The organism is Mesorhizobium sp. C372A (assembly GCF_030323245.1).
Classification (GTDB): Bacteria; Pseudomonadota; Alphaproteobacteria; order Rhizobiales; family Rhizobiaceae; genus Mesorhizobium.
Map to the genome: position 1 here is coordinate 4,031,378 of NZ_CP100475.1, position 56,350 is coordinate 4,087,727.

The 56,350-nt window shown below is 62.6% G+C and carries 53 protein-coding genes and 3 tRNA genes (2 of these 56 cut by a window edge); 40 read left to right on the forward strand and 16 right to left on the reverse strand.

What is annotated here, in order from left to right; genetic code table 11:
• The 6 genes from NLY42_RS19110 to derI form a co-directional block, all read left to right on the forward strand.
• Positions 1-181: the 3' end of a D-ribose ABC transporter substrate-binding protein gene (locus NLY42_RS19110; protein ID WP_081725422.1), read on the forward strand. It extends 761 nt beyond the left edge of the window; 181 of the gene's 942 nt are visible here — the last part of the coding sequence; the start codon falls outside the window, past its left edge; the stop codon is at positions 179-181.
• Positions 182-292: 111 nt separating this feature from the next.
• Complete coding sequence (locus NLY42_RS19115; RefSeq protein WP_023753377.1) at positions 293-1,852, forward strand: FGGY-family carbohydrate kinase; 1,560 nt, start codon at positions 293-295, stop codon at positions 1,850-1,852.
• The gene (locus NLY42_RS19120) at positions 1,849-3,366 is read left to right on the forward strand and encodes a glycerol-3-phosphate dehydrogenase (protein WP_023753376.1); all 1,518 of its coding nucleotides are present in this window, start codon (positions 1,849-1,851) and stop codon (positions 3,364-3,366) included. Before NLY42_RS19115 ends, NLY42_RS19120 begins: the two co-directional genes overlap by 4 nt.
• The gene (locus NLY42_RS19125) at positions 3,366-4,304 is read left to right on the forward strand and encodes a sugar phosphate isomerase/epimerase family protein (protein WP_023753375.1); all 939 of its coding nucleotides are present in this window, start codon (positions 3,366-3,368) and stop codon (positions 4,302-4,304) included. The genes NLY42_RS19120 and NLY42_RS19125 overlap by 1 nt, the downstream gene beginning before the upstream one ends.
• 75 nt (positions 4,305-4,379) lie before the next feature.
• A complete protein-coding gene (locus NLY42_RS19130) occupies positions 4,380-5,147 on the forward strand; it encodes a triose-phosphate isomerase (RefSeq protein ID WP_023701685.1) in 768 nt (255 codons plus the stop codon).
• A gap of 26 nt (positions 5,148-5,173) precedes the next feature.
• Positions 5,174-5,611, forward strand: coding sequence for a D-erythrulose-4-phosphate isomerase (gene derI, locus NLY42_RS19135; protein WP_023672592.1), 438 nt, complete (start codon positions 5,174-5,176; stop codon positions 5,609-5,611).
• A 15-nt stretch (positions 5,612-5,626) separates the two neighbouring features.
• Here derI and dhaL read toward each other — a convergent pair whose 3' ends face one another.
• The 3 genes from dhaL to NLY42_RS19150 all read right to left on the reverse strand — a co-directional run bounded on the left by dhaL (position 5,627) and on the right by NLY42_RS19150 (position 7,582).
• A complete protein-coding gene (dhaL, locus tag NLY42_RS19140) occupies positions 5,627-6,268 on the reverse strand; it encodes a dihydroxyacetone kinase subunit DhaL (RefSeq protein WP_023706016.1) in 642 nt (213 codons plus the stop codon).
• A 24-nt stretch (positions 6,269-6,292) separates the two neighbouring features.
• Positions 6,293-7,300, reverse strand: coding sequence for a dihydroxyacetone kinase subunit DhaK (locus NLY42_RS19145; protein WP_023753374.1), 1,008 nt, complete (start codon positions 7,298-7,300; stop codon positions 6,293-6,295).
• Positions 7,301-7,507: 207 nt separating this feature from the next.
• A tRNA-Asn gene (locus NLY42_RS19150) sits at positions 7,508-7,582 on the reverse strand.
• A 231-nt stretch (positions 7,583-7,813) separates the two neighbouring features.
• Between NLY42_RS19150 and NLY42_RS19155 the strand changes: the two genes are divergently transcribed.
• From NLY42_RS19155 to NLY42_RS19170, 4 genes are all read left to right on the forward strand, one after another.
• Entirely contained in the window at positions 7,814-8,074 is a 261-nt protein-coding gene (locus NLY42_RS19155) for a PGPGW domain-containing protein (RefSeq protein ID WP_027050334.1), read from the forward strand.
• 335 nt (positions 8,075-8,409) lie between these two features.
• A tRNA-Cys gene (locus NLY42_RS19160) sits at positions 8,410-8,483 on the forward strand.
• Positions 8,484-8,592: 109 nt separating this feature from the next.
• Positions 8,593-9,267: a protein-L-isoaspartate O-methyltransferase family protein gene (locus NLY42_RS19165; protein WP_023667707.1), complete on the forward strand. Its 675-nt coding sequence runs from the start codon at positions 8,593-8,595 to the stop codon at positions 9,265-9,267.
• Between the two features lie 185 nt (positions 9,268-9,452).
• Positions 9,453-10,838 (forward strand): TolC family outer membrane protein, encoded by a 1,386-nt coding sequence (locus NLY42_RS19170; RefSeq protein WP_023753373.1) that lies wholly within the window; start codon positions 9,453-9,455, stop codon positions 10,836-10,838.
• On the opposite strand, the gene NLY42_RS19175 is transcribed toward NLY42_RS19170, so the two are convergent.
• Positions 10,784-11,227 (reverse strand): hypothetical protein, encoded by a 444-nt coding sequence (locus tag NLY42_RS19175; RefSeq protein ID WP_198022176.1) that lies wholly within the window; start codon positions 11,225-11,227, stop codon positions 10,784-10,786. The genes NLY42_RS19170 and NLY42_RS19175 overlap by 55 nt on opposite strands.
• On the opposite strand from NLY42_RS19175, the gene NLY42_RS19180 reads away from it, so the two are divergent.
• The 5 genes from NLY42_RS19180 (at position 11,169) to NLY42_RS19200 (ending at position 19,554) form a co-directional block, all read left to right on the forward strand.
• On the forward strand, positions 11,169-12,050 hold the full coding sequence (locus tag NLY42_RS19180) for a PopZ family protein (RefSeq protein WP_023753372.1): 882 nt from the start codon (positions 11,169-11,171) through the stop codon (positions 12,048-12,050). The two genes, NLY42_RS19175 and NLY42_RS19180, sit on opposite strands and share 59 nt — an antisense overlap.
• Positions 12,051-12,318: 268 nt before the next feature.
• The gene (locus NLY42_RS19185) at positions 12,319-15,102 is read left to right on the forward strand and encodes a valine--tRNA ligase (RefSeq protein WP_023753371.1); all 2,784 of its coding nucleotides are present in this window, start codon (positions 12,319-12,321) and stop codon (positions 15,100-15,102) included.
• A gap of 358 nt (positions 15,103-15,460) precedes the next feature.
• Positions 15,461-16,729 (forward strand): OmpP1/FadL family transporter, encoded by a 1,269-nt coding sequence (locus NLY42_RS19190; RefSeq protein ID WP_023739018.1) that lies wholly within the window; start codon positions 15,461-15,463, stop codon positions 16,727-16,729.
• Between the two features lie 289 nt (positions 16,730-17,018).
• A complete protein-coding gene (gene ilvD / locus NLY42_RS19195; RefSeq protein WP_023753370.1) occupies positions 17,019-18,743 on the forward strand; it encodes a dihydroxy-acid dehydratase in 1,725 nt (574 codons plus the stop codon).
• The gene (locus tag NLY42_RS19200; protein ID WP_023667701.1) at positions 18,730-19,554 is read left to right on the forward strand and encodes a tetratricopeptide repeat protein; all 825 of its coding nucleotides are present in this window, start codon (positions 18,730-18,732) and stop codon (positions 19,552-19,554) included. The genes ilvD and NLY42_RS19200 overlap by 14 nt, the downstream gene beginning before the upstream one ends.
• A 200-nt stretch (positions 19,555-19,754) precedes the next feature.
• Here the strand turns inward: NLY42_RS19200 and NLY42_RS19205 are convergent, their stop codons facing one another.
• The 4 genes from NLY42_RS19205 to erpA form a co-directional block, all read right to left on the reverse strand.
• Positions 19,755-20,009: a hypothetical protein gene (locus tag NLY42_RS19205; protein ID WP_245259994.1), complete on the reverse strand. Its 255-nt coding sequence runs from the start codon at positions 20,007-20,009 to the stop codon at positions 19,755-19,757.
• A 116-nt stretch (positions 20,010-20,125) separates the two neighbouring features.
• Positions 20,126-20,920, reverse strand: a complete 795-nt coding sequence (gene xth, locus NLY42_RS19210; protein WP_023688213.1) for an exodeoxyribonuclease III — start codon at positions 20,918-20,920, stop codon at positions 20,126-20,128.
• An 8-nt stretch (positions 20,921-20,928) separates the two neighbouring features.
• Positions 20,929-21,321 (reverse strand): VOC family protein, encoded by a 393-nt coding sequence (locus NLY42_RS19215; RefSeq protein ID WP_023667697.1) that lies wholly within the window; start codon positions 21,319-21,321, stop codon positions 20,929-20,931.
• 4 nt (positions 21,322-21,325) lie between these two features.
• Positions 21,326-21,673 (reverse strand): iron-sulfur cluster insertion protein ErpA, encoded by a 348-nt coding sequence (gene erpA, locus NLY42_RS19220; RefSeq protein WP_031196640.1) that lies wholly within the window; start codon positions 21,671-21,673, stop codon positions 21,326-21,328.
• A 76-nt stretch (positions 21,674-21,749) separates the two neighbouring features.
• Between erpA and NLY42_RS19225 the strand changes: the two genes are divergently transcribed.
• The 12 genes from NLY42_RS19225 (at position 21,750) to NLY42_RS19280 (ending at position 36,161) form a co-directional block, all read left to right on the forward strand.
• The gene (locus NLY42_RS19225; protein ID WP_023753368.1) at positions 21,750-22,964 is read left to right on the forward strand and encodes a deoxyguanosinetriphosphate triphosphohydrolase; all 1,215 of its coding nucleotides are present in this window, start codon (positions 21,750-21,752) and stop codon (positions 22,962-22,964) included.
• 62 nt (positions 22,965-23,026) lie between these two features.
• Positions 23,027-24,790 (forward strand): arginine--tRNA ligase, encoded by a 1,764-nt coding sequence (argS, locus tag NLY42_RS19230; RefSeq protein ID WP_023681655.1) that lies wholly within the window; start codon positions 23,027-23,029, stop codon positions 24,788-24,790.
• A 103-nt stretch (positions 24,791-24,893) separates the two neighbouring features.
• Entirely contained in the window at positions 24,894-28,310 is a 3,417-nt protein-coding gene (locus tag NLY42_RS19235; RefSeq protein ID WP_023753367.1) for an SPOR domain-containing protein, read from the forward strand.
• Between the two features lie 133 nt (positions 28,311-28,443).
• Positions 28,444-29,463 carry a beta-N-acetylhexosaminidase gene (nagZ, locus tag NLY42_RS19240; protein WP_023681654.1) on the forward strand — a complete coding sequence of 340 codons (1,020 nt, stop codon included), beginning with the start codon at positions 28,444-28,446 and terminating at the stop codon, positions 29,461-29,463.
• 174 nt (positions 29,464-29,637) lie between these two features.
• On the forward strand, positions 29,638-30,438 hold the full coding sequence (locus NLY42_RS19245; protein ID WP_023667690.1) for a segregation and condensation protein A: 801 nt from the start codon (positions 29,638-29,640) through the stop codon (positions 30,436-30,438).
• Entirely contained in the window at positions 30,435-31,202 is a 768-nt protein-coding gene (gene scpB / locus NLY42_RS19250) for an SMC-Scp complex subunit ScpB (protein ID WP_023667689.1), read from the forward strand. The genes NLY42_RS19245 and scpB overlap by 4 nt, the downstream gene beginning before the upstream one ends.
• A gap of 180 nt (positions 31,203-31,382) precedes the next feature.
• Entirely contained in the window at positions 31,383-31,604 is a 222-nt protein-coding gene (locus NLY42_RS19255) for a twin-arginine translocase TatA/TatE family subunit (protein ID WP_023681650.1), read from the forward strand.
• A gap of 86 nt (positions 31,605-31,690) precedes the next feature.
• Complete coding sequence (gene tatB, locus NLY42_RS19260; protein ID WP_023688218.1) at positions 31,691-32,431, forward strand: Sec-independent protein translocase protein TatB; 741 nt, start codon at positions 31,691-31,693, stop codon at positions 32,429-32,431.
• Positions 32,428-33,303, forward strand: a complete 876-nt coding sequence (tatC, locus tag NLY42_RS19265; protein WP_023753366.1) for a twin-arginine translocase subunit TatC — start codon at positions 32,428-32,430, stop codon at positions 33,301-33,303. The genes tatB and tatC overlap by 4 nt, the downstream gene beginning before the upstream one ends.
• A gap of 109 nt (positions 33,304-33,412) precedes the next feature.
• Positions 33,413-34,717: a serine--tRNA ligase gene (serS, locus tag NLY42_RS19270; protein ID WP_023753365.1), complete on the forward strand. Its 1,305-nt coding sequence runs from the start codon at positions 33,413-33,415 to the stop codon at positions 34,715-34,717.
• A complete protein-coding gene (gene surE / locus NLY42_RS19275) occupies positions 34,717-35,478 on the forward strand; it encodes a 5'/3'-nucleotidase SurE (RefSeq protein ID WP_023753364.1) in 762 nt (253 codons plus the stop codon). The genes serS and surE overlap by 1 nt, the downstream gene beginning before the upstream one ends.
• Before the next feature lie 26 nt (positions 35,479-35,504).
• Entirely contained in the window at positions 35,505-36,161 is a 657-nt protein-coding gene (locus NLY42_RS19280) for a protein-L-isoaspartate(D-aspartate) O-methyltransferase (RefSeq protein WP_023753363.1), read from the forward strand.
• Positions 36,162-36,257: 96 nt separating this feature from the next.
• On the opposite strand, the gene NLY42_RS19285 is transcribed toward NLY42_RS19280, so the two are convergent.
• Positions 36,258-36,848, reverse strand: a complete 591-nt coding sequence (locus NLY42_RS19285) for a flavodoxin family protein (protein ID WP_023753362.1) — start codon at positions 36,846-36,848, stop codon at positions 36,258-36,260.
• A gap of 300 nt (positions 36,849-37,148) precedes the next feature.
• Here NLY42_RS19285 and NLY42_RS19290 point away from each other — a divergent pair, with 300 nt between their 5' ends.
• Positions 37,149-38,648, forward strand: a complete 1,500-nt coding sequence (locus tag NLY42_RS19290) for a peptidoglycan DD-metalloendopeptidase family protein (protein WP_023753361.1) — start codon at positions 37,149-37,151, stop codon at positions 38,646-38,648.
• 100 nt (positions 38,649-38,748) lie between these two features.
• On the opposite strand, the gene NLY42_RS19295 is transcribed toward NLY42_RS19290, so the two are convergent.
• Positions 38,749-39,624 carry an ATP-binding protein gene (locus NLY42_RS19295; RefSeq protein WP_023688224.1) on the reverse strand — a complete coding sequence of 292 codons (876 nt, stop codon included), beginning with the start codon at positions 39,622-39,624 and terminating at the stop codon, positions 38,749-38,751.
• Positions 39,625-39,895: 271 nt separating this feature from the next.
• Here NLY42_RS19295 and yajC point away from each other — a divergent pair, with 271 nt between their 5' ends.
• The 5 genes from yajC to NLY42_RS19320 all read left to right on the forward strand — a co-directional run bounded on the left by yajC (position 39,896) and on the right by NLY42_RS19320 (position 45,308).
• Positions 39,896-40,243, forward strand: a complete 348-nt coding sequence (yajC, locus tag NLY42_RS19300; protein WP_023667680.1) for a preprotein translocase subunit YajC — start codon at positions 39,896-39,898, stop codon at positions 40,241-40,243.
• 54 nt (positions 40,244-40,297) lie between these two features.
• The gene (locus NLY42_RS19305) at positions 40,298-41,293 is read left to right on the forward strand and encodes a SecDF P1 head subdomain-containing protein (protein ID WP_023688225.1); all 996 of its coding nucleotides are present in this window, start codon (positions 40,298-40,300) and stop codon (positions 41,291-41,293) included.
• Between the two features lie 217 nt (positions 41,294-41,510).
• Positions 41,511-44,063 carry a protein translocase subunit SecDF gene (gene secDF, locus NLY42_RS19310; protein WP_023667677.1) on the forward strand — a complete coding sequence of 851 codons (2,553 nt, stop codon included), beginning with the start codon at positions 41,511-41,513 and terminating at the stop codon, positions 44,061-44,063.
• Positions 44,064-44,074: 11 nt separating this feature from the next.
• Positions 44,075-44,464: an Mth938-like domain-containing protein gene (locus NLY42_RS19315; RefSeq protein ID WP_023688226.1), complete on the forward strand. Its 390-nt coding sequence runs from the start codon at positions 44,075-44,077 to the stop codon at positions 44,462-44,464.
• Positions 44,465-44,489: 25 nt separating this feature from the next.
• Positions 44,490-45,308, forward strand: a complete 819-nt coding sequence (locus tag NLY42_RS19320; protein WP_023753360.1) for a phytoene/squalene synthase family protein — start codon at positions 44,490-44,492, stop codon at positions 45,306-45,308.
• A 36-nt stretch (positions 45,309-45,344) separates the two neighbouring features.
• On the opposite strand, the gene trmFO is transcribed toward NLY42_RS19320, so the two are convergent.
• The 3 genes from trmFO to NLY42_RS19335 all read right to left on the reverse strand — a co-directional run bounded on the left by trmFO (position 45,345) and on the right by NLY42_RS19335 (position 47,609).
• The gene (gene trmFO / locus NLY42_RS19325; RefSeq protein WP_023753359.1) at positions 45,345-46,757 is read right to left on the reverse strand and encodes a methylenetetrahydrofolate--tRNA-(uracil(54)-C(5))-methyltransferase (FADH(2)-oxidizing) TrmFO; all 1,413 of its coding nucleotides are present in this window, start codon (positions 46,755-46,757) and stop codon (positions 45,345-45,347) included.
• A gap of 516 nt (positions 46,758-47,273) precedes the next feature.
• The gene (locus NLY42_RS19330; RefSeq protein ID WP_023667673.1) at positions 47,274-47,417 is read right to left on the reverse strand and encodes a DUF1127 domain-containing protein; all 144 of its coding nucleotides are present in this window, start codon (positions 47,415-47,417) and stop codon (positions 47,274-47,276) included.
• Positions 47,418-47,468: 51 nt separating this feature from the next.
• On the reverse strand, positions 47,469-47,609 hold the full coding sequence (locus NLY42_RS19335) for a DUF1127 domain-containing protein (protein ID WP_006335194.1): 141 nt from the start codon (positions 47,607-47,609) through the stop codon (positions 47,469-47,471).
• Positions 47,610-47,844: 235 nt separating this feature from the next.
• On the opposite strand from NLY42_RS19335, the gene NLY42_RS19340 reads away from it, so the two are divergent.
• The 3 genes from NLY42_RS19340 (at position 47,845) to NLY42_RS19350 (ending at position 51,059) form a co-directional block, all read left to right on the forward strand.
• Complete coding sequence (locus NLY42_RS19340) at positions 47,845-48,957, forward strand: DUF2157 domain-containing protein (protein WP_023753358.1); 1,113 nt, start codon at positions 47,845-47,847, stop codon at positions 48,955-48,957.
• Complete coding sequence (locus NLY42_RS19345) at positions 48,954-49,535, forward strand: GDYXXLXY domain-containing protein (RefSeq protein ID WP_023697610.1); 582 nt, start codon at positions 48,954-48,956, stop codon at positions 49,533-49,535. The genes NLY42_RS19340 and NLY42_RS19345 overlap by 4 nt, the downstream gene beginning before the upstream one ends.
• A gap of 75 nt (positions 49,536-49,610) precedes the next feature.
• Positions 49,611-51,059, forward strand: coding sequence for an aromatic amino acid lyase (locus NLY42_RS19350; protein ID WP_023753357.1), 1,449 nt, complete (start codon positions 49,611-49,613; stop codon positions 51,057-51,059).
• Positions 51,060-51,160: 101 nt separating this feature from the next.
• Here the strand turns inward: NLY42_RS19350 and NLY42_RS19355 are convergent.
• Positions 51,161-51,245 (reverse strand) — tRNA-Leu (locus NLY42_RS19355).
• A gap of 352 nt (positions 51,246-51,597) precedes the next feature.
• On the opposite strand from NLY42_RS19355, the gene tig reads away from it, so the two are divergent.
• From tig to NLY42_RS19375, 4 genes are all read left to right on the forward strand, one after another.
• Positions 51,598-53,073 carry a trigger factor gene (tig, locus tag NLY42_RS19360; protein ID WP_023681635.1) on the forward strand — a complete coding sequence of 492 codons (1,476 nt, stop codon included), beginning with the start codon at positions 51,598-51,600 and terminating at the stop codon, positions 53,071-53,073.
• Between the two features lie 259 nt (positions 53,074-53,332).
• Complete coding sequence (locus NLY42_RS19365) at positions 53,333-53,713, forward strand: c-type cytochrome (RefSeq protein ID WP_023667668.1); 381 nt, start codon at positions 53,333-53,335, stop codon at positions 53,711-53,713.
• 153 nt (positions 53,714-53,866) lie between these two features.
• Positions 53,867-54,799 (forward strand): heme o synthase, encoded by a 933-nt coding sequence (locus NLY42_RS19370; RefSeq protein ID WP_023753356.1) that lies wholly within the window; start codon positions 53,867-53,869, stop codon positions 54,797-54,799.
• 179 nt (positions 54,800-54,978) lie between these two features.
• Entirely contained in the window at positions 54,979-55,800 is an 822-nt protein-coding gene (locus tag NLY42_RS19375) for a DUF2189 domain-containing protein (RefSeq protein WP_023691119.1), read from the forward strand.
• A gap of 63 nt (positions 55,801-55,863) precedes the next feature.
• Here NLY42_RS19375 and NLY42_RS19380 read toward each other — a convergent pair whose 3' ends face one another.
• Both NLY42_RS19380 and NLY42_RS19385 read right to left on the reverse strand, forming a co-directional pair.
• Positions 55,864-56,262 carry a cytochrome C oxidase subunit IV family protein gene (locus tag NLY42_RS19380; RefSeq protein ID WP_023681633.1) on the reverse strand — a complete coding sequence of 133 codons (399 nt, stop codon included), beginning with the start codon at positions 56,260-56,262 and terminating at the stop codon, positions 55,864-55,866.
• A 9-nt stretch (positions 56,263-56,271) separates the two neighbouring features.
• Positions 56,272-56,350, reverse strand: the final stretch of a protein-coding gene (locus NLY42_RS19385) for a heme-copper oxidase subunit III family protein (RefSeq protein WP_023667664.1). 644 nt of this gene lie beyond the right edge of the window; only the last 79 of its 723 coding nucleotides appear in the window; its start codon lies off the right edge, out of view — the gene reads right to left on this strand; it ends in the stop codon at positions 56,272-56,274.

The window sequence follows — 56,350 nt, forward strand, 5'->3', positions numbered from 1 at the left end:
ACTGCAGTACACCGTGCTTCAGCCGGTGGCCATCTTCTCGGCCAAGGCTGTGCAGCAGGCCGACTCGTTCATCAAGTCGGGCGCTACTGGCGCCACCAGCGAGAAGCAGCTGTTCGATTGCCTGCTCATCACCAAGGACAATGTGGACAAGTACACCGCACCCTTCGTGCTGTCGGAATAAAAACCTGCTCAGGGGGTGTCCTTTGCGGACACTCCCTGGCTCTTCCATGGCTTCGAGACAACAAAGACTGCTCCTTGTGACTTGCCTTCATAACCATCCGGAACTTGCGGCATGAAAGACCTGCTGATCGGGATCGACGCGGGAACGTCCGTGATCAAATCGGTCGCTTTCGATCTATCGGGGCGGCAGCTCGACATGGCATCGGTGACCAACAGCTTCGTCACGCTGGAAGGCGGCGGCGCCGAACAGGACCTTAATCAGACCTGGCGCGACATGGTGCTGACCGTTCTCGATCTGGCGACGAAAATTCCAGACCTCGCGCGGCGAACCGCGGCCGTCGCGGTCACCGGGCAGGGCGACGGCACCTGGCTGATCGATGGCGACGGCATGCCGGTCGGGCGCGCGTGGCTCTGGCTCGATGCGCGCGCCGGACATCTGGTGGACGAGATGCGCGGCGATCCCCGGGATCGCACGCGGTTCGAGATCACCGGCACCGGGCTCAACGCCTGCCAGCAGGGCGCTCAGCTCAGCTGGCTGAAGAAAAACAGCCCGGAAATCCTGGAGCGCGCCGCCACTGCCTTTCACTGCAAGGACTGGCTCTATTTCAAGATGACCGGCGAGCGCGCCACCGATCCTTCGGAGGGAACATTCACCTTCGGCGATTTCCGCGCGCGCAGCTATTCCGACGAGGTGCTCGACATTCTCGATCTGACGTCGCACCGCCGCCTGCTGCCCCCCATGCTCGAAGGCACGACCGACCATCATCCGCTTTCTGCGTCGGCAGCAGGCGAGACCGGCCTGCTTGCGGGCACGCCGGTGGTGCTGGGCTATGTCGACATGGTCAGCACCGCGCTCGGCGCCGGCCTCTATGATCCAAGCGGCAATGTTGGCTGCACGGTCATCGGCTCGACCGGCATCCACACGCGCCTGGCGCGCACAGCCGACGATGTCATCCTCAACGACAACGCGTCCGGCTACACGATCGCCATGCCGGTTCCCGGCGCCTATGCGCAACTGCAATCCAACATGGCGGCGACGCTCAACATCGACTGGCTGCTCGGCCTGGCGCGCGACGTGCTGACCGCCAGCGGCGCCAAGCCTTCGCGCGACGAATTGCTGAAAGCGCTCGATGTCTGGGTCGAAGGATCGGAACCGGGGTCGCTGGTCTATCAGCCCTACATCTCGCTTGCCGGCGAACGCGGACCGTTCGTCGATCCAGACGCGCGCGCGGGCTTCATCGGGCTTTCCGTCAAGCACGGTTTTGGCGATCTGGCGCGCGCAGTTCTCGAAGGATTGGCCTTCGCGGCCCGCGATTGCTACCAGGCAATGGGCAGCGTGCCCGGCGAAATCCGCCTGTCTGGCGGCGCCGCGCGCAGCCCGTCGCTGCGCCGTATCATCGCTGCGGCGACCCGCGCGCAAGTCAGGACCAGCAGCCGCCAGGAAGCCGGCGCCGCGGGTGCGGCGATGATGGCCGCGGTCGGGCTCGGCGTCTATCGCTCCATGGATGATTGCTGCGCCGAATGGGTGACGCCGCTTCTGGGCGAATGCGACGCCTATGACGAGGCGCTTTCCCAAACCTACGATGCGCTGTTTCCATCCTTCGTCGCGGCGCGCCAGGCGCTGCGGCCGGTGTGGAAGGGCATGGCGCACCGCACAGGAGCAAAGTCTTGAGTGATACGTCAGATATTGTCGATCTCTTCGTGATCGGCGGCGGCGTCAACGGCGCCGGCATAGCGCGTGATGCTGCCGGTCGCGGGCTGTCGGTCATCCTGTGCGAGAAGGACGATCTTGCACAAGGCACCAGCTCGCGCTCCGGCAAGCTGGTGCATGGCGGTCTGCGCTATCTCGAATATTACGAGTTCCGGCTGGTGCGCGAAGCGCTGATCGAACGCGAGGTGCTGCTTGAGGCGGCGCCGCACATCATCTGGCCGATGCGCTTCGTGCTGCCGCACAGCCCCGAAGACAGGCCGGCATGGCTGGTTCGGCTCGGGCTGTTTCTCTACGACCATCTTGGCGGCCGCAAGCGGTTGCCGGGAACGAGGACGCTGAACCTGAGGACCGCGCCGGAAGGGGAGCCGATCAAGGACGAATTCAAGCGCGGCTTCGAATATTCCGACTGCTGGGTCGATGACGCCAGGCTGGTGTTGCTCAATGCGCTCGACGCCAGTCAGCGCGGCGCAAAAGTCTTCACCCGCACCGCCTGTATTGCTGCCCGGCGCGAAGGCGGCATGTGGTCCATCGACATGCAGGATGGCCGCACCGGTGCGGTGACGAAGGTCCGCGCACGCGGGCTGGTCAATGCGGCTGGGCCGTGGGTGAATGACATCGTCAGCCGCGTCGCCGGGCAGAATTCCACCCGCAACGTTCGCCTGGTGAAGGGCAGCCATATCGTCGTGCCGAAATTCTGGGAGGGGCGGCAGGCCTATCTGATCCAGAACAACGACAAGCGGGTGATCTTCGTCAACCCGTATGAGAACGATCTGGCGCTGATCGGCACGACGGACATTCCCTACGAGGGCCGGCCCGAAGAAGTGGCGGCCGAGGCCAGCGAAATCGATTATCTGATCAAGGTGGTCAATCGCTATTTCAAGCGACAGCTGACCGCGAAAGACGTGGTTTACAGTTTCTCGGGCGTGCGTCCGCTCTATGACGACAATGCCGACAACCCGAGCGCGGTGACGCGCGACTACATCTTCGAACTCGACGCCCCGAACGGTGGCGCGCCGCTGCTTTCTGTGTTCGGCGGCAAGGTCACCACCTTCCGCAAACTGTCCGAACATGCGCTGGAAAAGATCCAGCCCTTCTTTCCGACCATGAAGAAGGCCTGGACAGCCAAAATTCCCCTGCCGGGAGGCGACCTGCCCAACGCGGATTTCGAGCAGTTCCTGGGCGATCTGCACGCCGAGTTTTCGTGGCTTAGCCCGTCGCTGGTGAAGCACTATGCCCGCAGCTACGGCACGCGCACGCGCGCCTTGCTGAAAGGCGTAAAAGGCGAAGCCGATCTCGGACGTCGTTTCGGCCCGGATTTCTATGAGCTCGAAGCTGTCTTCCTGTTCGAGACCGAATGGGCGATGACCGCCGCCGACGTTCTCGAACGCCGGACCAAACACGGGCTGCATATCAATGCGGCCGAGCGGAAAACATTCCAAGACTGGTGCACAAAGACAATGGCGGCGGTGAACTGATGGCCTTCACGCTTTCGCTGAACACCAACCCGCTGGTCAATCGCTTCGCCGATCCCGACGATCTGATCGACGCCATTGCCTATGGCATCGGCATCCGCGACGTGCAGCTGACGCATGAATTCGTCAATCCGGGCTGGCCGGCGGCAACGATCGCCAAGTTCGTTCGCCTGTTCAACAGCGCCCTGGCGCGGACCGGCGTGCGGATCACTTCGGGTATGACCGGTCCCTATGGCCGGCTCAATCATTTCGGCCATCCGGACGCGGATGTGCGCCGCTATTATGTCGATTGGTTCAAGACCTTCGCCGACATCTCCGCCGAACTCGGCGCGTCGGGCATGGGCACGCAGTTCGCCATATTCACCTACAAGGATTTTGACGATCCGCAGCGGCGCGCGGCGCTTCTCGACATCGCGCTCGAATGCTGGCGCGAAGTGGCCGAGCACGCCAAGGCGGCGGGCCTGACCTACCTTTTCTGGGAACCGATGTCGGTCGGCCGCGAGTTTGGCCACACGATCGAAAGCTGCGTCGAATTGCAAGGCGCCGTCGATGCGGCCAAGCTGCCGATCCCGATGCAGATGATGGTCGACATCGACCATGGCGACGTGACCTCGCCCAATCCTGACGACACTGATCCCTATGCCTGGGCGAAAGCGTTCCCGTTGCAATCGCCGATCATCCACATCAAGCAATCGTCGATGAACAAGGGCGGGCACTGGCCGTTCACCGCCGCCTACAACAAGGATGGCCGCATCATCCCGCAGAAGCTGCTCGACGCCGTGCGGGCGGGTGGCGGAACCGACAATGAAATCTGCCTTGAACTTTCCTTCCGGGAGAGGGAACCGGTCGATCATCAGGTTATTGCAATGATCCGTGAGTCGGTGGATTTCTGGGCGCCTTACATCGACAGCGGCCGCGAAAGTCTCAAGCCTCGCGCTTGAGGCAAACCGCCGGCCCGAAGGCGGCGCAGACCCGGAAACACGCATCATTCGAATTTCGGATCGAAGGAGAGAAGAATGGCCCCATATTGGGTCGGCACGAGCTGGAAGATGAACAAGACGCTGGCGGAGGCGCTGCAGTTCGCCGAGGCATTGGCGGCGTTCGTGCCGGGCTTCGATCCGGCGATACAGCCTTTCGTCATTCCCCCCTTCACCGCGGTGCGGCAGGTCAAGGCGGCGCTCGCCAACACCCGCGTCAAGGTCGGCGCCCAGAACATGCATTGGGCCGATGCCGGTGCCTGGACGGGCGAGATTTCGCCGGTGATGCTGAGGGATTGTGGGCTCGACCTGATCGAACTCGGCCATAGCGAGCGCCGTGAGCATTTTGGCGAGACGGACAAGATCGTGGGACTGAAAACCGCAGCGGCAGTCAAGCACGGCTTCGTACCCTTGATTTGTGTCGGCGAGACGCTGGCCGAGCGCGAGGGCGGCCGCGCCGACGAAATCCTGACCGCGCAGGTTTTGGGCGCGCTGCAGGGTCTCGCAAACAATGAGTTGTCGGCAGAGATACTCTTTGCCTATGAACCGGTGTGGGCGATCGGCGAGAAAGGCATTCCGGCCAGCGCCGACTATGCCGACAAGCAGCAGGCGCTGATCAAGCAGGTCGCAGCAACCCGGTTGCCGACCGCCCCGCTTGTGCTCTACGGCGGCAGCGTCAATCCCGGCAACGCGGCCGAACTGATCGGCCAGCCGCATATCGATGGGCTGTTCATCGGCCGCTCGGCATGGCAAGCGGAAGGCTATATCGACATTCTCAAAAAGGCGTCGGCCGCCATCGCGCGCTGACCACGAAAACGAAGGAGTTTATTGCCATGAAGATCGCACTCGGAGCCGACAGCGCCGGCAAGCCGCTGCTCGATGTCATCGCCAAGCATCTCGCCACCAAGCCAGAACTGCAGGTCGTCGATCTCAGCCAGGCCGGATTCTACGCCGATATTGCCGCTGCGGTCGGCCACGAAATTGTCGACGGCAATTACGACCGCGCCATCCTGTTTTGCGGCACCGGCATCGGCGTCAGCATCTCGGCCAACAAGGTGCCCGGAATCCGTGCCGCGCTAACCCACGACACCTATTCGGCGGAACGCGCTGCGAAATCCAACAATGCCCAGATCATCACCATGGGTGCGCGCGTCATCGGCCCCGAACTGGCCAAATCGATCGCCGACGCCTGGCTGGCCTCGGAGTTCGATCCGAACGGTCCCTCTGCCGCCAACGTGCAGGCTGTCGACAAGCTCGACGCGAAGCGCTGAGGATCCGCTCCCGACCTAGCCGGTCAAGGCGATCCGCATCGCCTCGATGACGGTTACGGCGGACGCCGCGCCTGGATCCATATGGCCAAGCGAGCGTTCGCCGAGGCGGGAGGCCCGGCCCTTGGTGGCGATCATCGCCTTGGTCGCCTCCGCGCCGGCCTTTGCCGCCTCGGCTGCAGCCGCGAGGCTGCCGGCCAGCCCCTTGCCGGCGGCCAGTGCCTCGCCCGCAGCCGTCGCGGCCGGCGCCCACGCATCGATCATCGTCTTTTCGCCAGGCTCGGCCTTGCCGCGATCCTGAATGCCTCTGGCCATCGCTTGGAACATAGCGACCGCGTCGGCGTCGTCGAGCGTCGCCTTGCCCTTGACGGCGGCCGCGCCGCGCATGAATGCCGTGGCATAGAGCGGGCCCGAGGAGGCGCCGACGGCGTTGAGGAACGACTTCGCCGCCGTGTTCAGCAAGATGGTCGGATCGGTGGTGCCGGTATCCAATGCGGCCACCGCATCGCGTGCCGCGGAAAATCCAAGCTCCATCGCAATGCCGTGGTCGGCATCGCCGATCACCCCGTCAAGCGCGCACAACCGATCCCGGTCGGCTGACATAGCGTCGGCGATGGCCGCGAACATCGCGGCAAGGCGGGTGGTGTCGATTGTCGTCATCTGTTGTTCCTTGCCGTCCCCAGTTTACCCGGCGCGAAACATGGCGCAGTCGCAAGGGTGGTCGAGCATCGTTTGCAACTCGTCGTCGAGGTGGTGCAGCGTGATCGAAGCGCCGGCCATTTCGAGCGAGGTGCAGTAATTGCCGACCCAGCTTGCGTGAATGGATACACCGATATCGTCAAGCCGCTGCTTCACGCGCCGGTTCATGATGTAGAGTTCCATCAGCGGTGTCGAACCCAGCGAATTGACCAGCACGGCGACCTTCTCGCCGCGTGCCGGCGGCATCTCGGCGAGAATCCTGTCCAGCATTTCGTCAGTGATCTCGTCGGCCGTTTTGAGTTTTCCGCGTGCGACGCCGGGTTCGCCATGGATGCCCATGCCGATCTCCATCTCGTCGGGTCCGATTTCGAAATTCGGCCGGCGGGTTTGCGGCAACGAACAGGGCGCCAATGCGACGCCCATGGTAAAGGTGTGGTCGTTGGCTTTCCCGGCAATGCGTTCGCATTCATCGAAAGACAACATGCGGTCGCAGGCGGCGCCTGCCGCCTTGAAGATGAAGAAGTTCCCTGCGACACCGCGCCGCTTGTGCCTGTCGCCAACCGGCGCGGAAGCGACGTCGTCGGTGCTCAGCACCGTGCGCACCTCGATGTCGTCCATCGCGGCCATCTCGGCCGCCATGTCGAAATTCATGACGTCGCCGGCATAGTTGCCGTACATGAACAGCACACCGGCGCCGCCGCTCGCCGCCTTGGCGCATTCGAGGATCGGGTCGGGCGGCGGAGAGGCGAAGACATTGCCGATCGCCGCCGCGTCGGCCAGCCCCTTGCCGACGAAGCCGAGAAAACTCGGCTCGTGGCCCGAGCCGCCACCAATGACGAGGCCTACCTTGCCTTGGCGCGGTCCATCGCGGGCGATGATCGAGCGCGGGCTTCCGTCAACGGCTTTGAGATGGCGGGGATGCGCAGCCAGGATGCCTTCCAGCATCTCGTCGACGGCGCGATTGCCGTCATTGATGATCTTCTTGGTTTGCACCAACGTCCTCCCGATTTGGTATTTTCATAGATGATACCGGGCGTTATCAGGCTGCCTTCGGGCGAGGGCAGGGGCGCGATGCCCACCAAACTGCCTCGATCGGCTTCGTAGCTGTTACCAGCCGTTCTGGCAGAAGCTAAGCGGACCGAAGTGCGCGGACAATGGCGCTGTAGTGTACAAGATCGCACCACGGCTTAGAAAAGGCGGTGGCTCCCCGGGCCGGATTCGAACCAGCGACCAACCGGTTAACAGCCGGTTGCTCTACCACTGAGCTACCGGGGAATAGAGGCTCTCATGTGAGTGGCGCAGCCTATAGCAAACCCTTTTCGGCTTTGCAAAGAAGCATTTCGCATTTTTTAGCGCATTTTCACCCAATGGTTTCTGGCAATCGCCGGATGACACCACATATGAGCCGTCTTGGGCGCCGTCGGACCTTGGTCGGCGGAACCTGAAAGGCGATTGCAGCCTTTAGCGCATATGGCTTTATCGAAGGCAACCGGATCGACTTTCGACATGACTGCAGCAGACGAAAACCAGGCACCGGCGCGGAAAATCTCGGTGTTCGGGCGCGAGTTCACCATGCCGCGCTCGCGCGGGCTGAGGATCGCCATCGGTATCGTGCTGGTGTTTTTCGGCCTTCTCGGTTTCCTGCCGATTCTCGGCTTCTGGATGATTCCGCTCGGCCTTTTGGTGCTTTCCTACGAATTTGCCGCGGTGCGCCGCCTGCGGCGCCGGTTCGTCGTCTGGTGGGAACGGCGTCGCCGGCCAAATTGAAAGCGATGGCGCGCGGTCCCGGTTCAGTGGACGCTTCGCTTCCAGCCCCCCGCAGACCTTCCCCTCGAATATCTCCTTGAGAACGGCAGCCCCTGGTGTCAGCCGCGCGTTTACGGTGAAAGCCAGTTTGCACCCGCTGCGTAAAGCTGCGGGTTCGAGTTTCGCCGGTCGCGCAGCCATGCTTGAGGAGCGGCCAATATGCCGGTGCGCCAAGCGCTGAAATCGCTCGGGAACCACGTTGCGGCGGCTGATGAGGAAAGCGCGCCGGAATGCCGCGCGGACGCTTGACGACCTTTCGCTGCCACCATATTGAGTTCGCTCGCCGGGAGCGATGAGGCCTCGTGGCGGAGTGGTTACGCAGAGGACTGCAAATCCTTGCACCCCGGTTCGATTCCGGGCGAGGCCTCCAATCGCTTCAACTCCCGCATGCCGGGGGCTTGAGTTCCGGTCGAATGCGCCGCAGTGTCGGCGCGACAAGCGCATTTCAGCGCATTGGCTTTTGACGGATTGGTTGGGACATGAGCGCTGATTTCTCCGAACTTCGCGTCAAGATGGTCGACGGCCAGGTACGCACCACCGATGTGACCGACGCAGCATTGCTCGACGCCATGCTTGCCGTGCCGCGCGAGGCCTTTGTCGGGGCCGGCCAACAGGCTCTCGCCTATATTGACGAGGATATCCGCATCTCCGACGGCGCCGATGGCAGCGGTGCGCGCTACCTCATGGAGCCGTCGCCACTGGCCAAGCTTTTGCAGTTGGCCGAGATCGACGCCGGCGATTCGGTGCTCGATGTCGGCTGCGGCACCGGTTATTCCGCGGCGCTGCTGTCCAGGCTGGCCAAATCCGTCGTGGCGCTGGAAAGCGATACCACACTGGCGGAAGCAGCCAAAGCGGCGCTTTCGGCGCAGGGCTGCGATAACGTCACCGTGGTCACCGGCCCACTGCCGCAAGGTCATGCCGCCAAGGCGCCCTACAATGTGATTCTCATCGGCGGCAGCGTCGAGAAAGTGCCTGCGGCGCTGCTTGACCAGCTTGCCGAAGGCGGCCGGCTGGTGGCTGTGGAAGGGCAGGGCAATGCGGGCGTAGCCCGGCTCTTTTTCAATGCAGGGGGGGTTGTAACCGGAAGACGGGCATTTAATGCGGCAATTAAGCCACTACCCGGATTTGAACGCATTCATGCCTTCGAGTTCTAAGTGATTTTGCCTTGCAGCAAAGACTCTGTCATGTTGGCTTGCGATTGAACAATCGTTGCTGATTGGTTAACCGGGGTTTCGGGAGGCTGTCAGCGGGGGAACGATACATCGACGCGGCGCTGGCCGATCCCTAGGGATGGGCTGGCGTGGCGTGGTTCCCGTGCAAAACGAATGAGGGATATAAAGTGCCGTCCTTAACCAAGAGTTTGTTTGTTACTGTCCTCATTTCCGCGACAGCGCTTTCGCCGATAGCCGCCTCGGCGGAAACCATTCTCGGCGCGCTTTCCAAGGCCTACCAGAACAATTCCTCGCTGAATTCGGCCCGTGCCGGCGTGCGCGTCACCGATGAGGGCGTGGCGATCGCCAAGTCGGGCTATCGCCCGGTGATCACTGGTTCGGCTGATATCGATTACACCTCCAGGCACCTGAACGGCAGGAACGCGAGCCTGGCATTGACCACCGGCAGCTTCGGCGTTCGGATTGATCAGACGCTGTTCGACGGCTTCCAGACCAAGAACAGGGTCGCGTCGGCCGCTGCACAGGTGAGGGCCTCGGTCGAGGGCCTGCGCAACACCGAAGAGAACACGCTGTTCAACGCGGCGAGCGCCTATATGGACGTGATTCGCGACCGCCAGGTGGCGGTGCTGACCGAACAGAATCTGCAGTTCCTGACCGAGCAGGCGCGCGCGGCACGCTCGCGCTTCGAGGTCGGCGAGGGCACGCGCACCGATGTGGCGCAGGCCGACGCGTCGCGTTCGGCCGCGGTGGCGCAATTGAGTGCCGCCCGTGCGCAGGCTCTGGCCAGTGCGGCAACCTATCATCAGATCGTCGGTGACGAGCCGGGCAAGCTCAAGGCCGCGTCGCCGTTGGCGAAGCTGTTGCCGAGGAGTCTCGAGGCGGCGATCGGCATTGCATCGAACGAGCATCCGGCCATCCTGGCCGCCCTACATTCCGTCGATGCAGCCGGATTTGATGTAAAGACGCAGGAGGGTGCGTTGCTGCCGCAGTTGACTGCCAGTGCCGGCCTTTCCCATGTCTATCAAAATACCGTACCTAGCGCGGGGGATTCGGACGGCGATTCCAATGCCGCCACCGTTGGCGCGACGCTGACCGTTCCGATCTATTCGGGCGGCCGTACCTCCGCACTCGTTCGTCAGTCGAAGGAATCGCTCAGCCAAGCTCGCATCGAGGTGGATGTCAGCCGTGACTCGGTGCGCCAGGCCGTGACCTCGGCATGGACGCAATACATCGCAGCGCGTGAAAGCGTCGACGCTAATCGGCAGGTGATCGCGGCCGCACAGTTGGCGCTCAACGGCGTCATCGAGGAGCGCAATGTCGGACAGCGCACCACGCTCGACGTGTTGAATGCCCAGAACGCCGTCATCTCGGCAAAGATCGACCTCGCCAGCTCCGAGCGCGATGTGGTTGTAGCGAGCTACGCCATCCTGTCGGCCATGGGCCGCCTGTCGGCCGATCGCCTGGCGTTGAATGTGGTGAAGTACAAGCCTGAAGAGCACTACAGAGCCGTCAAGGACAAATGGATCGGGCTGCGTACGCCGGACGGTCGTTGATCGCGACTGAGCGGTTCAAATCCCGCCAAGATTGAAAGTATCGTAGCGCCGCGCTTCCCAAGGATGCGCGGCGTTTGTCTTTTGTAGCCTAAATTGTTGAAATCCGGCGTCTTCCGAGATTGGGGATTCTCGGATGGCGATCCGTCGGCTACGCTGTCGCCATGATTCGTATCCGGCTTTGCCGGACAGGAATCCAGGAACGGGTCACTACAGCGCCACGCGTCCGATGGATGCGCAAAGGAGGCTGTAGAACTTTGATTTTGCGCCTGATCCTCTTCGAAAATCGAAGATCGATTTTCGGGATCATGCGCGGCGGCGGCGGGTGTGACGATGGCGACGGCAAGCAGCGCACAGCGCGAACCTTCCATGGAAGAAATACTGGCTTCCATCAGGAGGATCATCGAAGACAGCGACACCGGCCGCAAGCTGCCGGGCGACGCCGATGAGTTGCGCCAGGACCTTGTGCCGGCCGCCGGGCCTGTTTCGGATGTCGAGGCCTTCCGCAGCGAATTGCACAGCTCGACCGAAAGCAAGAAGCCGGTGACGCTGGCCGAGGTGCAGGCCCAACTGGCCGAGCCGGTGGTTGCGCGGCTGGAGCCGCGCTCCGAGCCGTCGCCAGTGAAGCCTGCCATTGCGGCAAATGCCACGACCGCCGCGCCACCCGCGCATGCTCCGATGACATTGGCGGAAGTAAGCGCCAAGATAGCCAGTGAGCCAGCTCCCGCCGTCAGGGCAGAAGCTGCAGTGCGGGCAAAGACGGAAACCACCGACTCGATCGTCACGGATTGGCGCCGCGAAATCGCGGCCGTTGGCAATCAGGCAAAACCGGCTGACACAGTACGGCGGCCCGAGATCAGGCAGCCGGAGACTGAAAATCGGCAGGCAGCAATCGCGGAGGTCGAGGCTTTCGAAGACGATCTCGCTGCCGAGCCGGCTTTCGAGCCTCGTCCTTCGCGCAGCGAGCACGCGCGCCCGGCCGATACAACCCCGGCCCGTCCGGCGATCGTTTCGGAACATACGGGACGGCAGGTCGCAGCCGCCTTCGGCGAGCTCTCCGACGCCTTCGCCAGCCGCAGCAAGAAGACCTTCGACGAGATGGCCGAGGAGATGCTGCGGCCGATGCTGCAGGACTGGCTGGACAACAACCTGCCGACGCTGGTCGAGCGCCTGGTACGCGAAGAAATCGAGCGCGTCGCGCGCGGCGCGCAATAGGCATCACCACAGCCCGTTCCGGATTAAAGCGCCGCCTTCGGGCGGCGCTTTCTCGCTGCAGGCCAGCGTCCGGCTGATGTCGCGAATGCGATCAGCTTCCCGTCGGGATCGCTGACGATGAAGGTGCGGGCATGGCCTTCCCGTTGAAATGACCAGGGCCCCGCCTATTTGCGTTGAAGGACTGAGGCAGCCCTCGCGGTTGACTTGGCCAAAACCTTCCGATTTACACCGGGTCAGCAAAACTCCCGACCGCGCGGACCACTTTCCCATGCTTGAAAAGACCTACGACGCCAAGACCGTCGAACCCAAGATCGCCAAAATCTGGGAAGAGGCGGACGCATTTCGCGCCGGCGCAGGTGCGGAAGAGGGGGCCGAGGCCTTTACCATTGTCATCCCGCCGCCCAACGTCACCGGCTCGCTGCATATGGGCCACGCACTCAACAACACGCTGCAGGACATACTCGTGCGCTTTGAGCGCATGCGCGGCAAGAACGTGCTGTGGCAGCCGGGCATGGACCATGCCGGCATCGCCACGCAGATGGTGGTCGAGCGCCAGCTGATGGAGAAACAGATCCATCGCCGCGATCTCACCCGCGAGGAGTTCATCGAGAAGGTCTGGGAGTGGAAGGCCGAGTCCGGCGGCGCCATCTTCAACCAGCTGAAGCGGCTCGGCGCCTCGGCCGACTGGTCGCGTGAACGTTTTACCATGGATGAAGGCCTGTCCAAGGCCGTGCTCGAAGTATTCGTCAGCCTCTACAAGGAAGGGCTGATCTACAAGGACAAGCGCCTTGTGAACTGGGACCCGAAGCTGTTGACGGCGATCTCCGACCTGGAGGTCGAGCCCCAGGAGATCAACGGCAATCTCTGGCACTTCCGCTATCCAATCGAAGGCGAGACTTTCGATCCGGAAAATTCGGCGACCTTCATTACCGTGGCGACGACACGGCCCGAGACGATGCTTGGCGATACGGCGGTCGCCGTGCACCCGGACGACGAGCGCTACCGGCATCTGGTCGGCAAGAATGTCGTGCTGCCGATCGTCGGCCGGAAAATTCCGGTTGTGGCTGACGAGTATTCCGACCCGGAAAAGGGTTCCGGTGCGGTCAAGATCACGCCGGCGCACGACTTCAACGATTTCGAGGTCGGCAAGCGCCACAAGCTGCCGGCGATCAACATCCTGACCATCGAGGCGGCAATAACGCTCAGGGATAATGAGGATTTTCTCGCCGGGCTCGACGTGACGCCGGAGCGTCAGGCCGTCTGGGACGAGCTCGACGGTCTCGACCGTTTCGTCGCGCGCAAGAAAATCGTCGAGCTGATGGAGGCCGGCGGCTTCCTCGACAAGATCGAGCCGCATCGCCACGCCGTGCCGCATGGCGACCGCGGCGGCGTGCCGATCGAGCCGTTTCTGACCGAGCAGTGGTATGCAAACGCCGCCGAGCTGGCCAAGCCGGCGATCGCATCGGTGCGTGAAGGCCGTACCAACTTCGTGCCGAAGAACTGGGAAAAGACCTATTTCGACTGGATGGAGAACATCCAGCCCTGGTGTATTTCACGCCAGCTGTGGTGGGGTCATCAGATCCCGGCCTGGTACGGGCCGGACGGCCGCGTCTTCGTCGAGAAGACCGAGGAAGAGGCGCTGGGCGCCGCGATTGAATATTATCTGGCGCTGGAAGGCCCGTGGAAGGCCTGGGTCGAGGACAAGCTCGAGACCTTCAAGCCGGGCGAAATCCTGAGCCGCGACGAGGATGTGCTCGACACCTGGTTCTCGTCCGCACTGTGGCCGTTCTCGACACTGGGCTGGCCGGATCACACGCCGGAGCTGAAGACCTATTACCAGACCGACGTGCTGGTGACCGGTTTCGACATCATCTTCTTCTGGGTCGCCCGGATGATGATGATGGGCCTGCATTTCATGCACGAGGAGCCGTTCCACACCGTCTATGTGCATGCGCTGGTGCGCGACAAGAACGGGCAGAAGATGTCGAAGTCGAAAGGCAACGTCATCGATCCGCTCGACCTCATCGACGAGTTTGGCGCCGATGCACTGCGCTTCACGCTGACGGTGATGGCGGCGCAGGGGCGCGACGTGAAACTCGATCCGGCGCGCATCGCCGGCTACCGCAATTTCGGCACCAAGCTGTGGAACGCGACACGCTTTGCCGAGATGAACGAGGTCGCGCGCAACGATGATTTCTGGCTGAACGACGCCAGGCTGCCGGTCAACCGCTGGATCCTGACCGAGCTGACCAGGGCGTCGCACGCGATCACCGAGGGCATCACCTCTTACCGCTTCAACGAAGCGGCGGGCGCTGCCTACCGTTTCGTCTGGAACCTCTTCTGCGACTGGTATCTGGAACTCTTGAAGCCGGTGTTCATGGGCTCCGACGAAGCGGCCAAGGCCGAAAGCCGCGCCTGCGTCGCTTTCGTGCTCGACGAGATCTACAAGCTGCTGCACCCGATGATGCCGTTCATGACCGAGGAATTGTGGGCGCAGACGGCAGGCGAGGGCAGGACGCGTGGTACGCTGCTTTGCCACGCCGCCTGGCCATCACCCGATTTCGAGGACGCAGACGCCGCCGCCGACATCAATTGGCTGGTCGATCTGGTCTCCGGCATCCGCTCGGTGCGCTCGGAAATGAACGTGCCGCCGGCGGCGATCGCGCCGCTGGTGGTGGTCGGCGCCAGCGCCGAGACCCACCAGAGGCTGGAACGCCATTCTTCCGCCATCCAGCGGCTGGCGCGGGCCGGCGACATCTCGCTGCAGGACGCCGCACCCAAGGGCTCGGCCCAGATCGTGCTCAACGAGGCGACGATCTGCCTGCCGCTCGGCAGCCTGATCGATCTCTCCGCCGAGGCGGCGCGGCTGCAGAAGGAACTGGCCAAGGTGACCGAGGAGATCGCGCGGTTGCACAAGAAGCTGTCCAACGAGAGATTCGTCGCCAGCGCGCCGGAAGAGATCGTCGCAGCCGAGCGCGAAAAACTCGCGGAATACCGTGATCAGCAGGAGAAGCTTTCGGTGGCGTTGACCCGGGTGCGCGACGCCGGCTGAGCGCCGGATTCGCGATGCCTGGGAACAGCGTCAAGGCAGGTCTTGTGCCAGAAAAACAGGCATTCCGTAACGTTAATGTTGACGTAAACGGAAAGTTTGCGCCCCATTGTTGCCATAATGTAACAATGGGGCCTAATGCCGGTAAAACAGCCGGGTTTTATACTGTTTAGAGCGGTTTTTCATGATTTTTTGCGCCGATTGCCGCTCAAATGGCCATTTTCCGGCATGCTTGCGCGGCGCGCCACTTTGTCCAAATGCGTTCCGCAAGTGCGTACATGTACGCTATTTCAATTCATTGTTGCACCGTTAACCCGAATTGGTTCTAGCTTGACGCACTGGAATTTCGGGGAGGACATCCATGAACAATTTGCGTTTGAAAACACTGTTGGGGGCGGGGTGTTTTTCGCTGGGTTTGATCGGTTCCGTGCATGCCGGCGGTCTGGAGCGCGGTGGCTACGACATCGACCTGCTTTTCGATCCGGCGCAGGTCACAGGCGAGGTGACCGGCACTTATGTAATGCCGCAACGCGACCTGAAGAACGTGGTGGATATTGATCCAAACCCGGTTACGGGTGGCGGCAATCTTAACGCTCTGGGCTTCTCCAACAGTGCCCGTGATACCGAAAGCTATTGGGTGCCGAGTGTCGGTATCAAGGCTGGTATGGGGCCCGTCGATTGTCTTATCGACTACGGCCAGCCGATCGGTGCGTACAGCAATCCCGGCGCCAACTGGGCCGGCGCGAACGGTAACATCATAACCAAGGTCAAGAGCGAGGCCGTAGGCGGGACCTGTTCGTATAAGATGGATCTCGGAAAAGGACAGGTGCGCTTTATCGGCGGCGTGTTTCACGAGGATGTTTCGGGTTTCAAGGAACAGCTGGTTTCGCCTTTTGTTGGCCCCCTTGGGTTGTCGGGAATTGGCCGTCTTGATCTCGAAGGTGACGGTTGGGGATGGCGCGCCGGCGTAGCCTATGAGATTCCGGATATCGCGCTGCGCGCCAGCCTCGTTTACAACTCGGCGGTCAAGCTGGACCATTTGGACGGAACGCTCGACCTGACGCAGCTTCCCGCCGTCGGTCCGGCCAACCCGTTCCTGGGCAATGTTACCAATGTCAGCGGCTCGTCGGAGGTTCCGGAGTCGCTGGAACTCAAACTTCAGTCGGGCATAGCTCCCGGTTGGCTGGCGTTCGGGTCCATCAAATGGGTCAATTGGAGCGTGCTGCAGAGCATTCCTTTCTGTCCGACAGGCGTTCCGTCTTGCACGACGACCAGTGCTTTGAGGCTCACGTCGCTTGATCTGCTCTATCGTGATGGCTGGACGGTTTCCGGCGGCATTGGCCACAAGTTCAATGACCAGTGGAGCGGCGCCGCGGGTCTGACCTGGGATCGTGGAACCAGCACGGGCCTCAGCGCCCAGACCGATACATGGACGGTCAGCGGTGGTGTATCCTACACCCCGACCGCGAACGTCGAGCTTCGTCTTGGCGGCGCGTTGGGTGTGCTCACAAGCGGATCGATCCATCCCGTCGTAGGCAAGGATGGCGTCACATATGGTACGGACTACACCGCCGATTTCGGCAACGATCTGGTTTCAGCCGTTTCGACTTCGTTCAAGGTGAAGTGGTAAGCTTTTCAAATTAAAAGAGAAAAGGCCGGGCAGTGCCCGGCCTTTTTCAGTTTGCGGCACAGCGTCGAGCCGTGCCGTCAAGCGCCGGCGTTCAAATCCGCCGCACCTATGTCGCCTCTCGTAATTGTGACGTTTTGGCAACAGTTCCGGACCAACCCCCGCGCTACGGTCCCGCTCGACCAAATTGCCCATTTCCCGCCATAAACCCGGCGCACCTCGAATTCGTCTCGGGACACGCGCCAGAAGGCTCGGCAATGGGCAGGCCGCACCGCCCGCGGCAAGGAAGAGAATGGACGCCAAAGTCATCTCCAAGGCCAAGCTCCCTAGCCGCCATGTGACCGTCGGTCCGGCGCGTGCGCCGCACCGTTCGTATCTCTATGCCATGGGCCTGTCTGCGGCCGAGATCGCGCAGCCGCTGGTCGGCGTTGCCTCCTGCTGGAACGAGGCGGCGCCTTGCAACATCTCGCTGATGCGCCAGGCGCAGGTGGTCAAGAAAGGTGTGGCGGCCGCAAACGGCACGCCGCGCGAATTCTGCACCATCACCGTCACCGACGGCATCGCCATGGGGCACCAGGGCATGAAGTCGTCGCTGGTGTCGCGCGATGTCATTGCCGATTCGGTCGAACTCACCATGCGGGGCCATTGCTACGATGCGCTGGTCGGCCTTGCCGGCTGCGACAAGTCGCTGCCCGGCATGATGATGGCCATGGTGCGGCTCAACGTGCCGTCCATCTTCATCTATGGCGGCTCGATCCTGCCGGGCTCCTATCGCGGCCGCCAGATCACTGTGCAGGACGTGTTCGAAGCAGTCGGCCAGCATTCGGTCGGCACGGTCAGCGATGCCGAACTGCTCGAGATCGAGCAGGCGGCGTGTCCGTCTGCCGGCTCCTGCGGGGCCCAGTTCACAGCCAACACCATGGCCACCGTCGCCGAGGCGATCGGCCTGGCGCTGCCGTACTCCTGCGGCGCGCCGGCGCCTTACGAGATGCGCGACCGCTTCAATTTCGCCTCCGGCGAAAAGATCATGGAGCTGATCGCCAAGAACATCCGGCCGCGCGACGTCGTCACGCTGAAGGCGCTGGAGAATGCGGCGACCGTGGTTTCGGCCACCGGCGGCTCGACCAATGCGGCTTTGCACCTGCCGGCGATCGCGCATGAGGCAGGCATCAAGTTCGACCTGTTCGACGTTGCCGCGATTTTCGAGAAGACGCCCTACATCGCCGACCTCAAGCCGGGCGGCAAATATGTCGCCAAGGACATGTTCGAGGCCGGCGGCATTCCGCTGTTGATGAAGACGCTGCTCGACCACGGCTATCTCCATGGCGACTGCATGACCGTGACTGGCCGTACTTTGGCCGAAAACATGGAGCATGTTGCCTGGAATGATAGCCAGGATGTGGTCCGTCCCGCCAACCGTCCAATCACCCAAACCGGCGGTGTCGTGGGCTTGAAGGGCAACCTTGCCCCCGAAGGCGCGATCGTGAAGGTCGCGGGCATGACGGAGCTGAAATTCTCAGGTCCGGCACGCTGTTTCGATTCGGAAGAGGAATGTTTCGAGGCGGTCACGCACCGCAACTACCGGGAAGGCGAGGTTCTCGTCATCCGTTACGAAGGTCCGCGCGGCGGCCCGGGCATGCGCGAGATGCTGTCGACGACGGCGGCGCTCTACGGCCAGGGCATGGGCGGCAAGGTCGCCCTCATCACCGACGGTCGTTTTTCGGGCGCGACGCGCGGTTTCTGCATCGGCCATGTCGGGCCCGAAGCTGCCGTTGGCGGCCCGATCGGGCTCTTGAAAGACGGCGATGTGATCTCGATCGATGCAACCAAAGGCACGATCGCGGTCGATTTGTCCGAGGCCGAACTGGCAACGCGGGCGAAGGCCTGGAAGGCGCGCACGACCGACTATCAGTCGGGCGCGATCTGGAAATACGCACAGACGGTAGGGCCTGCCCGCGACGGCGCGGTCACCCATCCGGGCGGTGCCAAAGAAACACATTGCTATGCGGATATCTGAGTTGTTGAGGTCGTCTGTCCTTCCGGCACTGGTCGCTGTTGCGATCTTTGGGGCCGTGGGCCAGGCCATGGCCTTCGACGACAAGGTGTTCGACGACAAGACCGGCGTGAAGCCGCAATCGAGCCCATGGGCCGTGTTCCAGTTCGGCTTCTCCGCCTACAAGAGCGGCCATAAGGAACAGGCGGTCGAGGCCTATAAATACGCCGCCGAGAACGGCCAGATCGGCGCCACCTGGAAGCTCGCGCGCATGTACGCCGAAGGCGACGGCGTGACGCGCGACGACTATGCGGCCTTCAAATTCTTCTCCGAGATCGTCGATCAGGATGTCGAGCCGGGATCGCCGGAGGAAAGCTATGTCTCCGACGCGCTGGTGGCGCTGGGCGACTATCTCCGGACAGGCATCCCCGGCAGCCCGGTCGAGGAAAACGAGGTCGCGGCGCAGGAATATTACATGCGCGCGGCCGCCAATTACCGCAACCCGAACGCTCAGTTCGAGATGGGCCAGATGTTTTTGAAGGGCGAGGGCGGCGTCAAGGCCAGCGTCAAGCAGGCCGGCCGCTGGTTCCAGCTCGCCGCCGAAAAAGGCCATGCCGGCGCCCAGGCGACGCTCGGCAATCTTCTGTTCCAGAGCGGCAAGATCGTGCGCGGGCTGGCCATGATGACCGCCGCGCTCGAACGCGCCTCGCCGAGCGACCAGCCGTGGATCCGCGGCATGCAGGAAGAGGCATTTGCCGCCGCCGGCGAAGCCGACCGTCGCACTGCCATTTCGCTTGCCGACGACATCCTGACCAAGGGCGGCGGCGACCAGTGAAATTGCCAATCTCCCCCCTTGAGGGGGAGATGCCCGGCAGGGCAGAGGGGGCGCTGTCCCGCTGGCATTTCAGTTGACTAAAGTTTGCCCGGGTTGGACTGAGAGGGTGAGCTTGTTTGACCGAAAGGTCGCGTTTCTTCGCGCCCCCCTCTGGCTTGCCGGCCATCTCCCCCTCAAGGGGGGAGATTAGCTCACATCCATCAGTTCTCGGTGAGTTCCGCCGGCACCGCTCTGTGCACCGGCATCGAGATCGGCGTGACGTGCAGATGCGGCTTAATCGTGCTGTCGGGACAGGTATCGCCGATCTTGGTCCATGAGGTGTTGTTGAGCACCAGGTCGCAGCGGGCCATATGGCTCTTGTCTGAAACCGTCAGGCAGGTGACCTGGCCGACCTGGTAGGACTTGCCATTGGCCAGGCACTGCTGGTCGGCAAGTGCCGCTGCAGGGGAGGCCATGGCAAATGCTAGGCCGATCGGGCAAAGGAGGAATCGTAGTGCCATGGAACCCCAGCCGCCATGCTGATCTCTGACTGAATGGCGCGATTGTGGCGATATCAGGGTTTCGGCTGATATCAGGCCGGCAGCAGCGCCAGATCGATCGCCACCGGCACATGGTCGGAAGGCTTTTCCCAGGCGCGCACATGCTTTTCGATTGAGGCCGAGGAAAAGCGGTTGGCCGCTTCGGGCGACAACAGCAGATGGTCGATGCGGATGCCGTTGTTCTTCTGCCAGGCGCCGGCCTGGTAGTCCCAGAAGGTGTAGACGTCGGCCGCATCGGTGACGGCGCGCACCGCCTCTGTAAAGCCGAGATTCTTCAGCCGCCGGAAGGCCTGCCGGGTCTGCGGCTGGAACAGCGCATCGCCAAGCCAGTTCTCGGGGAAGCGCGCATCGACCGGCTCGGGGATGACATTGTAGTCGCCGGCCAGCACCAGCGCCTCCTCCAGAAGCAGCCGCTGCTCGGCCCAGCGATGCAGCCGTTCCATCCAGGCCAGCTTGTAGGGAAACTTCTTCTCGTCATCGACCGGGTTGCCGTTGGGCAGATAGAGCGAGGCGACGCGCAGCGCGCCCTGGTCGGTCGAGAACACGCCCTCGATGAAGCGCGCCTGCTCATCAGTCTCGTCGCCTGGCAGGCCTCTGATAACCTCGTCGAAGGGAAGCTTCGACAGCAGGGCGACGCCGTTAAAGCCCTTCTGGCCATGGGTTTCCACGTTGTAGCCAAGCGCCTCGATCTCGGCGCGCGGGAACTGCTCGTCGACCGACTTGATCTCCTGCAGGCAGACGATGTCGGGCTGGCTTTCGCTCAGCCAGTGGGTGAGGTTGCCGATGCGGGCGCGAATGCCGTTTATGTTCCAGGTAACGATTTTCATGAGCGGCCTCAGGGATGTTCGGGCGAAAGACGTTCGACAAGCCCGATCGTATTGCCTGCCGGGTCCTTTAGAAAGGCCATCCACTCGCTTTCCCCCGCCGTTCCGAACGTGCCTTCGGTGTCGTTGTGGACGAGCGCCGGCGGTGCGGTGAAGGGAACGCCGGACGCTTTCGCCTCGGCGTGGAAGGCTTCGAGCCCGGCTATATCGAGATAGACGGTGCCGGCCGGAACGCCATCGGTGAACAGCAACCTGATATCACCGGCCATGATGAAGGCGATGCCCGGCGGATCGTAGCGGGCGTGAACATTGAGGCCGAGCACATCGCGCCAGAAGGCCAGCGTCACGTCGAGGTCGCGCCCGGCCGACAGTGCTACCTGACGGACCGGGCCGACGCCGGACATCTGCCTAGATGGAGAAACTGGTGCCGCAGCCGCAGGAGGCGACTGCATTGGGGTTGCGGATCTGGAACGATTGGCCCATCAGATCGTCGACGAAGTCGATCACCGAGCCGCCCATATAGACCAGCGACAAATCGTCGATCAGCACGGTGGCGCCGTCCTTTTCGATGGCGACGTCGTCGTCATTGCGCGTATCGACCAGGTCGAACTTGTAGGAAAAGCCGGAGCAGCCGCCGCCCTCTACGGAGACGCGCAGCGCCGTCTTGCCGGCCTCGCCAGAGACGATTTTCGCGATCCGCCTGGCGGCGGCGCCGGTCATCTCGACTTTCATGGCAGTCTTGGCATCAGCGCCCATGGGCGTCACCTTGCTTTCAGTTTCACATGATAGGTATGAAGCGGGAAGGGGCAAGTCAACTGCGGCGGCATCAGCCATGACAAATGAGCTTGGCGACATTGGGTTCGGCTATCGGCCGCGCGCGGCCTATGCCAGCGACCCAGCCAGGTCGCGCGGGCGGCTCTATGACGAGGTCGAGAGCCCGACTCGCACGCCATTCCAGCGCGACCGCGACCGTATCATTCATTCGACTGCCTTCCGCCGCCTGAAGCACAAGACGCAGGTGTTCGTCGCCCATGAAGGAGATCACTACCGCACCCGGCTGACGCATTCGATCGAGGTGGCGCAGATTGCGCGGGCTCTGGCGCGAGCGCTGCGCGGCGACGAGGATCTGGCCGAGGCGGTCGCCTTGGTGCACGATTTCGGTCACACGCCGTTCGGCCATACCGGCGAGGACGCGCTGAACGAGCGGATGGCCCAATGGGGCGGCTTCGACCACAATGCGCAGTCGCTGCGCGTGGTGACGCGGCTGGAGCGGCGTTATGCCGAGTTCGACGGGCTGAACCTGACCTGGGAAACGCTGGAAGGCCTGGTGAAGCACAATGGCCCGCTGACCGACGCCAAGGGAAAAGGGCTCAAAGGCCCGGTGCCGCAGGCGATCCGCGACTATTCCGAGTTGCACAACCTCGAACTCGACCATTTCGCCGGCATCGAGGCGCAATGTGCTGCGATCGCCGACGATATCGCCTACAACACCCATGACATCGACGACGGCCTGCGCTCCGGCTTCCTGACCTTGGACATGCTGGAAACGGTGGCGCTGCCGGGATCGATCCTGGCAAGCGTGCGCGCGCGCTATCCGGGCCTGGACGATGTGCGCACCGGCCATGAGCTGATGCGCCGGCAGATCACGATGATGGTCGAGGACGTCATTGTTTCCACCACCGCCAATCTGGAGCGCATCAAGCCTGACAGCGCCGAAGCGGTGCGGGCGGCGGGCGAGACGATGGTGACCTTTTCCGCAGACATGGCGGCGATCGAGAAGGATTTGAAGACCTTTCTTTACAAGCATCTCTACCGGCATGACGAGGTGATGCGCGTTCGCACTGAGGCCGAGCAGATCGTGCGCGAGCTGTTCGATGTCTATTTCGCCGATCCGCGCGCCATGCCGGACGGCTGGCGGGAGGGGCTCGACCGGGCGGAGGACCGCATCAAGGCGCGCAGCGTCGCCGATTTCCTGGCGGGGATGACGGATACCTACGCCTTGAAGGAACACCGCCGTCTGTTTGACCATACGCCCGATTTAAGCTAGGGCGGGCGCGATTTGCCGGCCAATGAGCCGGTTCCCCTGCACAGTCCGCCAGAGCAAGACCCATGAACATCTTCGCCGATTTCAGCGCGCGAATCACAAAAGCCGTCGAAGCGCTTGATTTGAAAGACAGTAATGGCGTTTCGCCCGACCTGTCGCGCATCGCCGTCGAGCCGCCGCGCGACGCCAGCCATGGCGATCTCGCCACCAATGCGGCGATGGTACTGGCCAAGCCGACAGGGCACAACCCGCGGGCGCTGGCCGAGCGGCTGGTGGAAGTGCTGCGCAGCGACGCCGATGTTGCCGAAGCCGACGTCGCCGGTCCCGGCTTCGTCAATCTCCGGCTCAAGGACGCTTTCTGGCAGGCACATCTGACCGCGGTGCTCGGCGAGGGGCAAAACTACGGCCGCTCGACCATTGGTGGCGGCAAGAAGACTAATGTCGAATATGTCTCGGCCAATCCGACCGGGCCGATGCATGTCGGCCATTGCCGGGGCGCGGTTGTCGGCGACACGCTCGCCAATCTGATGGCCTTCGCCGGCTATGACGTCACCAAGGAATACATCATCAACGACGCCGGCGCGCAGATCGACGTGCTCGGGCGTTCGGCCTTCCTGCGCTACCGCGAAGCGCTGGGCGACGACATTGGCGAGATACCGGCCGGCCTCTATCCCGGCGATTACCTTGTGCCGGTCGGTCAGGCGCTGGCTGCCGAATTTGGCCGCAAGCTCTTGCAGATGCCCGACGATGAGTCGCTGGCAATCGTCAAGGACCGCACGATCGACGCCATGATGGTGATGATCCGCGAGGATCTGGCGTTGCTCAATGTGCATCACGACGTTTTCTTCTCCGAGCGCACGCTGCATGCCGACAATGCCAAAAAAATTCGCTCGGCGATCAACGATCTGACGCTGAAAGGCCATATCTACAAGGGCAAGCTACCGCCGCCCAAGGGCGAGAAGCCGGACGACTGGGAAGACCGCGAGCAGACGCTGTTTCGCTCGACGGCGGTCGGCGACGACATGGACCGGGCGCTGGTCAAGTCCGACGGCTCGTTCACCTATTTCGCCGCCGACGTCGCCTATCTCAAGGACAAGGTCGACCGCGGTTTCGTCGGCCTGATCTATGTGCTGGGCGCCGACCATGGCGGCTACGTCAAGCGGCTGGAAGCGCTGGCGCGGGCGATTGCAGGCGATGATCTGAAGCTGCAACTCACGGTGCTGCTGTGCAATCTGGTGAAGCTGTTTCGCGATGGCGAACCGGTTCGGATGTCGAAGCGGTCGGGCGACTTCGTGACCTTGCGCGAAGCGGTGGAGGAGGTGGGCCGCGATGCGATCCGCTTCATGATGCTCTACCGCAAGAGCGACGCGCCGCTCGACTTCGATTTCGCCAAGGTCACCGAACAGTCCAAGGACAATCCCGTGTTCTACGTGCAGTACGCTTCGGCGCGCTGTCATTCGGTGTTCCGGCAGGCGAGCGAGCAACTGGGCGAGGCCAATTTCGACCGCAACAGCCTGGCCGCGGCCTCGGCGTCGCTCACCGACGAGGGCGAGATCGGCCTGATCCGGAAGCTGGCTGAATATCCCCGGCTGGTCGAATCTGCGGCCCTTGCGCTGGAGCCGCACCGGCTGGCATTCTACCTCTACGATCTGGCTTCCAGCTTCCATGGACACTGGAATCGGGGCACCGAGAATGCCGACTTACGTTTTGTTAAGGTTAACGACCGACAATTGACTCATGCCAGACTAGGGCTGGTGCAGGCTGTTTCGGATGTTTTGACCTCCGGCCTGACGCTGATTGGGGCTGATGCGCCCACTGAGATGCGTTAGGTTTAACTAAAACACCTGTCACCATTTGCCCACATTGCGCTGGTAAGGGCCAACCCTACGCGACGTCCATGGCGTCCGAATGAGTGCGAGTTCGGGAACAATAATGGCAGACAGAACCCAGCTGAGAGTAGCCGACAACAACGACATCGCCGAAGATGATCCGTTCGCTGAACTGACCAGGATCATGGGTTTCGATCCGCGCCAGCCGGTCAAGCCGCAGGCGCCAGCCGTCGAGACGGCTGCGGACGAGGGCGATTTCGACATCGACCTCGAGAAGGAGTTGATGGGCGAATTCGGCGATGAAGTCGGTTCCATGGAGGCCAGCCAGCCAGCTCCCGAGGTTCACCAGCCTGCCGCTGAGCCCTACGAACCTGCTGCCGAGATTCGCGAGCCGGCTTTCGAAACCACCGATGCCGCGATGGACGATGCGCTGGCTGCTTCGCTGGAATATGATTTCGTCTTCGACGATGCCGCCGATCTGGATTTCGGCGCTGCCCCGCAGGCTGCGGCTGCTCCCGTTGAACCCTCGGTTGCCGAACCTTGGTTTGCCGAGCCCGCATTCGACGAAGCTGCATTCGATGACGATTTCGACAATGCCGTGGCCAGTTCACTGGAAAACGTATCGCCGCTCGAAGACGACCTGCCGATGGATGACGAGCTTGCCGCTTCGCTCGAGCAGGGGTTGCTGCTCGATGACGATGCGACCGTCGCCCATGCCGCAGATGTCGCGCAGGTTGCTGCTGCGCCTGCCGACGATCTCGCGTTCGACGATGATTTCGACAATGCCGTCTCGATGTCGCTGGAAGACGAGCTGACGCTGGACGGTCCTGCGCCGGCGCAGGACCAGTATGCCGCGCCAGTAGCCGAGGCGCCGATCCATACCTTCGACGCCGTCGGCTCCGCCGACCACGCTGTTGCCGACGAGGATTTTGCGGGTCATTTCGATGACGCGATGGCCGATGTCGACATGGACTTTGCGGCCCAGGATTTTGCAGCCCAGGATTTTGCAGCCCAGGATTTTGCGGCCGAGCATTTCGAGCCTCAGGCTTTCGAGGCTCAGCCTGTTGAGGCCGAGGATCCGGAAGAGCGCGATCTGGATGTCAGCGATCTGCAGGCCAGCGCGCCGGTTGAGATGGATGCGCCGGAAGTGGACGAGACGCCGGCCTGGACTGTGGAGGCCAGCCCCTCTCATGAGACTGCGCACGAAGCATTCGACGATTTCGATCTGAGCATCGATGATGCGCTTGCCGATCACGAGCCGGTTGCCGAGATCGCACCCACTCCGGTTCAGCCAACTCCGGTCGCACCAGCCTATGTGGCGCCTACCAATATGGCGACCCCGGCCGCTCCGGTCGCTGACGAACGGACGTTGGAAGATGAACTCAACGCGCTGCTTGGCGCCATGACCACACCACGCCCGGCGCCAGTCGCGCCGTTTCCGGTCGTCACCGAGCCCACCAGGGCTGCCGCCATCGAGCCCGCCAGGACTTATGAGCCGGTTGCCCCGGTGCAGCGGTCCGTCGCAACGCCGGTCGCTCCGGTCGATAATCTCGACTGGGACCTGGACGAACACGCGCCGGCTCCTCAGGAGGTCCGGGCGGACGATGCCGATTTCGACGATCTGCTTGCCGGCGAACTCGAGGGCCATGAGCCCGAGATCGAGTTCGATGATCATGCCTTCGATGCGGCGCTCGCCAAGGGCATCGATCTCGGTAATGACACGGCAGCACCGGTCGCTGGCGATTGGCGCTCGACGCCGCCGGAGCCGGCGCGTTCGTGGAGCCGCGTGACTCCCACCCCGGCCCAGCCTTCCTTTGCAGCGCAGCCGCAACCTTCTTTTGCAGAAAAGCCGTCCATGCCGCCGGCGGCAGCGCCAAGCTATCGCGACCAGCCGGTTGCAGCTGCTGCCTATGCGGCGCCGACGCCATCGCGCCAGGCGCCGCCTCAGGCCTATGACGAGATGCCGGATGTCGAGACGGTCGATGTGCCGGAGCGTGTGGTGGCGATTGCCGACGACCTCGACATTCCAGAACTCAGCTTCGAGCAAGACGAGCCGGCCGCCTATGACGACATCGACGCCGAATTCGCCGGCATGCTCAACGAGATGAACGCGGTGGAAGTGGCGCCGCCCACTGCCGCACGCAGTGCCGGCTATGATGACGATTCCTACAGTTCCGGCTTCAGTTCGGGCCACGAGCTCGACCAGCGCGCCTATGCGGCGCGGCCAGCCGAAGTGCTTGCAGCCACGCAAGCTCACCACGCCGATGCCGCCGGCGGCTTCGACATGGACGATCTGCCCGGCAGCCAGCCGGTTTCGCAGGCCGACGATTTCGCGGTCGACGAACTCGACTACGATCCGGATCTGGACGAGGCAATGGCGGTGCCGGGCCTCGCCGAGCAGGAAGCCGCACGGCCGCGCAGGAGCGGCCTGCTGGTCGCGGGGGTCGTTGCTGCGGTTGCGATTGCCGGCGGCCTTGGCGCCTTCGCCTTGTCGTTCGGCGGAAAGGGCGGCAGCGATGCGCCGGTCATTGTCAAAGCCGACAACAGGCCGATCAAGGTCAAGCCCGAAAATCCGGGCGGCGCCGTGGTGCCGAACCAGGACAACAAGGTTTATGATGCGGTCGCCAAGGGCACCAAGCCGGCCGAGCCGGTTCAGGAGAAGCTGGTCACCAACACCGAAGAGCCGGTCGATGTGAAGGCGCAGGAGCCTGAAAGCCGCGTCGTCGATCTGTCGCCCGACGATACCGACGCTGCCCCAGGCCCCGACGCTGCCGGCAACCCCGAAGCTGCCGTCAACCCCGACGCGGCTGTCGCGCCGGCGCCAAAGTCCGAGGACCGCATCGCTCAGGTGCTGCAGGAAGCCGACAAGAACCCCGATACGGTCGCCGTTGCCCCGCGCAAGGTGCGGACCATGGTGGTCAAGCCCGACGGCTCGTTGGTGGCCCGCGAGGACTCGACGCCGGCCGCGCCACAGGTTGCGGCGACTGAGCCGCTTGACCCGGCGCCGCAGCACGTCGCCCCTTCGGCCGATGCCGAGCAGACCGGCACCGTGGCGCCTGCCGATCAGGCAAATAGCGACCAGGCAAGTGCCGAGACCGCCAAGCCGGTCAAGCCGGTGAAGCCGGCGGCCACGCCGAAGGCTGAGACCCAGTCCGCCAACACGCCGCAGACGGTTGCCGTAGCGCCGCAGCGCCCGTCCGACCAGCCGGTCGACGTGGTCGGCGAGGTCAAGCCCGACCAGGTTGCCTCCATCCCGGCGACGGCTTCGACATCGGGCGGTTCGTGGTCGATGCAGATCGCTTCGCAGCCGACGGTCGAAAGCGCCCAGGCCAACTACGCCGACCTGCAGCGCCGCTATGGAAATGTGCTCGCCGGTCGCACCGCCAACATCGTCAAGGCGGAGATCGCCGGCAAGGGCACCTTCTACCGTGTCCGGGTGCCTGCGCAATCGCGCAACGATGCGATCAATCTGTGCACCAGCTACAAGGCTGCCGGCGGCAACTGCTTCGTGTCTCGGTAAGGCCGGATCCAATTATCAGAGCCGGTGCGTTCCCAACGGTCGCGCCGGCTTTTTCATGTGGATGGGCGAGAGGTTGAGGCGCTTGCCGTCCGGGGAGATTCCCTTTGCCGGCGCGAAGCCCTAAACTGGTGGAATGACCGAATCAAAATCCATGATCCTCGGCTGTGCCGGGAAATCGCTGACCCGCGAAGAAATCCGTTTCTATCGCAATGAATGCCCGTGGGGCTTCATCCTGTTTGCGCGCAACATCGGCGAAACCGAGCAGATCCGCGATCTGGTCGCCGAAATGCGCGACTGTATCGGGCGCCCCGATGCGCTGGTGTTCATCGACCAGGAAGGTGGCCGGGTGCAGCGCCTGCGGCCCCCGCTGGCGCCGAACTATCCCGCCGGCGGCGCGCTCGGTGCATTGTGGCGCAAGGACCATGATGCCGGCACCCGCGCTGCCTGGCTGATGGCGCGGCTGCATGCCTTCGACCTGTTACGCTACGGTATCTCTGCCGATTGCCTGCCGGTGCTGGACGTGCCGATCGAGGGCGCCAGCGACGTCATCGGCGCGCGCGCCTATGGCAAGGAGCCGCGCCCGGTCATCGAACTCGGCCGCGCGGCGGCGGAAGGGCTGATGTCGGGCGGCGTGCTGCCGGTCATGAAGCACATTCCGGGTCACGGGCGCGCCTTTGCCGACACGCATTTCGAACTGCCTGTGGTCGATGCCTCGCTGAGCGACCTGCAGCGGCATGATTTCGCCCCTTTCCGCGAGCTTAGCCATCTGCCGATGGCGATGACGGCGCATGTCGTCTATAGCGCCATCGATCCGAACAACCCGGCGACCACGTCAGGTAAGGTCATCGACGAGATCATCCGCCGCGAGATCGGCTTCGACGGGCTGTTGATGAGCGACGACACCTCGATGAAGGCACTTTCTGGGGATTTCCCGACAAAGGCGGCCTCGATCCTTGCGGCGGGCTGCGATCTGGTCCTTCACTGCAATGGCGTTTTCGAGGAGATGGCGGGCATCGCATCGCGAACCACGGGACTTGAAGGGACATCGCTGGAGCGCGCCAAGCGGGCGCTGACCTATATAAGGGATCGCGACCGGGCCGACGAAACCGAGATACGCGCCGAGTTTGCCACCTATTTCGATGCGGTGGCCTAGAGACGGATGATTTCAGGTCTGTTCGACCTGAAATCTGAATCCGTCTCTAAATTAGATAGAGAGAGCATGATGTCGTCCGAAAACCGCTTCACACTTTTCGGCATCATGCTCTAACCAGAGGTAAAGGAACAAGTGGCGGAGACATTGGACAGCAAGGCTGCGAAGGCCGCACCGATGGACCGTCTGTGGGCCGAGAACGACGATTCACGGGTCACCGGCGACCCGTCGCTTGTCGTCGACGTCGCCGGGTTCGAAGGTCCGCTCGACCTCTTGCTGCATCTCGCCCGCAACCAAAAGGTCGATCTGTCGCGGATTTCCATCTTGGCGCTGGTCGAGCAGTATCTGACCTTCGTCGAGACGGCGAGGGCGCTAAGGCTTGAGCTTGCCGCCGACTACCTGGTGATGGCGGCGTGGCTGGCCTTCCTCAAGTCGAAGCTCCTCATCCCCAAGCAGCCCGGCGAGGAAGGCGAAAGCGGCGAGGAACTGGCCGCGGTGCTGCAGTTCCGGCTGAAGCGTCTGGAGGCCATGCGCGACGCCTCGGCAAGGCTGGTCAACCGCAACCGGCTCGGCCGCGACGTGTTTGCACGCGGCATGCCTGAAATGGTCATCGTCGAGAAGCGTAACGCCTATTCGGCCTCGCTCTACGATTTGCTCACCGCCTATGCGCAGCAGCGCCAGAAACAGGCGATCACCAATGTGACAATTGCCCGGCGTGGCGTGTGGTCGCTCAAGGATGCGCGCGATATCCTGACCCGGCTGATCGGCTCGCTGCGCGACTGGACGGCGCTGGACAGCTATCTGATCAATTACCTGACCAGCCCGGACGAACGGCGTACCGCGATTGCCAGCTCGTTCGCGGCGTCGCTGGAACTGGTGCGCGAAGGCAGCATCGAGATGCGACAGGACCAGGTGTTCGCGCCGCTCTATCTGCGCGGCCGCGCGCAACCAATCAAGGCAGTCGAGGTGGCATCATGAGCGAACGCGCCAACGCTTCGGTCATTCCGTTCAAGGTCGAAGAAGAGACCGAGGAGGGCATTATCGCCCAGGACCCGACTGATACCCTGCTTCTGAATCCTGGCGAACGGCTGCATATGGCCGAAGCCATACGCATGGCCGAGGCGATCGTGTTCGCCAGCGCCGAGCCGGTCAGCGAAAAGCAGCTCGCAGCCAGATTGCCCGATGGCATCAGCATTGCCGCTGCCATGGCTGAGCTGCAGCAGATCTATGCGCGGCGCGGCGTCAATCTGGTTCGGGTCGGCGATGCCTGGGCGTTCCGTACCGCCGGCGATCTCGCCTTCCTGATGAGCCGCGACACGGTGCAGCAGCGCAAGCTGTCGCGCGCCGCGCTCGAAGTGCTGGCGATCATCGCCTACCACCAGCCGGTGACGCGCGCCGAGATCGAGGACATCAGAGGCGTCGAGACCTCGAAGGGCACGCTGGATACGCTGCTCGAAACGGAATGGGTGCGCATGCGCGGCCGCCGCCGCACGCCCGGCCGTCCCGTCACCTACGGCACGACAGACACTTTCCTCGACCATTTCGCACTGGAGGAGATCCGCGATCTTCCCGGGATGGACGAACTGAAGGGGGCAGGGCTGCTCTCCGGCCGCATGCCGTCGAATTTCGCCATCCCGTTGCCGCCGGCCGATCCGGACGCGCTGACCGAGGACGAGGATGCGTTGACCGACATCGATCTCGAGGAACTCGGCCTGCTGACGCCGCGCGTCACGGAAGATTGACCGCAAGCCGCTGTCAAAAAGCTGCATTGCTGCGGTAGATGCGCCGATTGGTAGCGGGCAGCTTTGCCGAAAATGCGTGACATAAGCCGCGCCTTCATAAACTTTGTCGCTGTTGTGTTTGAATCCCAACGCGAAAACGCATAGATCATCGCCAGGGAAAACATTCGAGAGAGAGTTACAATGGGTTCATTTTCGATTTGGCATTGGATGATCGTGCTGGTGATCGTGCTGCTGGTGTTCGGCCGCGGCAAGATACCCGAGCTGATGGGCGACATGGCCAAGGGCATCAAGAGCTTCAAGAAGGGCATGGCCGATGACGATACCGCCGAAGACAAGCGCACCGTCGAGCACCGCCCGGACGAGACCGTTTCGGCAGTGAAGGAAAAGGCCAGCAAGAGCTGAGCCGAAGGTTGTTGCTTTTGTGCAAGTCGTTGTCCCAAAACCGCTTCGCACTTTTGGGCGACAAGCACTAGTCGGAACTGATTGCCATGTTTGAAGTCGGCTGGACCGAAATGCTGGTGATCGCGATCGTCATGATCGTGGTCGTCGGACCCAAGGATTTGCCCAATATGCTGCGCACCTTCGGCCGCACGACGGCGAAGCTGCGTGCCATGGCCTCTGACTTCCAGAAGCAGTTCAACGAGGCGTTGAAGGAAGCCGAGCTCGACGACGTCAAGAAGTCGGTCGATACGCTGCGCGGCCTCAATCCGGCGGCCGAGATCCGCAAGCAGCTCAATCCGTTCGAACAGGCGGCAGCAGAGGTTCGCTCCGGCGTCGATGCGGTGATGAAGCCGAAGCCCGCCGTCGACCCCGCAACGCCGGCGGCAGAAACACCACAGGCGGCCGAGCCGCTCAAGAACGGCGCGACGGTGATGCCCGGCGTCAACGGACCGGAAACAGCGCCGGCGGCGCCGATCCTTCCGGCGATGACCGACGAGGCGGTGGTGACACCGGCTGCAGCAACAGCAGCGCCACGAAACGCGCGCGCCAAGGGGGCTGCGATATCAAAGGCCCCGGCAACCAAAACAGCGGCAGCCAAGGCAGCACCGGCAAAGCCGGCGCCTGCGGCGAAGGTTGCGGCCAAGCCGTCAGCGGCGCCCGCCAAGGCTGCACCCGGAAAAGCCGCCACCAAGCCGGCTGCTGCACCGAAGGCAGTCACAAAGGCTGAGCCGAAGCCTGCGCCGGCCACGAAGCCCGCGTCCAAGAAGACGGCGGGGGCCGCCAAGTGAGCGTTACGGACAGCGAAAAGGACGAGATCGAGAAGTCGTCGGCTCCGCTGATGGAGCATCTGATCGAACTGCGCCGGCGGCTGATCTGGTCGATCGGCGGTTTCTTCGTCGCCTTCCTCGTCTGCTTCTTCTTTGCCAAGAAGCTGTTCAATCTTTTGGTCGTTCCGTTCAAATGGGCCACGCAGTGGGCCGGGCTCGATCCGCACAAGGTCGAGCTGATCTATACGGCGCCGCAGGAATTCTTCTTCACCCAAGTCAAGCTCGCCATGTTCGGCGGCATGGTCATCGCCTTTCCGCTGATCGCCACGCAGATCTACAAATTCATCGCGCCAGGCCTCTACAAGAACGAACGCAACGCCTTCCTGCCGTTCCTGATCGCATCGCCGATCCTGTTCCTGATGGGAGCGTCGCTGGTCTATTTCTTCTTCACGCCGATGGTGATGTGGTTCTTCCTCGCCATGCAGCAGGCCGGCACCGACGACCAGGTGCAGATTTCGCTGCTGCCGAAAGTGTCGGAATATCTCAGCCTGATCATGACGCTGATCTTCTCTTTCGGCCTGGTGTTCCAGCTGCCGGTGGTGACCAGCCTGATGACGCGCGTCGGCATGCTGTCGTCGAAGGCGCTGGGCGAGAAGCGCAAATGGGCGATCGTCATCGCCTTCGTCGTCGCGGCGGTGCTGACGCCGCCTGATCCGATGAGCCAGATCGGTTTGGCCATCCCGACCATCCTGCTCTACGAGGTGTCGATCTGGGCGGCCCGGCTGATCGAGCGCGATCAGGTCAAGCAGAAGCTGGCGCGCGAGAAGCAGGAAGCCGCCGAAGCCGTGGCCGAAAAGGCGGCGGACGCGTCCTCAAAGCAGGCTCGTTCATAGGCTGTCGCGTTCGGGTATCCGCGTTAGCGGAAAAACGCGACAGCCGCCATCTTGCATCGATGAAGGATGCGGTTTACCCCCTCAGCCTTATTCTGAGGACGAACCAACCATGCTTGATATCAAATGGATTCGCGACAACCCGAAGGCCCTTGTCGAGGCGCTGGCCAAGCGCTCGTGGTCGGCTGACGAGGCGCAGTCCACGGTCGATGAGCTGATCAAGAAGGACGAAGCGCGGCGCGAGCACGTCACCGAGCTGCAGACCAAGCAGGAACGCCGCAACGCCGCCTCGAAGGAGATCGGCAACGCCATGCGTTCGGGCGACACGGCACTTGCCGAAAAGCTCAAGGCCGAAGTCGGCGATATCAAGACCTTCATCCAGAATGGCGAGGCGCGCGAGCGCGAGCTCGACAAGACGCTGAACGATGCGCTGGCGGTGCTGCCGAATGTGCCGCTCGACGACGTGCCGGTCGGCAAGGACGAGCACGACAATGTCATCAAGCATATCGTCGGCGAGGTGCCGACTCGGCCGAACTGGGTGAAGGAGCATTTCGAGATCGGCGAAGCGCTCGGCATGATGGATTTCGAGCGGGCGGCAAAGCTGTCGGGATCACGCTTCACCGTGCTGAAGAGCGGGCTGGCGCGGATGGAGCGCGCCATCGGCCAGTTCATGCTCGATCTGCACACGACCGAGCATGGCTATGAAGAAGTCATCCCGCCACTGATGGTGCGCGACGAAGTGCTTTTCGGGACCAACCAGCTGCCGAAATTCGAGGACGACCTGTTCTTCGTGCAGCATGGCGATGGCCGGCTCGGGTTGATTCCAACCGCCGAGGTCCCGCTCACCAACCTGGTGCGCGAAGAAATCACGGCCCATGAAAAGCTGCCGCTGCGCTATACGGCGCTGACGCCGTGTTTCCGCTCGGAAGCGGGCTCCGCCGGCCGCGACACGCGCGGCATGTTGCGCCAGCACCAGTTCTACAAGGTCGAGCTGGTCTCGGTCACCGACCAGGAGTCTTCGCTCGCCGAGCACGAGCGGATGACGCAGTGCGCGGAAGAGGTGCTGAAGCGACTGGAGCTGCCGTTCCGCACCATGGTTCTGTGTACCGGCGACATGGGGTTTGGCGCGCGCAAGACATATGACATCGAAGTCTGGTTGCCGGGACAGAACGCCTATCGCGAGATCTCGTCCTGCTCGGTCTGCGGCGACTTCCAGGCCCGGCGCATGGATGCCCGCTACAAGGACAAGGACGGCAAGGGCAACCGCTTCGTGCATACGCTGAACGGCTCGGGCACCGCCGTCGGCCGTGCGCTGATTGCCGTCATCGAAAACTACCAGAATGAGGATGGCAGCGTAACCATTCCTGAAGTGCTGCGGCCTTATATGGGCGGTCTGGCAAAGATCGAATCGAAATAATGCGCATTCTCCTGACCAATGATGACGGCATCCATGCCGAGGGCCTGGCGTCGCTCGAACGCATCGCCCGCACGCTGTCGGACGATGTCTGGGTGGTGGCGCCGGAGCAGGACCAGTCGGGCTATGCGCATTCGCTGTCGATCTCGGAGCCGCTTCGGCTGCGCAAGATCGGCGAGAAACACTACGCCGTGCGCGGCACACCGACCGACTGCGTCATTATGGGCGTCAAGAAGATCCTGCCTGGCGCGCCGGACCTGATCCTGTCCGGGGTCAATTCAGGCGCCAACATCGCCGACGACGTCACCTATTCCGGCACCGTCGCCGGCGCCATGGAAGGCGCGTTGCTCGGCATCAGATCGATCGCGCTCAGCCAGGGCTATTCCTATGTCGGCGAGGATCGTGTGGTGCCTTACGAGACCACCGAGACGTTGGCGCCTGCGCTGCTGAAAAAGCTCGTCGCCATGCCGCTGCCGGACGGTGTGCTGCTCAACGTCAATTTTCCGAACTGCCTGCCCGATGAGGTTGCCGGCACCGTCGTTACCTCGCAAGGCAAGCTGGTGCACAGCCTGTGGGTCGACGAGCGCCGTGACGGGCGCGGCCTGCCTTACTACTGGCTGCGCTTCGGCCGCGAGCCGGTCGAGGGCAAGCAAGGCACTGATCTCCACGCCGTGCGCAACCGGCTGGTGTCGGTGACGCCGCTGCAGCTCGATCTCACCGCGCATGAAATCCGCGACCAATTGACCAAGGCTCTGTCTGATTAAGGGTTTGGCATGACCAAGGTGTTTGCATGAACATGCCGCTCGACGACCGCGAGGGTTTTGCCGCTTTCCTGCTGCGCCTGCGTGGCCGCGGCGGCGCGGTGCCCAAGGCGCTTATCGCGGCGTTCGAGGCGACGCCGCGCCGCGGCTTCCTCAACGGCCAGTTTCATTCCATCGCCTGGTCGGACGGCATGCTGCCGATCGAATGCGGCGAGGCGATCGAGGGCGCCGATCTGCAGGCGGCGGTGATCGCATCGTTGGCACTAGAGCCCGGAAACCGGGTGCTCGAGATCGGCACCGGCTCGGGCTATACGGCAGCGGTGATGTCGCGACTGGCGGCGCGCATCGTCTCCGTCGACCGCTACAAGACGCTAGCCGAACAGGCGAGGCAACGCTTCGAGGCGCTCGGCATCGGCAATGTCGTCGTGCGCCAGGCCGACGGTTCCAACGGGCTTGCCAACGAGGCGCCGTTCGACCGCATCGTCGCCTGGGCGGCTTTCGACAGCCTGCCGCGCTTCCTGCTCGATCAGCTGTCGAGCGGCGGCATCGTCATCGCGCCGATCGGGCCGGAGGAGGGCGAGCAGGTGCTGGCCAAGCTGACCAAGGTCGGCAGCCGCTTCGAGCGCGAGGATATCGGAACCGTGCGCCTGCAACCGATCATGCGCAGCGTCGCGGCGGTTATTTGAATTCTGCCTGTCACGTGCTTCGAGGGTAAGCCGAAGCCGATCGTTGATGAATAGCCGCTGTTCCAAGCCCACGGCCTTGGCAAGAGATGTGCCGTATCACCGGCTCCCGACCCATTGCCGGATCTCGTCAGCCAATTGCTCCAGATCGCCTGTCGTCCCGACGGGGAGCGGGTCCGGAAACCGTTGGTCGGGATACGCGAGCGTTCCCCCCAGATGGACCGGCTGAACGCAGGGCATCTCGTGCTGTTCGAAAAACTTGATCATGTTGTCCGCGCATAGGCGCACACTCGGATCGTCCGCGGGATCGCTGGCACCGTTGACGATGATCGCTCCGAGTTTTCCTTTGAGCTGTTGTCCGTCGCGCCACAGGGGATCCGATCTGTCGAGCAAGACGACGCCCAGGGCCGGCGGCATTCCGAAGCAGGTGGGAGTAGCGATCAGAATCACGTCCGACTCTTTCATGAGTGACAGAACACGATCGATCCCGTCGCTGTGATATCCGAACGTTTGATAACACTGCTCGCACCCGAGACAGTCGATACGCTCATCGGCCAGACGCACCTGTTCCACGACCTTCACCCGCCGATCTCTCTCAAGCGAGCGAAGAACCTCGCCGAGCATCCGCCCTGAGTTACTGGACGCGCGTGGGCTGCAGTCTATTCCAATGATGGTCGTCGCTTTGTCCATGTGAGGATCCCTGGTAAGGCGTGACAGCTCGATACCGAATGGCACGGGGCGAAGTTTTGAGTATCCCCACAGATGGCTTCAAAGTCGACGATACTCGCTCTTTACCTTTGAATTTTCCGGATCACTCCGCGTGACACCAAAGCTACCTCCGATAGGCCCAGGGCAGCAGGTACGCTGACGATGGCGCGTTCGAAAATGTTTTAAGAAAATTTGCGTCTGATTCTATGGGGTTAACCCGCCAGTAACATTAACGCGCTTTAATCATGACCAGTGTGTACCGGGTCTGTGCGGGTTAGTGCGATGCAATTCAGTGTTTTGAAGGCAAACGGGCGTACTCTGTCGCGGGGCTGCGCTGTCCTCATGCTAGCCGGAGTGGCGGCGGGGTGTAGCTCCCAAGTCTCGCGGTTCAACGGTGTCGACGACGTCTTCACCTCCTCGACCAACAATCAGCGCGCCATCATCGACAAGCAGAGCACCGCTCAGCCCTATCCGGGCGATGTGGCGGCCGAGCCGATCGCTGCGGCACCTGTCGATGGCAGCCATAACCAGTCGGTCAGCCGCTCCAGCCTGGAGCCGGTCACCGTCCAGCAGCTGCCGCCGCCGAGCGCGCCCAAAGCTGCTCCGATGCGTACCGCTTCCGCGCCGGCGCTTGCACCGGCACCGCATGTCGACAGAACGACTACCGGCACCGTCCAGCCGGCGAGGCCGTTCAAGAATGCCGGTGACTCCGATCCGAAACCAGTTGCGGCTGGTACGCCGCATGCGACCGAGATCGTGGTCAGCGACGGCGAGACCATTTCCGGCATCGCTCATCGCTATCATGTGCCCGCCGACGTGATCATGAAGGTCAACGGCTTGAGCGCCACCAAGGGGCTGAAGACCGGTCAGAAACTGGTCATCCCGGCCTATGCCTATTCAAGCAAGGGGGCAGAGCCGAAACTTGCCGACGGCAAGCCGGCAAACAGCCCCAAGGCGCCAGCGCCGGAAAAGGTCGCCGTGCTGCCGCAGCAGCCGAAACTCAAGGACGGCAAGTCCGCCGCGCAGGTTGACGCTTCGGCAGCGAACAAGCCGAAGACCGACAAGCCGGCGCAGACGGCCTCGGCCGCGCCAAAGGCCGGCGCGGGCACCTACACGGTCCAGTCGGGCGACACCATGTCCTCCATCGCCAGGAAGACCGGCGTTGGCGTCGTGGCGCTGAAGCAGGCGAACGGCATGCAGGACGGCCTGCTCAAGATCGGCCAGACGCTGAAGGTTCCGGCAGGTGGCACCGCAACGGTCGCCAGCGCCAAGCCGGCCAAAGTTGATCCGGTGACGACCGCGACCACCCAACCGGCGGCAAAGCCGACGGAGACACTCGCCACCTACACGCCGCCGAAGAAGGACGCCAAGGTTATCCAGCAGGCCGAGGACGACGATGCTGTTGCGCCCGATGCCACCGGCATCGGCAAGATGCGTTGGCCGGTGCGTGGCCGCGTCATCTCCAATTTTGGTGGCGGCAAGGATGGTGTCGACATCGCCGTGCCTGAGGGGACGCCGGTCAAGGCGGCCGAAAACGGCGTGGTCATCTATGCCGGCGACGGCCTCAAGGAATTCGGCAATACGGTTCTGGTGCGCCACGAAAACGGGCTGGTCACCGTCTATGGTCACGCCAGGTCGATCGAGGTGCAGCGCGGCCAGAAGGTCAAGCGCGGCCAGGAAATCGCGCTGTCGGGCATGAGCGGGACCACCGACTCGCCGAAACTGCACTTCGAAGTGCGCAAGAACTCGGCCCCGGTCGACCCCTCTGGCTATCTCGAATAGAACAATAAACGTTTTGCAGGCCGTCTGACCTCCAGTCCGGCCCGCCGGCTCAGCCCGCTCCGCAAGGGGCGGGCTTTTTCAGTGACCTGACGGAAATCAATCAGTCGTTCAGCGGCTTGCCGAGCCGGCCGGCCAGATCCTGGGTGAACTGCCAGGCGACGCGGCCCGAGCGGCTGCCGCGCGTCGTTGCCCATTCCAGCGCCTCGGCGCGCAGCTGCTCCGGGTCGATAGTGAGCCCGTGATGGCTGGCATAGCTGTTGACCATGTCGAGATATTCGTCCTGCGAACATTTGTGGAAGCCGAGCCACAGGCCGAAACGGTCGGACAGCGAAACCTTTTCCTCGACCGCCTCGGACGGGTTGATGGCGGTCGAGCGCTCATTGTCGATCATGTCGCGCGGCAACAGGTGCCGGCGGTTCGACGTGGCGTAGAAGATGACATTGGCCGGGCGGCCCTCGACGCCGCCTTCAAGGGCTGCCTTCAGCGACTTGTAGGAGGTGTCGTCATGGTCGAAGGAGAGGTCGTCGCAAAACAGGATGAAGCGAAACGGCGCCGCCTTCAGCAGGCCCATCAGCCTGGGCAGCGTGTCGATATCCTCGCGATGGATCTCGATCAGCTTGAGCGGCAGGTCGGATTTGGCCTGGGCGTTGATCTGCGCATGCACGGCCTTGACCAGCGAGGATTTGCCCATGCCGCGCGCACCCCACAACAACACATTGTTGGCGGCATGGCCGGCGGCGAAGCGTTCCGTGTTTTCGACCAGAATGTCGCGCACGCGGTCGACGCCGCGGATCAGGCCGATGTCGACGCGGTTGACCTTGCGCACCGGCTCGAGATAGCCGGGGTCGGCCTGCCAGACGAAGCAATCGGCAACCGCAAGATCGGTTTGCGGCACCGGCGGCGGGGCGAGGCGGGTGACCGCCTCGATCAGGCGGTCGAGCTTTTGGTTCAGGGCCTCGATGGTGCTGTCGGTCATGTCTCGTCTTTTATGTTTCCGCACGAACGTGCGTAGGGGCCGAAATCGTCTTGATCCGGGCGAGATAGAAACTGGTTCCAAGCTTTTGTTTGGGCATGATCTTTTGCGAAAACCACGCCCGTATTCCGGGAGCATGCTCTAACACGGGTCAACCGGCCGGAAAAGCAGCTGAAAGCCCGGCCGCGCAGTTGCATTGGTAACTTTACCCACTATATTCCGGCCAAATTTGGCGAGGCCGCCCTACGGCCTTCTTCATAACCAGGAGTTCTTGATGTTCGTCACACCGGCATACGCCCAAGCTACCGGAACTCCGCTTGGTCCGTTCGGGGATATCGGCATGATACTCCCGTTCGTTCTGATCTTCGTGATCATGTATTTCCTCATCATCCGGCCGCAGCGCGCCCAGTTGAAGAAGCGCCAGGAGATGATCTCGGCCGTGCGCCGTGGCGACACGGTCATCACCGGCGGCGGCTTCGTCGGCAAGGTGACCAAGGTGATCGACGACAATGAGCTTGAGATCGACCTTGGCGGCGGCACCAAGGTGACGGCGCTGCGCTCGACGATCGCCGATGTTCGGGTCAAGGGCGAGCCGGTGGCCAACCAGAACGCCAAGAAGTAAGCCAGTTTCCCAAGCGGAGCGATCCGCGGGCAGAGCTCTGACAAAAGACGGCGTATGGTCCATTTTTCGCGCCTGAAAATGATCCTGATCTGGCTTGCTATGGCCACAATGCTCGTCGACGCGCCCAGTCTTCACGCTGCCGGCGCGGACGTGCTGCTTCGATTGGACGCGACCGATGTGATCGATCGCCGGTTGGAGGCGACGCGTGACGAAATCAGGACGCTGCTGCGCGATGCAAGGATCGGCTATACTGGTCTTGCTAAGTCGGGTCGGGCCGTTCAGGTGCATATCACCGACGCCGCTCAGGTCGGCGCGGCCAAGATGGCATTGGAGGCGGTGACTGATCCTGTCCTTGGCAGCGCTGGTCCGGTCCAGGAAGTGATCCTGGATGATACCGGAGCAGCGTTGCTCAAGTTCACGGTAACAGACACAGGTATCAAGTATCGGATGTCGATCGCGCTTGCGCAGTCGATCGTGGTCATTAAGAATCGCCTGCGTGATCTTGGTGTAGCCGACCCAGTAGTGCGGCCAGAGGGCGAAGACGGTATGCTGGTCCGGACCTCGGGCGTTGCGGATTTGCAAAGGCTGAGGAGAATTCTCACCCGAACCGGAATGCTGACTTTTCAGTGGGTTGATGAGTCGATGCCGGTCGCTGATGCGATCAATGGCCGGACGCCCGCTGGCTCGGTGGTGGTTTATTCGAAGGACGATCCACCGGTTCCCTATCTGGTTGAGAGCCGAACGATCGTTTCCAGTGACGACATTGTCAATGCTCAGGCGACTCCCAACTCCGTCACAAATGAGCCGGCGGTTTCGTTCACCTTCGATTCCAGGGCAACGGCACGCGTTGCGCAGGCGACCTCGCAGAATGTCGGCAAGCTATTTGCGATGATCCTCGACAACCAAGTGCTTTCGGTGCCAGTCGTCCGCGAGCCAATTCTTAACGGCCGCGGCCAGATATCGGGCAACCTTACAAAGGAGAACGCCGATGATCTGGCCTTGCTTTTGCGTTCCGGACCGATGCCTGCACAATTGAAAATAGTCGAGTAGCGCACGATAGCGCCCGGCGGTGATCAGAATTAGAATGGAACCGACAGAGGCGATTGACGCCGAAACCGCTGCCGGCGGCAGCGCCAAATTGACCTCAGCGCGCTCGACAATCGGCGAAGTGCGGGTTAAGGGCGAGCCGGTGGCAAATAAGAACGCCAAGAAATAACCGAATTGTCGGCGGAACGATCCGCCAGTACGCCCTGACGGACAACGCCATATGCTGTATTTTTCGCGCCTGAAGATGATCCTGATCTGGATCGCCGTGGCCGTCACATTCATCCTTGCCGCGCCAAATCTCTTCCCGGCCAGCACATTGGCGCAATTGCCCAACTGGGTGCCGAAGCGGCAGATGACGCTTGGTCTCGATCTGCAGGGCGGTTCGCACATCCTCTTGCAGATGGACCAGAACGACCTGGTCAAGGCGCAGCTGGAAACGACGCGCGACGAGATCCGCACGCTGCTGCGCGATGCCAAGGTGGGCTATACCGGCCTTGGCGGCACCGGCAGGACCGTACAAGTGCGCATCACCGATCCAACCCAGATCGATGCCGCCAAGGCGGCGCTTAAGCCGCTGACCGATCCGGTCGCCGCCGGCCTGTTCACCGGTGGCTCCATCCAGGAGATGTCCCTGGATGATTCCGAAGCCGGGCTGCTCAAATTCACCGTCACCGACGCCGGCATCAAATACCGCACCTCGGCCGCATTGGCGCAGTCGATCGAAGTCGTCGAGCGTCGCGTCAACGAACTCGGCACCACCGAGCCGATCGTGCAGCGGCAGGGCGACGACCGTGTACTCGTCCAGGTGCCGGGCCTGCAGGATCCGCAAAGGCTGAAGGAGATCATCGGCCAGACCGCCAAGATGACCTTCCAGATGGTCGATACCTCGATGTCGGTGCAGGATGCGCTGAACGGCCGCCCGCCGGCAGGCTCCTCGGTGCTTTATTCGCAGGACGATCCGCCGGTTCCGTATCTGGTGGAAAATCGCGTCATCGTGTCCGGTGAAGATCTTGCCAAGGCGACGGCAACCTATGATTCCCGAAACAACGAGCCGGTGGTTTCGTTCGTCTTCAACTCGCGCGGTGCGACACGATTCGGCCAGGCGACGCAGCAGAATGTCGGCAAGCCGTTCGCCATCATCCTCGACAATCAGGTGATTTCGGCGCCGGTGATCCGCGAACCGATCCTCGGCGGCAGCGGCCAGATCTCAGGCAATTTCACCGCCGAAAGCGCCAACGACCTCGCCGTGCTGCTGCGCGCCGGCGCGCTGCCGGCAAAGCTGACCGTGATCGAAGAACGCACCGTCGGCCCGGGCCTCGGCCAGGATTCGATCCATGCCGGCAAGGTCGCCGGCATCATCGGCTCCATTCTCGTCGTCGCCTTCATGTTCGTCGCCTACGGACTTCTCGGCTTCCTCGCCAACATTGCGCTCGCCGTGCACGTGGCGATGATCGTCGGGGTCTTGTCGCTGCTTGGCGCGACACTGACCTTGCCCGGCATTGCCGGTATCGTGCTGACCATCGGCATGGCGGTCGATTCCAACGTGCTGATCTATGAGCGTATCCGAGAGGAGCGACGGGCCGGCCGTTCGGTCATCCAGTCGATCGACACAGGCTTCACCAAGGCGTTGGCGACCATCGTGGATTCCAACGTGACGTCGCTGATTGCCACGGTCGTGCTGTTCTATCTCGGCACCGGACCGGTCAAGGGCTTCGCCATCACCTATGCCATCGGCATTTTGACCACGGTGTTCACCGCCTTCACCTTCACCCGTCTGCTGGTGTCGATCTGGCTGCGCCGTGCGCGTCCGAAGGAATTGCCGCGTGCGCCGGTGACCTTCGTTCCGGCCGGCACGAAAATCCCGTTCATGGGCATCCGCCGCTGGACGTTCGCACTGTCCAGCCTGCTGTCGATCGCGTCGGTTATCGGATTCCTGACCATCGACATCAACTACGGCATCGACTTCAAGGGCGGCTCGATCATCGAGGTGCAGTCCAAGCAAGGCGACGCCGATATTGGCGATATCAGAAGCCGGCTGTCGGAGCTCAATATCGGTGAAGTGCAGGTCCAGCAATTCGGCGCGCCGAATGACGTGCTGATCCGCGTTGGCACCCAGGATGGCGGTGAGAACGCCGAGCAGACCGTCATCGACAAGGTGCGCGGCGAGCTGCAGGACAATTACGATTTCCGCCGCGTCGAGGTGGTGGGTCCCACCGTTTCGGGCGAACTGGCCAAGCAAGGCACGATTGCGATGATCATCGCGCTGATCGGCATCCTGGTCTATGTCTGGTTCCGCTTCGAATGGCAGTTCGCGGTCGGCGCAATCGTGGCGACGGTGCACGATGTGGTGATGACGCTGGGCTTCTTCGTCATCACCGGGCTCGAGTTCAACCAGTCTTCGCTGGCGGCGATCCTGACCATTATCGGCTATTCGCTCAACGACACGATCGTCGTCTATGACCGTGTTCGAGAAGATTTGCGAAAATACAAACGAATGCCGCTCCCACAATTGTTGAACAACGCCATCAACGAGACGCTGTCGAGAACGACGCTGACTTCGGTGACGACCATCCTGGCGCTGCTGGCGCTCGTGTTGTTCGGCGGCGAGGTGATCCGCTCGTTCACCATGGCGATGCTGTTCGGCGTCGTCTTCGGCACCTATTCGTCGATCTTCATCGCAGCGCCCTTGCTGATCCTGTTCAGGCTCAGGCCGCAGGGAGCGAGCGCCGATGAGGAGAAGCCGGTTGGTGGCGGCAAGGCCATGGCGACCTGACGGCTGCGCTGGTGGCAAAAGGCATCGTCATCCGCGAGGCGCATTTCCCCGGACGGGCGCCGATCGAAGCCTACGGCAATGGCGGCTTCCGCTTCGCCGACATGTCGCATCGCGGCTCGCTTCTTTGCCTGCCCTCCGGCATCCATGGCTGGGAGCCGGCCGATCCGCTGGCCCTGACGGCGGCGGATTTCGACCTGCTGCTGGCTGAGGCCGGCAAGGTCGAGATCCTGCTGGTCGGCACAGGCAAGGATTTGCGGCCCTTGCCGACAGCACTTCGGGCGGCGCTGAAAGCGGCTGGCATTGGCTCCGACCCGATGTCGACGGGGGCAGCGGTGCGGACCTACAATGTTCTGCTTGCCGAAGACCGCGCCGTGGCCGCGGCGCTGATCGCCGTCGACTGACGTGACCGATACAGCTGACATCGTCATGGAGACGGTGCGCGCCGGCGACCATGACCGCTATGTCAGCGCACTCTATGCACCGGCCAACAAGCGCGCGGCGCTGTTTTCGCTTTACGCCTTCAATGCCGAGATTGCGTCTGTCCGAGACCGCATCCACGAGGCATTGCCGGGCGAAGTGAGGCTGCAATGGTGGCGCGATGTCATCGCTGCTGAAGCCGCAGCCACAGGCAACCCGCTCGCCGATGCGCTGAAGGCGACGATTTCTGCCCATGGCCTGCCCAAAACTGCCTTCGACAACATGCTCGAGGCCCGCATCTTCGACCTCTATGACGATCCGATGCCGTCGCGCACCGATCTCGAGGGATATTGCGGCGAGACGGCGGCCGCGCTGATCCAGCTGGCGGCGATGGTGCTCGATCCCAATCAGGCGCCGCCCTTTGCCGAACTGGCGGGCAGGGCCGGCTGCGCCCAGGCGATGACCGGCCTGTTGCTGCTGTTGCCGCTGCATCGCCGGCGCGGGCAATGCTTCGTGCCGGCGGATATCCTTGCCGCGGTAGGCTCATCGCCGGAGGAGTTCGTCAGCGGCGACGGCGGCCCCGGCGCTCAGCGCGCGGTGGCTGCGATGATTGCATTGGCGCAGGAGCATCTCCGCGCTTTCGAGCAAGGGGCGTCCGCACTTCCGGAAACGCTGCGTCCGGCGTTCCTGCCGCTGGCGCTGACCAGCGCCTATCTCGGCAAGATGGCCAATGGCCGCTCTCCGCTTGGTGGCGCAGCCCGGCTTTCGGCTCTGCGCCGGCATTGGCTGTTGCTCAGGCGCGCAACGCGGGGTTGGCCAGCGAGTTAACGTAAACGTCAATCGCGTTAGGACTCTGAGACTTGGCTATTCAGCAGCTTCCGATGTTTGCGCCGGCAGCCCTAGCCACTCCCGACAATCTGCCCGCGCGCGTGAGGTGATCGCGTGGCGCTTGGCCACCGTCTTGTCCTTGCCGCGCAGGCGTTTGCCTTCGGTCTTCGGTGCTTCCACCGGCGGGAACAGGCCGAAATTGACGTTCATCGGCTGGAACGAGCGTTTGCCCGGCTCGTCGTCGGAAACGATGTGGCCGCCGGTGATGTGGTTGAGCAAGGCGCCGAAGGCGGTGGTGAGCGGTGGCAGCGATGGCGCGTGGCCGAGCCGCTCGGCGGCGGCGAAGCGGCCGGCGAGCAGGCCGATCGCCGCGCTCTCGACATAGCCCTCGCAGCCGGTGATCTGGCCGGCAAAGCGCAGGCCCGGCCGCGACTTCAGCTGCAGCGAGGCGTCGAGCAAGGTCGGCGAATTGATGTAGGTGTTGCGGTGCAGGCCGCCGAGACGGGCGAACTCGGCGTTTTCCAGGCCCGGAATGGTGCGGAAGACGCGCACCTGCTCGGCGTGCTTCAGCTTGGTCTGGAAACCGACCATGTTGTAGAGCGTTCCCAGCGCATTGTCCTGGCGCAGCTGCACCACGGCATAGGCTTTTACCGTCGGATTGTGGGCATTGGTCAGCCCCATCGGCTTCATCGGCCCGTAGCGCAGCGTCTCAACGCCGCGCTCGGCCATGATTTCGATCGGCAGGCAGCCGTCGAAATAGGGCGTGCCTTCCCACTGCTTGAATTCGGTCTTCTGGCCGTCGACCAGCGCCTGTACGAAGGCGAGATACTGGTCCTTGTCCATCGGGCAATTGATGTAGTCCTTGCCGGTGCCGCCGGGCCCAACCTTGTCGTAGCGCGACTGGAACCAGCAGGTGTCCATGTCGATCGTGTCGAAATGGATGATCGGGGCGATGGCGTCGAAGAAGGCCAGCGCGTCGGCGCCGGTTGCCTCGGCGATCGACTGGGCGAGCGACGGCGCGGTCAGCGGTCCCGTGGCGATGATCGCCTGGTCCCACTCCGCCGGCGGCAGGCCCGGCACTTCCTCGCGCTCGATGGTGATCAGCGGGTGCGCTTCAAGCTTTTTCGTCACCGCGTCGGAGAAACCGTCGCGATCGACGGCCAGCGCGCCGCCTGCCGGCACCTGGTTGGCGTCGCCGGCACTCATGATCAGCGAGCCGGCCAGCCGCATTTCGGCGTGCAGCAGGCCGACCGCGTTGTTTTCGGCATCGTCGGAGCGGAAGGAGTTGGAGCAGACGAGCTCGGCCAGGCCATCGGTCTTATGCGCATCGGTGCCGCGCACCGGGCGCATCTCATGCAAAATGACGGGAACACCGGCTTGCGCTGCCTGCCATGCGGCTTCGGAGCCGGCGAGGCCGCCGCCGACGATATGGATTGGATTTTTGCTCATGAGCGCCGGAATAATCGCTTGGCGCGCCGTTTGCAATTGGCCGGTGCGAGCGTGGGTCATTGTCGTGCAACGACGGAGCTCGACTTTCTTATGTCCGCAGCGACGGTCTGATGGCGGCGTAAAGCGCCTCGATCGACTGCATGCGCAATTGAAAAGCCTGCCCAAAAACAACAACACCCGCCGCGGGAGGAGGTGCGGCGGGTGTCGTTTTTGGGGCCGATCCTCGGGAGGAGGTGGGGATCGGCCGTATTCGCCATCGCCGGGGAGGAGGTCGGCTTTGACGAAATTCTTTTCGCCGGATCGAGGGAGGCGAAATCCCTGGAAGACGAACTGCGTTCACTTTGAAGACGAACTAGCGTTCGCTTCGGAAAGACGAACTGCGTTCGCTTTGGAAACAGCGCCCGCCGCGGGAGGAGGTGCGGCGGGCGCCGTTTTGGTGGTCAACCCTCGGGAGGAGGTGAAGGCTGACCGTATCCGTCAGGGTCGGGGAGGAGGTCGACCCTGGCGAAATTCTGGCTAGATCGTAGCCCTGCGGGCGATGATCTTGATCTCGTCACGGACGATGCCGAGATCATGGAGCTGACGGTTCGAAAGGCGACCCAGCTCGGTAACGGTGTCGCGGTAAACGCGCCAGTTACGATAGTTGCGGATCAGGTTCATTGTCGTTCTCTTTTTCAAAACTGGTTCGGATCATTTGCGATCCGAAGAGGATTAGACCGCCTTGCGGGCGACGTAGTGGATGTCGCTGCGGCTGATGCCGAGGTCGGTCAGTTCACGGTTCGACAGGCGGCTCAGCTCGGAGACGGTGTCCCGGTAGCGGCGCCAGTTGCGGTAGTTGCGGATCAGGTTCATGGTAGTGCTCGTTTCGTCTTTCTTCGGATCATTCCGTTTGTGTACGAACAGTAAATAGGCTGGGTAATATCGATTTAAAAGTGCTGTTGGCGCATGGCAGCAATGCAAATTGTGCAATGCAACATTAACGCGCGTTCACGGCTTCGTCATGAAGAAACCCGAATCGGAAAATGACGTTGCGTCAACGATTTGGGCGGATCGGCTGTCAGAAAGACCAAGCTGGGGGAGAAGCGGCATGGCGAGTTATTCGTCACGGGCGAGGGCCGATATCGGGCGGTGGCTGCAGGCCGGCCTGATCGACGCCAAGACGGCCGATGCGCTTAAGTGCGACATCGACGCAAACGAGCGCAAATCGCTGAGCTTCGGCACTATATTGGCTATGATGGCAGCGCTGCTGTTCGGCGCCGCGATCCTGCTCTTCGTCGCCGCCAACTGGGACGCGATCCCGCGGCTGGTGCGGGTCGCGGCGCTGTTTGCCGTCATTCTCGCCGGCTATGTCGGCGGCGCGGTGTTGAAGATGCGCGACCATGCGGCGATCGGCGAGGCGCTGTGGATCGTGGCCGCCGCGGCCTTCGGCGGATCGATCGCGCTGATCGGCCAGATGTACCATCTCACGGGTGACGAAGCCTCGGCCATCGTCACCTGGGGCATCGGCACGGCATTAGCCGCGGTGGCGTTGCGCTCGAACCCGCTGACGGTCGCTGCCGTCGGCATATCCGTTGCCTGGCTGTTCGTGCGCGCGTTCGACTTTTATGACCGCCCCGTATTTCCGGATTTCTTCGTTATCATGGCGCCGGTGCTTTTTGTCGTCTCGTTGTGGACGCGCAGCCAGCCGGCACGCCACCTGATCATTCTCTCGGTCATTTTCTATATCGCGGTGCGCGGCCTGGACCAGAACACGCTCGCCCTGGCTATTCCTCTCGTCGTGGTGTCGGCGCTGCTGTTTGCGGTTTCGATCTTCGCCGCTGGGCCGGCCGACCGGATCTTGCAGCTCGGCGGGGGGTTGCCTTTGCACGCCTTGATCGGCTTTCTCACCGGGCTGGCGATGATGCAGATCGAACTGGGCGATGACAACGCCTTCAGCAACGGCTTTGCCATTGCGTCGGTCATCGCACTGGCCGGCATTGCCGCGGCGATCATGCTGGGCGGGCGCGAGAGCAGGGGGCTGCGCTGGGTTGCCTATGCCGGCTTTGCCTTCGAGCTCGCCATTATCTATGTCGTGACCTTGCAGACGATGCTCGGCACGGCCGGCTTCTTCCTGGCTGCCGCAGTGCTGTTCGGCATCCTGGCTCTCGTCATCATCCGTGTGGAAAAACGCATGAAGGCCCCGGAAGGAGCGGCAGCATGATGTCGGGAAAGAAACTTGTCATCTCGGCGCTGGTCCTGGCGCTCGTCCAGATCGGCTTCCTGAGCTGGATCATCGCCGGCCGCGCGGCGATCCTGCGCAACGGCAAGGAGGTCTTGCTGAAAGTCGAGCCGGTCGATCCGCGCGATCTGCTGCGCGGCGACTATATTATCCTCGGCTATGAAATATCGCGCTTGCCGGTGAAGCTGATCGCCAACATCCCGGCCGGCCAGCTCGTGAGCGAGAACACGCCGATCGTGGTCCGGCTGAAGCCGGGTGCCGACGGCTATTGGCATGCGACCACGGCCTGGTTCGGCAAGGCTCCGACGCCGGCGACCGCCGACGAAGCCGATATTGTCGGCCAGGTCGCGCCGGGCTGGACGCTTGATCCTGAATCCACGATCGCACCGCAATACGGCATCGACCGCTTCTACCTACCTGAGGGCCAGGGCATGGCGATCCAGAACGACATGCGGGTGCGGCCATTCGGCGTGCGCATCGCGCTCGCCGCCAGTGGCCAGGCACAGATCAAGGCGTTGATGGACGGCGACAAGACATTGTTTGAGGAACCGCTCTACTAGAAGACATTACCCAGGGCATGGACTTCGGCAACGATCGATCGCTTCGCCCTCATGCAAACCAGACGGGCGAAGACAATGCCGATTACGGTGACGACGCGCGAAGATATCAATCTCGATGCCGTTTTGCGCGTCGCCTGGAGAATCGACACGGTCGAAATCGGCGACAAGGCCTTGCAACGCATTGCCGAATGCCGCGCCTCGTTCCTGAAACTCATTGAGTCCGATCCGCCGCCGGTCATCTACGGCGTCACCACCGCGATGGGCGAGCTGGCAAGCCGCAAGCTCGAACTTGACGAGCGCGACCGCCATGCGCGCATCAAGGCTTTTGCTGCCGCCACATCGTTCGGTGAGCCATTGCCTGAGCGCGTCGTAAGGGCGATCGTGTTGGCGCGGCTGACCAACTTTATCGAAGGCAATGCCGCGACCACGCCGCGCATCGCACGGGCGGTCGCGGCGATGCTCGACGGCGGCCCGATGCCGGTGGTGCCGTCGCAAGGGCAGGGTGGCGCCGGCGAGATCCTGGCGCTCTATCCGCTGTTTGCTGCGCTTACCGCCAGCCTTGAGCTTGAGGTGAAGGAGCGCGGTTCGCTGATCAACGGCTCGCCCTGCGCGGCGGCACTGGTGGCGGACGCAGCACTTGCCGCGCGTCGTCGCCTCGCCATGGCGCACAAGGTGTTCGCGCTGTCGATCGAAGCGTTTCGTGCGCCGCTCGAGCATTATGATGCAGCGCTCGACGGGCTCTGGGGCGACGAACACGAAGCGGCCGCCTTGCAAGGGTTGCGGCAGTTTCTGGTCGGCGCAGGGGATGGACGGCGCAATTATCAGGCGCCGGTCAGCTACCGCATCGTGCCGCGTGTGCTCGGCCATGCGCATCGGGCGCTGGCCGTCGCCGAGCAGGCGGCGACCGTATCGCTGGCCTCGATCTCGGACAATCCAGTCTATATCCCGCCCGACGCGGCGCACCCGCTGGGGCGCTGCATCTCGACCGGCGGCTATCACAATGCCATGGCGACGCCGGCGCTCGACGATCTGGCGGCGATCTGGGCCGATCTCTGCCTGCTCTGCGACCGCCACGCCTCAAAGCTGCTGAACGGCAAGGTGTCGCTGCTGCCCGACCTGTTGATGACCGGGCGGCATTGGGCCGACAGCGACGGGCACGGCAATGTCGGCTATGTGCCGATGGCGATCACCGGCTATCTCGAACAGGCCAAACTCGCGGCGCAGCGCACCTTCATTCCGGGCACCGAATCGGCCGGCGCCGGCCAGGACGACGTCGCCACCACCGCATTCTTCGCCTGGACCAAGGAAGCGACGGCCGGCCGCTGCCTCGATGCGGCAATGGCGATGCTGGCCATGATCGCCTCGCAGGCCCTGTACGTGACTGAACGCGCCGCGCCGCCGGCATTGCAGGATTTTGTCGCGGATATCAGGAAGATCGTGCCCCCGGTCGACGCCGACCGGGTGCTGGGGCCGGAGCTGGCGAAATTGGCGGAGTGGTTTACCGGTCAAGTGTTTGAAGTGTAGGCCGTCGCCGCCAGTCCTCCTACGCCACGGCTTCGGAGGACACCCTTCGCTTTATCAAGCTCCTGGGTGGCCTGCCACCCGAAGCTCGATAGAGCGAAGGGTGGTGCGGATGAAGGGACTCGAACCCCCACGCCTTTCGGCACTGGAACCTAAATCCAGGGCGTCTACCAGTTCCGCCACATCCGCATTTGTCGGCAATCCCATGTAGCCATCATTCTGTCAATGTCGGGGCGAAAATGTCTGCCGTTGGGGCGGTCATTCGCTGCAACGCGAAGATGGTTGAAAATTGGCCTCGCCTGTGACAAAAGGCGTGTCAAATGTGACGGGACGCGCCGATCCGCTTCTGCAGAATGTGATAAGAAGTAGGAAAAACAAGAACTTATTCACATCTTGGAACGCAGTTTGGAACAATTTGAGCCGTAATTTCGGTCAAATCGCCAGGTTCCGTACCAAAAGCCATTCCCGGCAAGATTGTACCGGCAGGCTGTGAACGGCAAGACGCCGTGGCAGCCTCTTTGGTGAAGATAAAGGTTTTACGATGCAGGTCACCGAAACGCTCAACTCCGGTCTCAAGCGCGAGATCAAGATCACCGTGCCGGCCGGTGATATGGAAGCCAAGCTGATGGCGCGGCTGTCCGACGCCAGGAACAAGGTCCGCATCAACGGCTTCCGTCCCGGCAAGGTGCCTGTGCAGCATTTGCGCAAGGTCTACGGCAAGTCGTTCATGGCCGAAGTGGTCAACGAAATCCTCAACGATTCGACCCGTTCGATCATCACGGGGCGCGGCGAAAAGGCCGCCATGCAGCCTGAAGTGATCATGACGGAAGACGAGAAAGAGGCCGAGAAGATCCTGGCCGGCGGCGCCGACTTCGAATTCCGCCTCAACTACGAGGTCATCCCGGCGATCGAGATCAAGGATTTCTCCGACATCAAGGTGACGCGCCAGGTATTCGAAGTGCCGGACAGCGAGATCGACGAGCAGGTCCAGCGCGTTGCCGAATCGGCGCGAAGCTTCGAGCCGAAGACCGGCAAGGCCGCCGAAGGCGATCGCGTTTCGATCGACTATGTCGGCAAGATCGACGGCGAGGCCTTTTCCGGCGGCGCCGGCACCGACCAGCCGCTGGTTCTGGGGTCCAAGGAATTCATTCCGGGCTTCGAGGACCAACTGATCGGCGCCAAGGCCGGCGACGAGAAGCAGGTCACCGTCACTTTCCCGGAAAACTACCAGGCAGCGCATCTGGCCGGCAAGGAAGCCACCTTCGACGTCACCGTCAAGGAAGTGTCCAAGCCCGGCGCGCTGGAAATCAACGACGAGATGGCCAAGAACCTCGGCTTGGAATCGCTGGAGCGCCTGCGCGACGTGGTGCGCGGCCAGATCGAGAACCAGTTCGGTTCGATGACCCGCCAGAAGGTCAAGCGCCAGCTGCTCGACCAGCTTGACGCGGCCTATTCGTTCGAGGCGCCGTCGAAGCTCGTCGATGCCGAGTTCAACAACATCTGGACCCAGGTCAACCGCGATCTCGAAGCCGCCGGCCGTACCTTCGCCGACGAGGAGACGACGGAAGAAGAGGCACGCGCCGAATATCTGCGGCTTGCCGAGCGCCGCGTGCGTCTCGGCCTGGTTTTGGCCGAGATCGGCGAGAAGGCCGGCGTCACCGTTTCCGACGAGGAACTGCAGCGCGGCCTGTTCGAGCAGGTGCGCCGCTACCCGGCCAACCAGCAGCAGGAAGCCTTCGAGTTCTATCGCAGCAATCCGGAAGCCCTGAACACGTTGCGCGCGCCGATGTTCGAGGAGAAGGTCGTCGACCATCTGCTCAGCCAGATCTCGGTCACCGACGTCAAGGTCAGCAAGGAAGAGCTGATGGCTGACGACGAAGAGGGCGATACAGCCAAGGCCAAGCCGGCGAAGAAGGCCGCTGCCAAGAAGGCCGACAAGGCTGAAAAGGCCGACGACGCGGAAGAGCCGAAGAAGAAGGCAGCCCCGAAGAAGAAGGCCGCCAAGGACGCCGAATAGCGCCTGACGACAAGATCAGAAAAGGCCGCCCTCGAGGCGGCCTTTTTCGTTGTGGCGGATGTGCCTTGAGCCACCGCAGCCCACCTGAACCTTTGTACGGTCGACCTGTTCTACCTACCGGCCAGATTCTGTGGTACACAAGTGCCGCAATTCCATCTGGGGAGGAGCGGAGAATCTATTCTGCCGTGCAGGGCGCATGCTGGTGCTACCGGCATGTGCAGACCGTCTGAGGAAAATTTGACGATCAGGGAGGAATGCCATGCGCTTGGTTGCGTTTTTCGCCGTCGTTTCCGTTGCAACTTTCATCGCCAATCCATCGCGGGCACAGGACGCCGCGGCGGGCGAGAAGGTCTTCACCAAATGCAAGGTCTGCCACGTCGCAGACCAAGACACCAACAAGATAGGCCCTTCGTTGCATGGCGTTATCGGCCGGACGGCCGGCACGCATCCGGATTTCAAATATTCCGAAGCCATGATCGCGGCCGGCACATCCGGCGTCAAATGGGATGAACCGACACTGACGACGTATCTTCACGACCCCAAGGCAATGGTCAAAGGGACGAAGATGGCGTTTCCCGGTCTCAAGAAGGACGAGGACGTCGCCAACGTCATCGCCTATCTGAAGCAATTTTCCCCGTAACCTGGCTCGTCGGCCGGCCAGAGCGTTTCACCGTCTCACGGAAACGGCGATCCGCTCGATCTCTTTGTTCTTACGCAATTCCGGACGGAAAACCGCATACGCTCTTTCTGGAATTGCTCTAGGCTGCCCGGTTTCCATCGATGGTCGTCTCAAATGTCGGTCAAGGAAAGCGTTAAGGATACCGGCGTCCGCCTCTCGGAAGCGACGGCCAGTGATTTCTTTGCGCTCTTGAAGCCTCGGGTCATGGCCCTTGCCGTCTTTACCGCCTTCGTCGGTCTGATGGTGGCGCCCGGCGCGATGAACCCGGTCATCGCCGTGATCGCCATAGGTGCGATTGCGGTTGGAGCGGGAGCGGCCGGCGCGCTCAACATGTGGTACGACGCCGACATCGACGCGCTGATGTCGCGCACGTCAAAGCGGCCGGTTCCGTCGGGCCGCGTCACGGCCGGCGAAGCGCTCGGCTTCGGCCTGGTGCTTTCCGCACTTTCGGTCATGACGCTCGGCGTGCTGGTGGGCTGGCTTGCCGCGTCACTGCTGGCCTTCACCATCTTTTTCTACGTCGTCATCTATACGATGTGGCTGAAGCGCTCGACACCGCAGAACATCGTCATCGGCGGCGCGGCGGGTGCCCTTCCTCCGATGATCGGCTGGGCGGCGGCCACCGGCGCCATCGGCATTGAAAGCCTCATCCTGTTCCTGATCATTTTCCTGTGGACGCCGCCGCATTTCTGGGCGCTCGCACTGTTCAAGGCCGGCGACTATGCCGCTGCCGGCATCCCGATGATGCCGAACGTGGCCGGCCAGGCCTCGACCAGAAGGCAGATCTTCGCCTATTCACTGCTCCTGGCACCGATCGGAGTGCTGCCCTGGGCGTTCGGATTTACGAGCGGGGTCTATGGGATTGTTTCGGCTGCATTGGGCGCGGGTTTCATCTGGCATGCCTGGAACGCCCTGGTCATCCTCGACAAGGAGATGAAGCCGGCCAAGGCGCTGTTTGCCTATTCGATCTTCTATCTTTTCGCGATCTTTGCCGTGCTGCTTGCCGACACCATAGCGATACGCGCGTTCATGTCAGCCGGAGGGTGACGGCATGACGCTGTGTTCGGAAACCTCGCCTTCCGGGAGCCTTTTGTAAGAACGGGCGACAAGCTCCAGTCAATGGAGTATATTGATTGCGGTGCAGGTCGCGGTTCGCGTGGCCAGTCATGCAGAACGGCAGCACCGTGAAACCGCGACCTTGCCGGACCTGGTCTGGAGGAACGGGCATGACAAGTTTTCACGTGATTGCAGGCGCCAGCGAAACGCTGGAACACACCAAAATCCGAAAAATCAGTGTTTCCGATCTTTTCGATGCGCTCAAGCGCGGTGTTGACGATTTTATGGTCAAACCGTCGCACATCGTCTTTCTCTGCCTGATCTATCCGCTTGTCGGCGTGGTGCTCGCTGCCTGGACTTCGGGCGCCAATGCGTTGCCGATGTTGTTTCCGCTGGTGTCCGGCTTTGCGCTGATCGGTCCATTCGCGGCGATCGGCCTCTATGAGATCAGCCGCAGACGAGAAGCCGGGCTCGACACCTCCTGGACGCACGCTTTCGAGGTCAGGAATTCTCCGGCCCTGCCAGCCATCGCCGCAGTCGGGATCATGCTGGTTGCAATCTTCATCGCCTGGCTTTTGGCGGCGCAGGTGTTCTACGAATATCTCTTCGGCCCGGCTCCGCCTGCATCGATTTCGGGCTTCATCAATGAAATATTTGCCACCGGACGCGGCTGGTCTCTGATTGTCCTGGGGCACGCCATCGGCTTCGTCTTCGCCGCGGTGGTGTTGTGCACGACGGTTGTCGCCTTCCCATTGCTGCTCGACCGCGACGTCGGCGCCTACGAAGCCATCCACACGTCGGTGCGAGCGGTGCTGGCGAACCCGATCCCCATGGCTGTCTGGGGACTGATTGTCGCCGTCGCCCTGATCATAGGCTCGCTGCCGGTGTTTGCCGGGCTGGCGGTCGTGCTGCCGATCCTGGGTCACGCCACCTGGCATGTCTACCGCAAGGTTGTGGAGCCGCCATCGTCCCCGACGCGGGTAGGCCTCTGACCCTGCAGATCAGCTGATGGGAAGCTTCATCTCCGGTCTTTGACCGGAGATGAAGACTGTGCGTCAGGGCCCCGGTCCGAAGAAAGACAACCGGGTGAGAAGCGTGTAGTCCGCTTCGAAGAGCATCATCGCCACGAACACCAGTATCAGAAGCGGCGGCAGGATGATCGCATAGGTAAGCGCCAGCCGCTCCCAGGCCATGTGCATGAACACGGCGACGATCAGCCCGGCCTTGAGGATCATGAAGATCAGGATCAGAGACCATCTGAGATAGCCGTGGATGCCGAGATAATCGACCATGTAGGAGCAGGCGCTAAGGATGAACAGCCACGCCCAGACCACCAGATAGAGCTTGATCGGATGTTCCTGATGAATCTCCGCGACGCCGGTCGATGACCCTTCATGCGCATGATCAGAGTGCAGCGCGTGTTGCCCGAGGCCGTTTGCGGTTGCTTCAGCCATGTCAGCCTCTCACCAAAGATAGAAGAATGCGAAAATGAACACCCAGACCAGGTCGACGAAATGCCAGTAGAGCCCCATGATTTCGACG

Excerpts from the sequence above, each read along its gene's own strand:
- NLY42_RS19115 (WP_023753377.1), top strand. The coding sequence starts at position 293 with ATGAAAGACCTGCTGATCGGGATCGACGCGGGAACGTCCGTGATCAAA.
- NLY42_RS19125 (WP_023753375.1), top strand. The coding sequence starts at position 3,366 with ATGGCCTTCACGCTTTCGCTGAACACCAACCCGCTGGTCAATCGCTTC.
- NLY42_RS19130 (WP_023701685.1), top strand. The coding sequence starts at position 4,380 with ATGGCCCCATATTGGGTCGGCACGAGCTGGAAGATGAACAAGACGCTG.
- derI (WP_023672592.1), top strand. The coding sequence starts at position 5,174 with ATGAAGATCGCACTCGGAGCCGACAGCGCCGGCAAGCCGCTGCTCGAT.
- dhaL (WP_023706016.1), bottom strand. The coding sequence starts at position 6,268 with ATGACGACAATCGACACCACCCGCCTTGCCGCGATGTTCGCGGCCATC.
- NLY42_RS19155 (WP_027050334.1), top strand. The coding sequence starts at position 7,814 with ATGACTGCAGCAGACGAAAACCAGGCACCGGCGCGGAAAATCTCGGTG.
- NLY42_RS19165 (WP_023667707.1), top strand. The coding sequence starts at position 8,593 with ATGAGCGCTGATTTCTCCGAACTTCGCGTCAAGATGGTCGACGGCCAG.
- NLY42_RS19180 (WP_023753372.1), top strand. The coding sequence starts at position 11,169 with ATGGCGACGGCAAGCAGCGCACAGCGCGAACCTTCCATGGAAGAAATA.
- NLY42_RS19175 (WP_198022176.1), bottom strand. The coding sequence starts at position 11,227 with ATGGAAGCCAGTATTTCTTCCATGGAAGGTTCGCGCTGTGCGCTGCTT.
- NLY42_RS19185 (WP_023753371.1), top strand. The coding sequence starts at position 12,319 with ATGCTTGAAAAGACCTACGACGCCAAGACCGTCGAACCCAAGATCGCC.
- NLY42_RS19190 (WP_023739018.1), top strand. The coding sequence starts at position 15,461 with ATGAACAATTTGCGTTTGAAAACACTGTTGGGGGCGGGGTGTTTTTCG.
- ilvD (WP_023753370.1), top strand. The coding sequence starts at position 17,019 with ATGGACGCCAAAGTCATCTCCAAGGCCAAGCTCCCTAGCCGCCATGTG.
- NLY42_RS19200 (WP_023667701.1), top strand. The coding sequence starts at position 18,730 with ATGCGGATATCTGAGTTGTTGAGGTCGTCTGTCCTTCCGGCACTGGTC.
- NLY42_RS19205 (WP_245259994.1), bottom strand. The coding sequence starts at position 20,009 with ATGGCCTCCCCTGCAGCGGCACTTGCCGACCAGCAGTGCCTGGCCAAT.
- xth (WP_023688213.1), bottom strand. The coding sequence starts at position 20,920 with ATGAAAATCGTTACCTGGAACATAAACGGCATTCGCGCCCGCATCGGC.
- NLY42_RS19215 (WP_023667697.1), bottom strand. The coding sequence starts at position 21,321 with ATGTCCGGCGTCGGCCCGGTCCGTCAGGTAGCACTGTCGGCCGGGCGC.
- erpA (WP_031196640.1), bottom strand. The coding sequence starts at position 21,673 with ATGGGCGCTGATGCCAAGACTGCCATGAAAGTCGAGATGACCGGCGCC.
- NLY42_RS19225 (WP_023753368.1), top strand. The coding sequence starts at position 21,750 with ATGACAAATGAGCTTGGCGACATTGGGTTCGGCTATCGGCCGCGCGCG.
- argS (WP_023681655.1), top strand. The coding sequence starts at position 23,027 with ATGAACATCTTCGCCGATTTCAGCGCGCGAATCACAAAAGCCGTCGAA.
- NLY42_RS19235 (WP_023753367.1), top strand. The coding sequence starts at position 24,894 with ATGGCAGACAGAACCCAGCTGAGAGTAGCCGACAACAACGACATCGCC.
- nagZ (WP_023681654.1), top strand. The coding sequence starts at position 28,444 with ATGACCGAATCAAAATCCATGATCCTCGGCTGTGCCGGGAAATCGCTG.
- NLY42_RS19245 (WP_023667690.1), top strand. The coding sequence starts at position 29,638 with ATGGACCGTCTGTGGGCCGAGAACGACGATTCACGGGTCACCGGCGAC.
- scpB (WP_023667689.1), top strand. The coding sequence starts at position 30,435 with ATGAGCGAACGCGCCAACGCTTCGGTCATTCCGTTCAAGGTCGAAGAA.
- NLY42_RS19255 (WP_023681650.1), top strand. The coding sequence starts at position 31,383 with ATGGGTTCATTTTCGATTTGGCATTGGATGATCGTGCTGGTGATCGTG.
- tatB (WP_023688218.1), top strand. The coding sequence starts at position 31,691 with ATGTTTGAAGTCGGCTGGACCGAAATGCTGGTGATCGCGATCGTCATG.
- serS (WP_023753365.1), top strand. The coding sequence starts at position 33,413 with ATGCTTGATATCAAATGGATTCGCGACAACCCGAAGGCCCTTGTCGAG.
- surE (WP_023753364.1), top strand. The coding sequence starts at position 34,717 with ATGCGCATTCTCCTGACCAATGATGACGGCATCCATGCCGAGGGCCTG.
- NLY42_RS19280 (WP_023753363.1), top strand. The coding sequence starts at position 35,505 with ATGAACATGCCGCTCGACGACCGCGAGGGTTTTGCCGCTTTCCTGCTG.
- NLY42_RS19285 (WP_023753362.1), bottom strand. The coding sequence starts at position 36,848 with ATGGACAAAGCGACGACCATCATTGGAATAGACTGCAGCCCACGCGCG.
- NLY42_RS19290 (WP_023753361.1), top strand. The coding sequence starts at position 37,149 with ATGCAATTCAGTGTTTTGAAGGCAAACGGGCGTACTCTGTCGCGGGGC.
- NLY42_RS19295 (WP_023688224.1), bottom strand. The coding sequence starts at position 39,624 with ATGACCGACAGCACCATCGAGGCCCTGAACCAAAAGCTCGACCGCCTG.
- yajC (WP_023667680.1), top strand. The coding sequence starts at position 39,896 with ATGTTCGTCACACCGGCATACGCCCAAGCTACCGGAACTCCGCTTGGT.
- NLY42_RS19305 (WP_023688225.1), top strand. The coding sequence starts at position 40,298 with ATGGTCCATTTTTCGCGCCTGAAAATGATCCTGATCTGGCTTGCTATG.
- secDF (WP_023667677.1), top strand. The coding sequence starts at position 41,511 with ATGCTGTATTTTTCGCGCCTGAAGATGATCCTGATCTGGATCGCCGTG.
- NLY42_RS19320 (WP_023753360.1), top strand. The coding sequence starts at position 44,490 with ATGGAGACGGTGCGCGCCGGCGACCATGACCGCTATGTCAGCGCACTC.
- trmFO (WP_023753359.1), bottom strand. The coding sequence starts at position 46,757 with ATGAGCAAAAATCCAATCCATATCGTCGGCGGCGGCCTCGCCGGCTCC.
- NLY42_RS19330 (WP_023667673.1), bottom strand. The coding sequence starts at position 47,417 with ATGAACCTGATCCGCAACTATCGTAACTGGCGCGTTTACCGCGACACC.
- NLY42_RS19335 (WP_006335194.1), bottom strand. The coding sequence starts at position 47,609 with ATGAACCTGATCCGCAACTACCGCAACTGGCGCCGCTACCGGGACACC.
- NLY42_RS19340 (WP_023753358.1), top strand. The coding sequence starts at position 47,845 with ATGGCGAGTTATTCGTCACGGGCGAGGGCCGATATCGGGCGGTGGCTG.
- NLY42_RS19345 (WP_023697610.1), top strand. The coding sequence starts at position 48,954 with ATGATGTCGGGAAAGAAACTTGTCATCTCGGCGCTGGTCCTGGCGCTC.
- NLY42_RS19350 (WP_023753357.1), top strand. The coding sequence starts at position 49,611 with ATGCCGATTACGGTGACGACGCGCGAAGATATCAATCTCGATGCCGTT.
- tig (WP_023681635.1), top strand. The coding sequence starts at position 51,598 with ATGCAGGTCACCGAAACGCTCAACTCCGGTCTCAAGCGCGAGATCAAG.
- NLY42_RS19365 (WP_023667668.1), top strand. The coding sequence starts at position 53,333 with ATGCGCTTGGTTGCGTTTTTCGCCGTCGTTTCCGTTGCAACTTTCATC.
- NLY42_RS19370 (WP_023753356.1), top strand. The coding sequence starts at position 53,867 with ATGTCGGTCAAGGAAAGCGTTAAGGATACCGGCGTCCGCCTCTCGGAA.
- NLY42_RS19375 (WP_023691119.1), top strand. The coding sequence starts at position 54,979 with ATGACAAGTTTTCACGTGATTGCAGGCGCCAGCGAAACGCTGGAACAC.
- NLY42_RS19380 (WP_023681633.1), bottom strand. The coding sequence starts at position 56,262 with ATGGCTGAAGCAACCGCAAACGGCCTCGGGCAACACGCGCTGCACTCT.